The 57,671-nt window shown below is 35.6% G+C and carries 39 protein-coding genes and 3 pseudogenes; 18 read left to right on the top strand and 24 right to left on the bottom strand.

What is annotated here, in order from left to right; genetic code table 11:
• Positions 1 to 171 precede the first annotated feature (171 nt).
• The 3 genes from ACFIK0_RS05825 to ACFIK0_RS05835 all read left to right on the top strand — a co-directional run bounded on the left by ACFIK0_RS05825 (position 172) and on the right by ACFIK0_RS05835 (position 4,884).
• Positions 172 to 1,209: a tyrosine-type recombinase/integrase gene (locus tag ACFIK0_RS05825; RefSeq protein WP_375663642.1), complete on the top strand. Its 1,038-nt coding sequence runs from the start codon at positions 172 to 174 to the stop codon at positions 1,207 to 1,209.
• Between the two features lie 917 nt (positions 1,210 to 2,126).
• Entirely contained in the window at positions 2,127 to 3,341 is a 1,215-nt protein-coding gene (locus tag ACFIK0_RS05830; protein ID WP_273791677.1) for an NADP-dependent isocitrate dehydrogenase, read from the top strand.
• A 118-nt stretch (positions 3,342 to 3,459) separates the two neighbouring features.
• Positions 3,460 to 4,884, top strand: a complete 1,425-nt coding sequence (locus ACFIK0_RS05835) for an MFS transporter (RefSeq protein ID WP_375631314.1) — start codon at positions 3,460 to 3,462, stop codon at positions 4,882 to 4,884.
• A 42-nt stretch (positions 4,885 to 4,926) separates the two neighbouring features.
• Here ACFIK0_RS05835 and ACFIK0_RS05840 read toward each other — a convergent pair whose 3' ends face one another.
• The 7 genes and pseudogenes from ACFIK0_RS05840 to ssb all read right to left on the bottom strand — a co-directional run bounded on the left by ACFIK0_RS05840 (position 4,927) and on the right by ssb (position 15,166).
• Positions 4,927 to 6,126 (bottom strand): MFS transporter, encoded by a 1,200-nt coding sequence (locus ACFIK0_RS05840; RefSeq protein WP_375663643.1) that lies wholly within the window; start codon positions 6,124 to 6,126, stop codon positions 4,927 to 4,929.
• 1,290 nt (positions 6,127 to 7,416) lie between these two features.
• Complete coding sequence (gene tgt, locus ACFIK0_RS05845) at positions 7,417 to 8,535, bottom strand: tRNA guanosine(34) transglycosylase Tgt (protein WP_375663644.1); 1,119 nt, start codon at positions 8,533 to 8,535, stop codon at positions 7,417 to 7,419.
• A 1,452-nt stretch (positions 8,536 to 9,987) separates the two neighbouring features.
• Positions 9,988 to 10,500, bottom strand: a complete 513-nt coding sequence (locus tag ACFIK0_RS05850) for a peptidylprolyl isomerase (RefSeq protein ID WP_273791487.1) — start codon at positions 10,498 to 10,500, stop codon at positions 9,988 to 9,990.
• Positions 10,501 to 10,518: 18 nt separating this feature from the next.
• Positions 10,519 to 11,112: a peptidylprolyl isomerase gene (locus tag ACFIK0_RS05855; RefSeq protein WP_375643202.1), complete on the bottom strand. Its 594-nt coding sequence runs from the start codon at positions 11,110 to 11,112 to the stop codon at positions 10,519 to 10,521.
• Positions 11,102 to 11,621 (bottom strand): annotated as a pseudogene (gene coaD, locus ACFIK0_RS05860) (pantetheine-phosphate adenylyltransferase). The gene ACFIK0_RS05855 and the pseudogene coaD overlap by 11 nt, the downstream one beginning before the upstream one ends.
• Before the next feature lie 24 nt (positions 11,622 to 11,645).
• Complete coding sequence (gyrA, locus tag ACFIK0_RS05865) at positions 11,646 to 14,429, bottom strand: DNA gyrase subunit A (protein ID WP_273791490.1); 2,784 nt, start codon at positions 14,427 to 14,429, stop codon at positions 11,646 to 11,648.
• Between the two features lie 230 nt (positions 14,430 to 14,659).
• Complete coding sequence (gene ssb, locus ACFIK0_RS05870) at positions 14,660 to 15,166, bottom strand: single-stranded DNA-binding protein (protein ID WP_273791491.1); 507 nt, start codon at positions 15,164 to 15,166, stop codon at positions 14,660 to 14,662.
• Positions 15,167 to 15,495: 329 nt separating this feature from the next.
• Between ssb and uvrA the strand changes: the two genes are divergently transcribed.
• The 4 genes from uvrA (at position 15,496) to ACFIK0_RS05890 (ending at position 21,991) form a co-directional block, all read left to right on the top strand.
• The gene (gene uvrA, locus ACFIK0_RS05875; protein WP_375663645.1) at positions 15,496 to 18,411 is read left to right on the top strand and encodes an excinuclease ABC subunit UvrA; all 2,916 of its coding nucleotides are present in this window, start codon (positions 15,496 to 15,498) and stop codon (positions 18,409 to 18,411) included.
• Between the two features lie 1,070 nt (positions 18,412 to 19,481).
• Positions 19,482 to 19,820, top strand: coding sequence for a P-II family nitrogen regulator (locus tag ACFIK0_RS05880; protein ID WP_015856528.1), 339 nt, complete (start codon positions 19,482 to 19,484; stop codon positions 19,818 to 19,820).
• A gap of 59 nt (positions 19,821 to 19,879) precedes the next feature.
• On the top strand, positions 19,880 to 21,289 hold the full coding sequence (gene glnA, locus ACFIK0_RS05885) for a type I glutamate--ammonia ligase (protein WP_273791493.1): 1,410 nt from the start codon (positions 19,880 to 19,882) through the stop codon (positions 21,287 to 21,289).
• Between the two features lie 156 nt (positions 21,290 to 21,445).
• Complete coding sequence (locus tag ACFIK0_RS05890; RefSeq protein ID WP_375621407.1) at positions 21,446 to 21,991, top strand: hypothetical protein; 546 nt, start codon at positions 21,446 to 21,448, stop codon at positions 21,989 to 21,991.
• A gap of 34 nt (positions 21,992 to 22,025) precedes the next feature.
• Here ACFIK0_RS05890 and ACFIK0_RS05895 read toward each other — a convergent pair whose 3' ends face one another.
• Complete coding sequence (locus ACFIK0_RS05895; protein WP_375663646.1) at positions 22,026 to 22,814, bottom strand: ATP12 family chaperone protein; 789 nt, start codon at positions 22,812 to 22,814, stop codon at positions 22,026 to 22,028.
• 744 nt (positions 22,815 to 23,558) lie between these two features.
• Between ACFIK0_RS05895 and ACFIK0_RS05900 the strand changes: the two genes are divergently transcribed.
• The 5 genes from ACFIK0_RS05900 to ACFIK0_RS05920 all read left to right on the top strand — a co-directional run bounded on the left by ACFIK0_RS05900 (position 23,559) and on the right by ACFIK0_RS05920 (position 27,415).
• A complete protein-coding gene (locus ACFIK0_RS05900; protein ID WP_273791496.1) occupies positions 23,559 to 23,933 on the top strand; it encodes a hypothetical protein in 375 nt (124 codons plus the stop codon).
• Between the two features lie 71 nt (positions 23,934 to 24,004).
• On the top strand, positions 24,005 to 24,760 hold the full coding sequence (locus ACFIK0_RS05905) for a DUF6421 family protein (protein WP_375663647.1): 756 nt from the start codon (positions 24,005 to 24,007) through the stop codon (positions 24,758 to 24,760).
• Positions 24,739 to 25,209: a hypothetical protein gene (locus tag ACFIK0_RS05910; protein WP_375663648.1), complete on the top strand. Its 471-nt coding sequence runs from the start codon at positions 24,739 to 24,741 to the stop codon at positions 25,207 to 25,209. Before ACFIK0_RS05905 ends, ACFIK0_RS05910 begins: the two co-directional genes overlap by 22 nt.
• Positions 25,206 to 26,153, top strand: coding sequence for a DMT family transporter (locus ACFIK0_RS05915; RefSeq protein ID WP_375663649.1), 948 nt, complete (start codon positions 25,206 to 25,208; stop codon positions 26,151 to 26,153). The genes ACFIK0_RS05910 and ACFIK0_RS05915 overlap by 4 nt, the downstream gene beginning before the upstream one ends.
• The gene (locus ACFIK0_RS05920) at positions 26,150 to 27,415 is read left to right on the top strand and encodes an acetyl-CoA carboxylase biotin carboxylase subunit family protein (RefSeq protein ID WP_375663650.1); all 1,266 of its coding nucleotides are present in this window, start codon (positions 26,150 to 26,152) and stop codon (positions 27,413 to 27,415) included. Before ACFIK0_RS05915 ends, ACFIK0_RS05920 begins: the two co-directional genes overlap by 4 nt.
• Before the next feature lie 971 nt (positions 27,416 to 28,386).
• Here the strand turns inward: ACFIK0_RS05920 and ACFIK0_RS05925 are convergent.
• From ACFIK0_RS05925 to ACFIK0_RS05965, 9 genes and pseudogenes are all read right to left on the bottom strand, one after another.
• Positions 28,387 to 31,140 carry an autotransporter outer membrane beta-barrel domain-containing protein gene (locus tag ACFIK0_RS05925; RefSeq protein WP_375663651.1) on the bottom strand — a complete coding sequence of 918 codons (2,754 nt, stop codon included), beginning with the start codon at positions 31,138 to 31,140 and terminating at the stop codon, positions 28,387 to 28,389.
• Positions 31,141 to 32,041: 901 nt separating this feature from the next.
• Entirely contained in the window at positions 32,042 to 32,491 is a 450-nt protein-coding gene (locus ACFIK0_RS05930; protein WP_273791501.1) for a hypothetical protein, read from the bottom strand.
• Between the two features lie 162 nt (positions 32,492 to 32,653).
• The gene (locus ACFIK0_RS05935; RefSeq protein WP_375631301.1) at positions 32,654 to 33,055 is read right to left on the bottom strand and encodes a hypothetical protein; all 402 of its coding nucleotides are present in this window, start codon (positions 33,053 to 33,055) and stop codon (positions 32,654 to 32,656) included.
• Positions 33,056 to 33,427: 372 nt separating this feature from the next.
• Positions 33,428 to 33,832, bottom strand: a complete 405-nt coding sequence (locus tag ACFIK0_RS05940) for a hypothetical protein (protein WP_375663652.1) — start codon at positions 33,830 to 33,832, stop codon at positions 33,428 to 33,430.
• Between the two features lie 215 nt (positions 33,833 to 34,047).
• A pseudogene (locus ACFIK0_RS05945) lies at positions 34,048 to 34,338 on the bottom strand (hypothetical protein); the annotation flags it as partial.
• 740 nt (positions 34,339 to 35,078) lie between these two features.
• Entirely contained in the window at positions 35,079 to 36,455 is a 1,377-nt protein-coding gene (locus tag ACFIK0_RS05950; protein ID WP_273791505.1) for an amino acid permease, read from the bottom strand.
• Positions 36,456 to 36,903: 448 nt separating this feature from the next.
• On the bottom strand, positions 36,904 to 37,263 hold the full coding sequence (locus tag ACFIK0_RS05955) for a hypothetical protein (protein ID WP_375631298.1): 360 nt from the start codon (positions 37,261 to 37,263) through the stop codon (positions 36,904 to 36,906).
• Positions 37,264 to 37,678: 415 nt separating this feature from the next.
• Positions 37,679 to 39,217: a histidine ammonia-lyase gene (gene hutH, locus ACFIK0_RS05960; protein WP_375663653.1), complete on the bottom strand. Its 1,539-nt coding sequence runs from the start codon at positions 39,215 to 39,217 to the stop codon at positions 37,679 to 37,681.
• A gap of 1,311 nt (positions 39,218 to 40,528) precedes the next feature.
• A pseudogene (locus ACFIK0_RS05965) lies at positions 40,529 to 41,337 on the bottom strand (class I SAM-dependent methyltransferase).
• 390 nt (positions 41,338 to 41,727) lie between these two features.
• Here ACFIK0_RS05965 and ACFIK0_RS05970 point away from each other — a divergent pair.
• The 4 genes from ACFIK0_RS05970 (at position 41,728) to parE (ending at position 46,243) form a co-directional block, all read left to right on the top strand.
• Positions 41,728 to 42,360: a LemA family protein gene (locus ACFIK0_RS05970; RefSeq protein ID WP_273724085.1), complete on the top strand. Its 633-nt coding sequence runs from the start codon at positions 41,728 to 41,730 to the stop codon at positions 42,358 to 42,360.
• The gene (locus ACFIK0_RS05975; protein WP_375643214.1) at positions 42,360 to 43,211 is read left to right on the top strand and encodes a TPM domain-containing protein; all 852 of its coding nucleotides are present in this window, start codon (positions 42,360 to 42,362) and stop codon (positions 43,209 to 43,211) included. The genes ACFIK0_RS05970 and ACFIK0_RS05975 overlap by 1 nt, the downstream gene beginning before the upstream one ends.
• Before the next feature lie 146 nt (positions 43,212 to 43,357).
• A complete protein-coding gene (lipB, locus tag ACFIK0_RS05980) occupies positions 43,358 to 44,095 on the top strand; it encodes a lipoyl(octanoyl) transferase LipB (RefSeq protein ID WP_375631295.1) in 738 nt (245 codons plus the stop codon).
• Between the two features lie 81 nt (positions 44,096 to 44,176).
• Positions 44,177 to 46,243, top strand: coding sequence for a DNA topoisomerase IV subunit B (gene parE / locus ACFIK0_RS05985; protein WP_375660572.1), 2,067 nt, complete (start codon positions 44,177 to 44,179; stop codon positions 46,241 to 46,243).
• A gap of 17 nt (positions 46,244 to 46,260) precedes the next feature.
• On the opposite strand, the gene recJ is transcribed toward parE, so the two are convergent.
• Positions 46,261 to 48,045: a single-stranded-DNA-specific exonuclease RecJ gene (gene recJ, locus ACFIK0_RS05990; RefSeq protein ID WP_375631293.1), complete on the bottom strand. Its 1,785-nt coding sequence runs from the start codon at positions 48,043 to 48,045 to the stop codon at positions 46,261 to 46,263.
• Between the two features lie 296 nt (positions 48,046 to 48,341).
• On the opposite strand from recJ, the gene rplM reads away from it, so the two are divergent.
• Together rplM and rpsI are read left to right on the top strand one after the other, a co-directional pair.
• Positions 48,342 to 48,806: a 50S ribosomal protein L13 gene (rplM, locus tag ACFIK0_RS05995; protein ID WP_015856544.1), complete on the top strand. Its 465-nt coding sequence runs from the start codon at positions 48,342 to 48,344 to the stop codon at positions 48,804 to 48,806.
• Positions 48,807 to 48,808: 2 nt separating this feature from the next.
• The gene (gene rpsI, locus ACFIK0_RS06000; protein ID WP_015856545.1) at positions 48,809 to 49,294 is read left to right on the top strand and encodes a 30S ribosomal protein S9; all 486 of its coding nucleotides are present in this window, start codon (positions 48,809 to 48,811) and stop codon (positions 49,292 to 49,294) included.
• 311 nt (positions 49,295 to 49,605) lie between these two features.
• Here the strand turns inward: rpsI and ACFIK0_RS06005 are convergent, their stop codons facing one another.
• The 6 genes from ACFIK0_RS06005 to ACFIK0_RS06030 all read right to left on the bottom strand — a co-directional run bounded on the left by ACFIK0_RS06005 (position 49,606) and on the right by ACFIK0_RS06030 (position 57,524).
• Positions 49,606 to 49,971, bottom strand: coding sequence for a response regulator (locus ACFIK0_RS06005; protein ID WP_005773308.1), 366 nt, complete (start codon positions 49,969 to 49,971; stop codon positions 49,606 to 49,608).
• Positions 49,972 to 50,510: 539 nt separating this feature from the next.
• Positions 50,511 to 50,870: a hypothetical protein gene (locus ACFIK0_RS06010; protein WP_375663661.1), complete on the bottom strand. Its 360-nt coding sequence runs from the start codon at positions 50,868 to 50,870 to the stop codon at positions 50,511 to 50,513.
• Between the two features lie 984 nt (positions 50,871 to 51,854).
• Positions 51,855 to 52,214: a hypothetical protein gene (locus tag ACFIK0_RS06015; RefSeq protein ID WP_375663654.1), complete on the bottom strand. Its 360-nt coding sequence runs from the start codon at positions 52,212 to 52,214 to the stop codon at positions 51,855 to 51,857.
• Between the two features lie 2,719 nt (positions 52,215 to 54,933).
• Positions 54,934 to 55,722 carry an ABC-2 family transporter protein gene (locus ACFIK0_RS06020; RefSeq protein WP_273791430.1) on the bottom strand — a complete coding sequence of 263 codons (789 nt, stop codon included), beginning with the start codon at positions 55,720 to 55,722 and terminating at the stop codon, positions 54,934 to 54,936.
• Positions 55,706 to 56,530 (bottom strand): ABC-2 family transporter protein, encoded by an 825-nt coding sequence (locus tag ACFIK0_RS06025; RefSeq protein ID WP_375631291.1) that lies wholly within the window; start codon positions 56,528 to 56,530, stop codon positions 55,706 to 55,708. Before ACFIK0_RS06025 ends, ACFIK0_RS06020 begins: the two co-directional genes overlap by 17 nt.
• Entirely contained in the window at positions 56,505 to 57,524 is a 1,020-nt protein-coding gene (locus ACFIK0_RS06030) for an ATP-binding cassette domain-containing protein (RefSeq protein ID WP_375663655.1), read from the bottom strand. The genes ACFIK0_RS06025 and ACFIK0_RS06030 overlap by 26 nt, the downstream gene beginning before the upstream one ends.
• Positions 57,525 to 57,671: the final 147 nt, after the last annotated feature.

The following is a 57,671-nucleotide window of genomic DNA, read 5'->3' on the forward strand; positions in this document are numbered from 1 at the left end:
GAAGCTAAAAAACAAGGTTGTGAACTCGTAGAAATCAAACCTACAGGGGAACTGCTTATCTATCTTAAATCCGATATCCCAATACCAAATTCAGTTAACCACCCAGACAAACTTTTAGACTTGTCAAAGAATGAATATTACGAAACCGCACTCTCTAAGATGTAAAATACCATGCCAAAACCACGTCCTCCTCATCTTGTCAAAGAAGTCACACGTCATGGTAAAATTATATGGTATGCACGTATTGGTCATGGACCACGTATTAGAATACGCGGCACCTATGGAACGCAAGAGTTTGTTGATAACTACAAAAGCGCACTTGCCGAGTTACAAGGGCTTATACTTCCTAAATCAAAAACTGGTAAGCTAGTCGAAGGTTCATTCGCATGGCTCCTTAAACAGTATTTTAACAGCTCCAATTGGCATAGCCTTTCTAAAGTCACCCAAAAACAAAAAGAACTCATTCTTATGACGGTATGTGATACCATAGGAAACATTCCATACCAAGCAATTGAAAAGAAACATATCATAGCCGGTGTTGAACGGCGTAAAGAAACACCAGCAATGGCTAGAAATTTTCTGAAAGCCCTTAATGGACTTTTTAATTGGGCGATTGATCAAGGTCTTTTGGAAAATAATCCAGCTTTAGGAATAAAAAGACCCCCCCTCAAAAACAAAGAGGGATTTCCTGTTTGGACAGAAGAAGATGTCGAAAAATATTATCAAAGATGGCATCATGGTACCCATGAACGTGTCTGGATTGATGTTCTTTTATATACGGGCTTGCGTCGTGGTGATGCGGTACGAATTGGCTGGAAAGATGTCAAAGACAATATTATTCATCTCAAGACAGAGAAAAGTAAATTCCAAACAGATGTCTTTCTACCTATTTTACCGGAATTAGCTAAAACGCTTGAAACTGGTCCTATTGGAGAAGAAACATTTATCTGTAGTAAAGTGAATCAAAAATTCACCAAAGAAAGCTTTGGGAATGGATTTAGAGACGCTTGTAATGCGGCTGGAATTAAAAAATCGGCGCATGGATTAAGAAAATTAGCCGCAACACGTGCAGCTAATTCTGGAGCAACAGTATCACAATTGAAAGCAATTTTTGGCTGGACAGAAGATCAGATGGCATCCCTTTATACAAAGAGTGCAGATCGTAAAAGACTAGCTCTTGAAGCTATAAAAAAGCTCCAAAAAAGTTAGGGGCAGAGACAAAAAAACGTAATAGAATCAAAATTCATTAATTCCCTTATATTCTATATAATTCTTTGATTTTATTTACTCTATACCCGCCCCTTGGGCGTACCATCCTCCTTTTTTCTATGTGTAATATATTCATTTTATTTGTGTTTTTAAAAATGAGGGATGCATAAATAAAAACGAGAGAACAAGATTTTAAAAGGAATTTCTTCGTAAATTAAAAGGAATCTCTTTGTAAAAAGGATACAAGAATCATTAGGTGATTAATTTCTTTGTTGCATTTCGAGGATAGTGCTTTACTGCGCACAGTTATAACAATAAGAATCTATAAAATATAAGAATTATAGTATTCTAGCTCGCGATACGGTAATTTTATAAGTCATATTCTTGCGTATGCTGTTAATTTTTAAATTAAACCAGCCACATCATTTATACGTTTTTTCCAACCTTCAAAACTGAAGTTTATCCCAAACGCATTTTATATGAAGCATTTCTAATTACAGTGCCTTTGTTATCACATTAAACTTTTTATAAATAAACAAACCGTAATCTTAGAGTTGAAATAGCAATATAAAAAATAGATGCTTATTCACCTCACACAACAAATCAAGAAACTATAATTCAGAATACGATCAATTTATTAAATGGAATCTCTGATAATAAAAACGCATAATCCCCGTCCCTCGGTGATCTAACTACCTTATCTATTAAACAGATTCTTCATCAATCATAGAATACTTATAGATTTATAAACACATCACTTCTTTTCAAGGATTAAACCCTCCAACAAAATTTTACACTCTATTGATAATATATTCTAAAAGCTCATATTTGAATGCTTTTTTCCCTTGTTTTTACTTTTCATTATAAAGTTGAAAGTGTTATATAAGTAGTATCGCTTAAAAGAAAAAGGATTTCTAATGGTAAAGATCAAAGTAGAAAACCCCGTTGTTGAACTTGATGGGGATGAGATGACCCGCATCATCTGGAAATATATCAAAGATAAATTAATCCATCCCTACCTCGACATTGATCTAAAGTATTATGATCTTTCCGTCGAAAATCGTGATGCAACCAATGATCAAGTAACAATCGATTCTGCCAATGCTATAAAAGAATATGGGGTTGGTATAAAATGCGCAACCATCACACCTGATGAGGCACGCGTTAAAGAATTTAAACTAAAAAAAATGTGGAAATCACCTAATGGTACAATCCGCAATATTTTAGGAGGAGTCATTTTTCGCGAACCCATTATCTGTAAAAATGTCCCTCGCCTTATTCCTAACTGGACAAAGCCAATTATTATAGGACGTCACGCTTTTGGCGATCAATACAAGGCAACAGATTTTAAATTTCCAGGAAAAGGGAAATTAAGTATTAAATTTGTAGGTGATGACAATCAAGTTATTGAACATGATGTTTTTGATGCTCCAAGCGCAGGGGTTGCCATGGCTATGTATAACCTTGATGAGTCAATTCGTGATTTTGCCCGCGCATCCTTTAATTATGGACTACAACGGAATGTTCCAGTTTATCTTTCAACAAAAAATACCATTCTAAAAGCTTACGATGGTCGTTTTAAAGATATCTTTCAAGAAATATTCGATATGGAATTTAAAACTGAATTTGAAAACCGTAAATTATATTACGAACACCGTCTTATTGATGATATGGTTGCTTCTGCATTAAAGTGGTCAGGTGGATACGTATGGGCATGTAAAAACTATGATGGTGATGTCCAATCTGATATTGTTGCCCAAGGCTTTGGTTCTCTTGGTCTCATGACTTCTGTTCTCATGACACCTGATGGTAAAATTGTTGAAGCAGAGGCTGCACACGGCACCGTAACACGCCATTACCGTCAGCATCAAAGAGGCGAAGAAACATCAACAAATTCTATTGCATCTATTTTCGCATGGACACGTGGACTGGCGCACCGTGCTAAACTAGATAACAATGAGAAATTAAAAAACTTTTCCACGACATTGGAAGAAGTTTGTATTAAAACCGTCGAAGAAGGTTTTATGACTAAAGATCTCGCACTTTTGATTGGGCCTAAACAAAAATGGCTTTCTACAACAGGTTTCCTCGATAAAATTGATGAGAATCTCAAAAAAGCAATGGGCAATTAAGTTATTAATTAAATTAAAATTCAAAGCTCTAAACAGAGCTTTGAATTTCTCTTGGCAAATTCAAAGAAGTACCTTATAAGTAAAAAGAGGATAAATTTTTATTAAATAGCAAAAAACAGTGAAACAACAGAGCTGGTCTGAGCTTTTATTGGGTAAAAATGGTCTTTGCTTTTTAACGTTTACAGGTGGTGTTATATTACACGCTACCAATGTTTATATTGTTATTACTATTTTACCTTCCCTTATAAATCATATTGGCAATGAATATTATTCTTGGGTGGCGACTGTCTTTATTACAGCTTCACTCCTTGGTACTTCACTTGCAACAAAAATATTAGGGAAATTAGGTCCTCGCAACGCTTATGTTATCTCTGGTCTTATCTTTACCCTAGGCACTTTCCTGTGCAGCATTTCTTCATCTATGCCATTATTTTTAATAGGACGCTTTATTCAAGGATTGGGAAGTGGTTCTTTGTTATCTCTATCCTATTCCATGGTACGTATTGTTTTCAGCCCATCTTTATGGTCACACGCATTAAGTGTTATCTCTGGAATGTGGGGAATATCAACCTTGTTAGGACCAGCAATCGGAGGAATTTCTGTATATTATGGCCTATGGAGAGCATCCTTTTGGATCATTGGCGCATTAGCTATATTCTTCTCACTCATAGCCTTTAAAATTTTACCCAAAAAGAATGAAAACTATGTTCCAACATCCCCCCTCCCTCTTCTCCAGCTTCTCACACTCACCTTATTGATTTTTATCATCTCTGTTGGAGGAGCTATGGACACAACAATGGCAAAAATTTGCGGATTAGTTATCGGACTTAGTCTTCTCTTTGTTTTAGCAAAAATCGAATCATATAGCTTTCATCCTATGTTGCCGCGCAAATCCTTTTCTTTCTCTTCTGAAATTTTTCCTGTTTACGCATTAATACTCGTTATGACAACAGTCGTGTACAGTATAGAACTTTATTTACCACTTTTTCTTCAAGAACTTCATGGACAAGCTCCACTTATAGCCGGTTATATAGCAACACTTATGAGCCTAGGGTGGACGTGTGGAGCCCTCTCAAGTGCTGCTGTCTCCACAAAAAAAATTCGCAACATCATTATATACTCGCCCCTATTAAAACTGTTAGGCATAGCGATTCTTTTATGGCTCATACCAACAGAAGTTTCCACGCTTGAATATATTTTTATTATTTGCTTAGCACTATTTTCTATTGGAATCAGTGCAGGCATAGCATGGCCACATTTGCTCACACGAATTTTACAATGTACAAATGATGAAGATGCTCTCCGTGCCAGTGAATCCCTTACCTCCGTACAACTATTTTCAGCTGCATTGAGTGCAACTCTAGCCGGAGTTATCACCAATCTTGCCGGACTCTTTAATCCTGGAGGAACAATAGGAATGATCTTAGCAGCAAAAACTCTTCTTGTAGTGCTCATTGGTTTTTTATTTTGTTTTGCTATTCCATTAGCGCTGCGCATTTCTTACTGCATGTTAAAAAATCCAACAGGACATTCCAATAATTAAATAAATATAAAAATACCTTCTTCATTTTAAAAATGAAAAACATTAAGCATGCTTCTCCATATACCATGAGACGCAAAAAACCATTAATCCACACAAAGTTAGAACACTTCCTAAAACAGCTGTATATTCATAACTATAACCCAATTTTAAAACTAATGCTCCAGATTCTGCACCAAGAGCGTTGGCAATATTAAAAGCAGACTGCATTAATGCTCCTGCCAAAATCTGTCCCTGTAGTGCAACATCCATAATTTTTGTTTGTATAGAAGGCATAGCAGCAAAAGAAGTTCCAACAAAAAAGCATCCTATTGCCGCTGTTAACGGAGCATAGGATAAAAAGAAAAAAAGAAAAAAAACAAATACGCTCCAAAGCATAGAAAAAAATATCATCGGCGAAATACCAATTTTAACGGCTAATTTAGGCCCCAAGAGATTTCCTACCACCATTCCCAATCCAACTAACGGCATAATAAATGGTACCAACTCAAGTGAAACACCAGAAATATGCATTAATGTTGGCTTGATATAAGTGAAAACAGAAAATAATCCTGACGCTCCCACCGACACCATCAACAAAAGAAGCCACACCTGCTTTTGCTTTAATGCACCCATTTCTTGCAAAGGATTCGTTTTTGGAAAACTTGAATCACAAGGAAAAAAATTCCAAATAAGCAAACAACATAATAAAGCGATCATCCCCACAAGGACAAAAGCAATCTGCCAACCAATAAGTTGACCAATCCAAGTAGCACTGGGTGCTCCCAAAACGGTTGCAATTGTTAAGCCAAGCATAACATATCCAACAGCTTTAGAACGTTCTTTCATTTCTACCATTGAAGAGGCAACCATAGCCGCAAGTCCAAAATAGATTCCATGGGGAAGTCCACTGAGAAAGCGTAATACTACTAATATGCTAAAATCAGAAACAAAGGCACTAGCAATATTTGCTAAGGCATAAAAAAGCATCAAGCCTATCAAAACAGTTTTGCGTGATACCTGAGCTGTTGCCACAGCTAAAAGAGGTGCTCCAATCACAACTCCTAATGCATAAGCAGAAATATATTGACCAGCGGTAGGAATATCAACATAGGAACTTCGTGCCATCTCTGGCAGTAGCCCCATTGCAACAAACTCTGCAGTACCAATAGCAAAACTGCCCACGGCAAGAGCTAAAATTATTAAACGTCGTATCCTCGAATCAATTCCCAATGCAAGAACCTTTTGTTGATAAGAATCCCTCATATCATCACTTCTGGATAGGAGTTTTAACTGTAAATATCTGTAATACACACAAACAAAAATTCAAAACATTGTTATACGCATGCCCAATAGTCCCCAATAAAGTTTTAGAAATATTTTTATATATAAAGCATTTTATGGAGTTTTAAGTAAGATTCTTTAATGGAAAATCTTTGAAAACCTCAAGATCATAGACGTATTCACCTATTTCTATCAGATCTACCAGATAATAAACTTTGTCTCCTCTTTTCAGCCGTTGAAATTTTACAGTGAAAACTTTAACAACGATATACTATACCCTATAAATAATTCTAAAATTTGCTGAATAATGCATTTCAAACAAGTGAACAATATCTCATCATTATCTTGATACAAAGATAAAACTTCTCCCCCAATTATTGTTGCTTTATTTTTGCTACCTAAATGCAGATCCCCCAAATCGATAAGCTATAATTTTAACTTTAGGCCATTCTTATAAATTATTATAGAGTCTTTTAAAAATTCTCATGATAATAGTGCTTGGTTTCTAGATTTATTAAATATCCTCTTTTAGGCATCTTTCCCCCTCCCTCACAGAGGAATCGCATCAGATATCTAACTCACTATCTGTAAATTAAAATATTCACGTAAATATATTATGATTATTTTCAGATAAATTCTATAAACAAAGCAGAAAACAAATATAATAAGTTTTGTTTCAATATATATATTGATATTTTATAATATATGATAATTATTGTGATTAATATTTAATTTTTATTACATTAAAACTATAGATTTTTAGTTTTACAATATTAATAATATTATATAAATCTCTGTAAATAATATTTATATTAATATATAAAAATAACAACAATATAAAATTATAACATTTTAAATATGTAATATTATTTTAGTTTTATTTTAATTTTCTAAAAATTTATCTGTTCGATTGTATATAATCCATTCTTTACCTTTAATAATAAAAAACACAAAATATCTCATAAAAATACAATTTTCATACTTCTTTAAGAGTTCGCTAACGCCTCATTAACATTGTTGCTGTAAACAGTCATCATAAACAGAAAAACTGTTTTTCTCCGGATCAGGTAGCGCGTACCGGAGTAACAGTTTCTGTTTTTATATAGTAATTAGAAACAGAATATGTGCCCTTATAAAACCGCACTGTTATATTTTAAGATAGTGAAATTTTATAATTTTGGAAGATGTTTCTGATTTCATATTTTTAACTAAATTTGTAAGTGCGAGAATAAATTCAATAAAAAAATGAGGCGCTATATTACGATTAATATTTTAGCGTCCTTGTGCCCATAGAGCACGCGTTTCAGCGCAAAAATCAGCATAACAGCCTTCCTCAATGGCATCACGAATTCCCTGCATAAGTTGTTGATAATAAAAAAGATTATTCCAAGTCAACAACATCCCCGCAAGAGATTCACCAGATTTGATCAAATGATGCAAATAAGCACAACTATAATCATGTGCTGCTGGACAAAGTGACTGTGGATCAAGAGGATGTGGATCTTCTGCATAACGCGCATTACGCAAATTAATTCTACCAAAGCGGGTAAAAGCTAAACCATGACGTCCTGCACGCGTTGGCATAACACAATCAAACATATCAACACCACGTGCAACACTTTGTAAAATATCATCAGGTGTCCCTACTCCCATAAGATAGCGTGGTTTATCCTCTGGTAAAATCGGACAAGTAGTATCCAATACTGCTGTCATAACACTCTGCGGCTCACCAACAGCAAGCCCTCCAATAGCGTAACCTTTTAAATCCATTTCTTTTAATGCTTGAGCAGAACGTTCACGCAGTTTCATATTATCACCACCTTGAACAATCCCAAACAATGCTTTATCTGGCTGATCTCCAAAAGCTGTTTTACAACGCAGCGCCCACCGCAATGAAAGTTCCATAGCTTCTTCCATTTCTTTTTCAGTTGCTGGTAATGCAATACATTGATCCAACTGCATCTGGATATCCGCACCAAGAAGTCCTTGAATTTCGATAGAACGCTCTGGACTCATTTCATAGTAAGCTCCATTAATGTAAGAGCGAAAAATCACACCTTGTTCAGTAATTTTACGGATTCCCGCCAATGACATAACCTGAAAGCCACCAGAATCGGTTAAAATAGGTCCGCTCCAGCGTGAAAATTCATGTAATCCTCCCAAACGCGCAACACGTTCAGCTCCTGGACGTAACATTAAATGATAAGTATTCCCCAAAATGATATCTGCACCAAGATCACGAATTTGATCCATATACATAGCCTTAACAGTTCCTGCCGTCCCAACAGGCATAAATGCGGGTGTACGAACACATCCTCGCCCCGTTATAATTTCTCCTCGACGTGCATACCCATCTTGAGCAATTTTTCTATAATGAAATGTCTTTATCATAACTCTCGTCTTTTTGATTCCATCAATGCATATCTCTATAGAAAGAAAAAAGATATCCCCTTACGCGCATTGTCATAAGCTTTATGAATTAATTTTTGATTCGCTCAATATTGTAACCAGCATCAAAAATTAAACGAGATAAAAGAACATTTCTTGTTAAGAAATCACCATAATAAAAGTGATAATCTAACTCTAGAAAAATAGTAAAATCCTTATAATATCATACCTCAAAATACCTACGCTTATCCTTAACAGAACTGCAAAATTATTATCACAATAATTTCATCTTCACATACTTCCATAAGCAGTAACTTTGTACCCATAAAAGAAAATTTTGAACGCATTGTACAGCTCACAATATTCTTTAACTTTTACAGATAAAAATTTTTCATCTACTGAGCACAGCGATCCTCACGCTTAATAAAAGTGCAAATGAACATAATCATTTATCCACTCACAATATTGAGATAGCTCTTGGCATTGGAGATAATTCACAAAAGAAATTAACGTGTAAATAAAAATACTTTAAAAAACTAAAAATGCTTTTTGTAAAGATTCTCAAATACCAAAAGCTCTATCGTAACATTAGAGGCTGAAAAAGCGTATGATGGTACCCGTTTGCTCCTTCACAAGCTTTAAAGATGGTGGTGCATAATATTTTATACTATTTATAGCTTTAAAACTATACATGCCATGAATGTCATCGTGGAAGTGAATGTTGATATGTACTGAGAAATGCTTCTTAAAAAAACACGTAAATATGCAACACAAGTGTATTCCGTTTGGAGCGTTCCTCTATAAAAAAACGAGAAAAATAAAAGCGTAAGTCCATACATAATCTTCATTATTTAAAAGATATTGCGTTAGATACTTAAAAAAGTAAAGTTGAATTAAAAAGGAGATGGCAAGACTAGCCATTTATTTCACTTCTGCGCCTTTATTATATTCTTCTAAGATTAAACTGTCTTCTTATTTTAAAGATTACGCCAATATATATATAAATGCTGGTTTTCCACCTTGCTAAGAAAACTGGATGAGCGAGTAAAGCTTTTATCCGTCTTAATATGTGTTTCAAACATGCTTCTGCATTAGGATTGGATGTTGATTTACAAGCAGAAACAAAAGCACACGCTCTCTCAGGAAAGTAACATCATAAAACTATTAAGACCGACAATGGATGGAAGAGAACTGCCAAATTTTTTATAAAACACTTTGCCAAACAACAACCATAATACAACAGACTTTGCGTTTTCTTATTCTGACAAGTGTTTGTACAAATCCTTTGCGTTATATTCTTAAGGAAGATCCGATTGAAGGAAATATATGGACAATGCTTAGCTCGAAATTATAAAAGGTAAGCGTGATACTACAAAAGAGTTTTGTGTGCCTTTATTGATCAGAAAAGAGTATTTTTTTCTTAGAAACTTACAATTAAAATCAGTATAGTTTATACTATTTTGCATCCGCAGCAATAATGGCTTTGGTAATTGAATCTGGATCTGAAACAGGTTCACCACGTTTAATTTTATCAACATTTTCCATACCTTCAACAACCTGCCCCCATATGGAATATTGACGATCAAGCCACGGAGCATCTGCAAAACAAATAAAAAACTGAGAGTTAGCAGAATTTGGATTCTGACTCCGTGCCATAGAAACTGTACCACGCTTATGAGAAAGATTTGAAAACTCTGCTGTTAAATTTGGTTTTTCTGCCCCCCCCATACCCGCACGTGATAAATTGAATTTTTCACTATCCTTCTTTCCAAATTGCACATCCCCTGTTTGCGCCATAAAACCATCAATAACGCGATGGAAAATAACATTATCATAAGCACCTTCACGTACCAATTCTTTAATACGTGCAACATGACAAGGTGCTAAATCAGCAAAAAGCTCAATAACAACTCTGCCCTTTGTTGTTTCAAGAATTAAAGTATTTTCTGGATTTTTATTCTCTGCCATATGGAAAGCTCCCTTGATTCATTTCTCAACTTGTAAAGTAGCAGCATTAATAACATCAGGATTTTTTACAGATCCATTATTACTTGTCGTACCTTTTTTTATTTTATCAACAACATCCATCCCCTTTATAACCTCTCCAACAACCGTATACTGACCGTTTAAAAAAGCAGCATCATCAAAACAAATGAAGAATTGAGAATTCGCGGAATCCGGATCTTGTGACCGTGCCATCCCAACTGTACCACGCTTAAACGGCTGCTTTGAAAACTCTGCCGGTATATTGGGATAATTTGAGCCACCCATACCAACGCGTTTCAAATCAAAATCTCTACTGCCTTTTTTTCCAAATTCTACATCACCAGTTTGTGCCATGAAATTAGGAATAACGCGATGAAACACAACATTATTATAGGCCCCCTCCTCTGTTAATCTTTTGATTTGCGCAACATGTTTTGGCGCCAAATCAGGACACAGACGAATAATGACATCACCATCTTTGAGAGATAAAACAAGAAGGCTTGCATCGCTTGCTGGTCTAGGATTACCAGCGACAGCGGACAATGAAAAAAAACAAAACACACATATCAAAACAGCAAAAATTCTACGAGACACAATTATTCTCCCCTAAAAGATTGGAATTTCGAGCTCAAAGCTTGTGCAACATTGGGCGGTACAAATGGTGTCACATCACCTCCCATAGAGGCAATTTGGCGTACCAATGTAGAAGTTATCGCACGCCCAGAAACACTTGCCGGCAAAAAAACAGTTTGCAATTCAGGAGCCATAACGCCATTCATCCCGGCCATTTGCATTTCATAATCAAGATCAGTACCATCACGCAATCCACGAATGAGAAATGAAGCACCAACTTCACGCGCCTTCTCAATGAGAAGGTTGCTAAATGAAAGAACCTGCAATCGATTAGAATCTGCACCAAACAAGTCTTTCCCGACCTGCGTAATGAAATCAACACGCTCTTCGAAGCTAAAAAGTGTTTTTTTGTCAGCCTGTATCCCTATAGCGACGACCACCTTATCAGCTAACACAAAACACCCTTTCAAAACATCAAGATGACCATTTGTAAGAGGATCAAAAGAACCCGCGTAAAGAGCAATTTTCATGACTTTACTCCTTCCTCTTAAAAATTATTTTTCTTCGCTCATATCAACTGTATCAGAATGCTTCTCACCTTCATCATCTAATGAACTCGTATCATCTTCAGGTTCAGAAATACGTTCAACCGATACGACTCTTTCACCTTTGGCTGTATTAAAAATTGTGACTCCCTTAGTTGAGCGCCCAGCAGTACGAATTCCCTCAACAGGGACACGAATAAGCTGCCCCCCATCTGATACCAACATAATTTGATCTTGCGCCTTCACCGGAAAAGCCGCTACTAATTTACCAATTTCAGCTGTTTTAGATGGATCTGTTGCGCGAATCCCCTTTCCGCCACGTCCCGAAATCCGGAACTCATAGGAAGAAGAACGTTTACCATAACCAAACTCACTCACTGTCAAAAGCATTTGTTCACGTGCATGAAGTTCTGCATAACGTTCATCTGTTAACTCTGTTTCAGCACCCCCATCTTCTTCATCAAGAGTTATAACATCTTCAACATCAGCATCTGCACCAGAAGCACGCCGTTCATTCATTACACGTTTAATATAAGCAGAACGCTCAATGGACGTCGCCTCGACATGCTCTAAAATTGTCATCGAAATGACTTTATCGCCTTTAGCTAAATTGATACCACGAACTCCCACAGAATTACGCCCAGCAAAGACCCGAACATCAACAACTGGAAAACGGATACATTGTCCATTGGCTGTTGTTAGAACAACATCATCATGTTCTGTACAGGTTTCAACAGAAAGAATTTCATCTTCTTCATCAAGTTTCATCGCAATTTTACCATTACGATTAACCTGAACGAAATCTGATAATTTATTACGACGCACAGTTCCACGTGTTGTCGCAAACATAATATCTAATGCACTCCAGCTCGCTTCATCTTCAGGCAAAGGCATAATCGTTGTAATACGCTCACCTTGTTGTAAGGGAAGCATATTGATCAAAGCCCGCCCACGCGATTGGGGTGTCCCCAGCGGCAGTCGCCAAACTTTTTCCTTATAAACAATCCCACGTGATGAAAAGAAAAGAACCGGAGTATGCGTATTGGCAACAAACAACCGCGTTACAAAATCCTCATCCTTCGTGGACATACCAGAACGCCCCTTACCACCACGTCGCTGTGCACGATAGGTATTAAGAGGCACACGCTTAATATAACCACTATGGCTTACCGTTACCACCATATCCTCTGGCGCGATCAGATCTTCACTCTCCATCTCAGCGCTACCAAAGCCAAATACGGTACGTCGCGGCGTTGCAAACTCCTCACGAAGAGCACTCAACTCATCCTTAACAATACACATAATCCGCACGCGTGATGCCAAGATCTCAAGATAGTCAGCGATATCCACGCCAATTTTATTCAATTCATCAGCAATTTCATCACGCCCAAGGGCTGTCAATCGTTGCAAACGCAATTCTAAAATAGCACGCGCCTGTTCTTCAGAGAGATTATAAGTACCATCCTCATGAATAATATGACGAGGATCATCAATAAGTTTAATCAAAGGCGCAACATCCATCGCTGGCCAGCGTCGCTCCATTAACTGTGCACGTGCTGTCTGCGGATCAGGAGCTTTGCGAATAAGCGCTATAATTTCATCAATATTGGCAACAGCAAGGGCAAGACCAACCAAAACATGTGCTCGCTCACGCGCTTTACGCAAAAGATATTTTGTTCGCCGACTGACAACTTCTTCCCGAAAAGAAACAAATGCACGAAGCATATCAAGCAACGTCATCTGTTCGGGTTTTCCCCCATTCAAAGCAACCATATTACAACCAAAGGAAGTTTGCAGCGGCGTATACCGATATAATTGGTTTAAAACAACTTCCGCAACAACATCTTTCTTCAGCTCAATAACGACCCGATATCCATCACGATCAGATTCGTCACGCAAATCAGAGATTCCTTCAATGCGTTTATCGCGCACCAATTCGGCCATTTTCTCAATCATCGTTGCCTTATTAACTTGATAAGGGATCTCACTCACAATAATTGCTTGTCGACCACTGCGAATCTCTTCGATCTCAACTTTAGCACGCATAATGATTGAGCCACGCCCTGTTTCATAAGCTGCACGAACACCAGAATGTCCGAGGATAATGCCCCCTGTAGGAAAATCCGGACCAGGAATAATTTCAATTATTTTATCGAGTGTGATATCGGGATTATCAATCAAAGCGATACAACCATCAACGACTTCACCAAGATTATGGGGAGGAATATTGGTTGCCATTCCCACAGCAATCCCCCCTGACCCATTAACCAAAAGATTGGGAAAACGCGCTGGCAAGACAACCGGTTCACGCTCACGCCCATCATAATTATCCTGAAAATCAACAGTATCTTTATCAATATCAGCTAAAAGTTCTTCTGAAACTTTTTCTAAACGACACTCAGTATAGCGCATGGCCGCAGGTGGATCACCATCAACGGAACCAAAATTTCCCTGACCATCAATTAATGGATTTCTTAAAGAAAAGTCCTGCGCCATACGCACTAATGCATCGTAAATTGAAGCATCACCATGGGGATGAAATTTCCCCATAACCTCACCAACAACACCAGCAGATTTACGATACGACTTATTAAAAGAAAGCCCCATCTCATTCATAGCATGAAGGATACGTCGATGAACAGGCTTAAGACCATCACGGACATCAGGGAGTGCACGTGAAACAATCACGCTCATCGCATAATCGAGATAGGAGCGTTGCATTTCATCAATAATACTGATTGGTTCAATACCGGTTAGCACATCACGTTCTGGGTGTGGAGTAAGATCGGTCACAATTTCAAAACTTTCAAAAAAGAATCATTTCACTTTATTTATAGCGAAAAATACACCAAAATGCTAATTTCTCTCCCATGACAAAAAAGAAATTTAACAATATTTTTCAAGATGTTATTAATTTATATTTTAAATTACCAATAATAATTAACAATTTTCACTTCGCTAAACTTCAAAAATCTGAAACAAGCAAACCATAAAATGATCATAATACTGCAATTTAAAGACTCTTAAAAAGGGACATCATCATCTAATTTGTGTGAAAAACTTTCTCCCAATTGATTATTATTTTGACCAAAAGTATTTCTCTGATTTGAGTGACTATCGGCAAAGCCACCACTATAACTCCCTCCTTGACTTGCTCCTTGCTCCCCGCTCGCAGCTCCCCGCCCATCAAGCATTTGTAATTCGCCACGGTACTTTTGCAAAACAATCTCTGTTGTATAACGGTCATTTCCATTTTGATCTTGCCATTTTCGTGTCTGTAACTGCCCCTCAATATAAATTTTGCTGCCTTTTTTTAAATATTGCTCTGCAACTTTGACAAGGTTTTCATTAAAAATAACAATACTATGCCACTCAGTGCGTTCTTTTCGCTCATTTGTATTCCGATCGCGCCAACTTTCTGAAGTAGCAATACGCAGATTTGCCACTTGATCACCAGAATTCAAACGGCGGATTTCAGGATCGGCACCAAGATTACCAATCAAAATAACTTTATTAAGGCTACCAGCCATCGTATAAACTCCAAAATTTTAATTCGTAAAGTACTCTGTTCTATAACAGTTATAACCATCTTGACCTTCAATTTACATGTCGCAATTGACCATCAATATGGGTATGCTATCCTTTCTCAATACTGTATTGAGTGTAATTATACCAAAAGATGATAAAAACACATAGTTTATTCCACCACGAGAGAATAAAAAGCTGCTCATTTGTATTTTTTTCACAAAACTTATACCTTCCTTTTGCATTAAAGCAGTTAAACACATTGTAATTCTAAAAAAACAGTTTTATTCCATTTTAGGTGCTCAATTTTTGCCACATATGCCAAGGATAAAGTATGAATCATCAAAAATATATCTCCATTCGCGGTGCACGTGAGCATAACCTTAAAAATATTGATCTTGATCTGCCTCGTGACAAACTCATTGTTATAACAGGACTTTCTGGATCAGGGAAATCATCTTTAGCGTTTGATACAATTTACGCTGAAGGACAACGTCGCTATGTCGAAAGCCTTTCAGCCTATGCACGCCAATTTTTGGAAGTCATGCAAAAACCCGATGTCGACCGCATAGACGGTCTTTCTCCAGCTATCTCCATTGAACAAAAAACAACCAGTCGCAACCCTCGTTCAACGGTAGGTACCGTTACTGAAATCCACGATTACATGCGTCTTCTCTTTGCACGTATTGGTATTCCTCATTCTCCTGCAACAGGACTTCCTATTGAAAGCCAGACAGTAAGTCAAATGGTGGATCAAATTATGTCCTTACCAGAAGGAACACGAATTTTTATTATGGCACCCTTAGTGCGAGGACGAAAGGGAGAATATAAAAAAGAGCTAACAGAACTTTTAAAAAGAGGATTTCAACGCGCTAAAGTTGATGGAAAATTCTATGAAATCGCTGATATTCCACCTCTTGATAAAAAATATAAACACGACATCGATGTCGTGGTAGACCGCATTGTTGTACAGAAGGATATCACCTCTCGCTTGGCTGATAGTATAGAAACCTGTTTACAGCTAGCAAATGGGCTTGCCATAGCTGAAATGGCAGACCAACCCTTAGCACAAAAAGAAACAACAAAGGAATCTGCTCATAAATCAAAAAATGATACACACAAACGGCTCATTTTTTCAGAAAAGTTTTCCTGCCCAGTATCGGGTTTCTCTATTCCTGAAATTGAACCACGCCTTTTTTCGTTCAATAATCCTTTTGGGGCCTGTCCTCTCTGCGATGGATTGGGTATCAAAAAGGCAATGGATCCACTAAAAATTGTGCCAAATAAAAACCTTACCCTAAAGAATGGAGCCATTGCTCCTTGGGCTAAATCAGATTCACTTTATTATAGTCAAACCTTAGAAGCATTAGGAAAAGCTTACGGTTTCAAACTCACAGATCAATGGTGTGAACTCTCTAGTGAAGCACAACAGGCTATTCTCTACGGTACAAAAAGAGATGAAATTTCTTTTATCTATAAAAATAATTCTGGTTCGCATAAAATGACCCAACCCTTTGAAGGAATCATCCCTAATATGGAGAGACGCTGGAAAGAAACCGATTCTGCTTGGTCTCGAGAAGAAATCGAACGTTATATGTCTTCTTCGCCCTGCCCAGCTTGTCACGGTTATCGTTTAAAACCAGAGGCACTTGCTGTAAAAATAAACGGAATGCATATTGGGCAAATATCAGATCTTTCTATTCTAAAGGCAGATGATTGGTTTGCCAATGTTCATCAATATCTCACAGAAAAACAACGTAATATCGCCGTACGTATTTTAAAAGAAATTCGTGAACGCTTGGCTTTTTTAAATCATGTAGGATTGGAATATCTTACCTTGTCTCGAAATTCAGGAACGCTTTCAGGGGGAGAAAGCCAACGCATTCGGTTGGCATCCCAAATTGGTTCTGGTCTTACAGGCGTTCTTTATATTTTAGATGAACCATCTATCGGTTTACACCAACGCGATAATGAACGCCTTTTGGAAATGCTGCGTCATTTGCGCAATCTTGGCAATACAGTTATTGTTGTTGAACATGATGAAGATGCTATTCTCACAGCAGACTATGTTGTCGATATGGGGCCTGCCGCGGGCGTTCATGGTGGAGAAATCATAGCGCAAGGGACACCGCAGGAAATTATAGAAAATTCAGCCTCTCTCACAGGCCAATACCTTTCAGGAAAAATGGCTGTTAAAATGCCGACAAAGCGACGCAAAATATCAAAAACGAAAACACTTAAAGTCATTGGCGCCAAAGGCAATAACCTCAAAAATATCAATGCGAATATTCCTCTTGGAACCTTCACATGCATAACTGGTGTTTCTGGAGGAGGAAAATCAACATTTCTTATTGAAACGCTTTTCAAAGCAGCATCACATCATATCATGGGCTCTCATCACAGCCCTGCCAGCTATGACAAAATTGAAGGATTAGAATTTCTTGATAAAGTCATTGATATCAACCAGTCCCCTATTGGACGCACCCCACGCTCTAATCCCGCAACCTATACAGGTGCTTTTACACCGATTCGTGAGTGGTTTGCTGATCTTCCAGAATCAAAAGCCCGCGGTTACAAAGCTGGGCGTTTTTCATTTAATGTTAAAGGAGGACGGTGCGAAGCATGCCAAGGCGACGGAGTCATCAAAATTGAAATGCACTTTTTACCTGATGTCTATGTTACTTGCGATGTCTGTAAAGGAAAACGCTATAACCGAGAAACACTAGAAATAAAATTCAAAGGACAGTCTATAGCCGATATTTTGGATATGACAATTGAAAAGGCAGAAGAATTTTTCCAAGCTATTCCCGCTATTCATAATAAAATGGAAACTCTCATTAAAGTAGGATTGGGTTACATAAAAGTAGGACAGCAAGCAACCACACTTTCTGGTGGGGAAGCACAACGTGTAAAACTTGCGAAAGAACTTTCTCGTAAAACAACGGGACGTACACTCTATATTTTGGATGAACCGACAACAGGTTTACATTTTCATGATATTTCCAAACTTCTTGAAGTGCTTCACGAACTAGTCGAGCAAGGCAACACAGTTATAGTCATTGAACATAACCTTGATGTTATAAAGACAGCCGACTGGATTATTGATTTAGGACCAGAAGGTGGAGATCGCGGTGGTGAAATTGTTGCAATTGGACGCCCTGAAGACATCATTAAGGTTCCCGCTTCCTATACGGGAAAATTTCTAAAAGATGTTTTACTACGCCCATCTCTCTATAATTCCAATTCTTAGAAACGCTTTTTATTGTAAAATACAGCATACTAACAAAGCCTGTACTTTTATTATTACCTGTAAACCAACACCTAATTCCAGTAGTGCAACACGTTTGAAGCAAAGACTAAAAACAATTTAGCGCTTTATAAGCTGTTTCAGTTGTAGTATTGCCAAATAAGAATGCGCGCATAATTGCATATTTATTCTCTGTTTTGTTTATACCTGAAACGACCAGACAGCCTAAACTGGGAAAAATACGAAGTTTTAAGGGTATAAATAAGTTCCTATCTTTACATTACTTCTTAATTTATCTTTATGATTTCAAAGGAATCCGCGGCAATATCTTATAATGAAGATTGCCATTGCTTCACGCTTTTATTCATCGCGTTCCTTAATGGGATCATATTCCTCACGAAGGGACAAAACGCCCCAAACGGAATATATTTGCATTGCCAATTCACACATCTGTTTTAAAGAAACATTTCTCAATGCTCCCAAGCCCATTTCACAACAGCAGCTATGAATGCTATAATGATAAACTCATTTATTGTACACCACCATTTTTACGTTTATGAAGAAGCATAATCAGCAACATCACACTCTTTTCCAATATTTATCTCCCCTACTCCCTAATATTGTAAAGCCTTTAGTTATCGAAAGCTTTCATAAAAAACATTTTATTTCTTTTTTCAAATGTTGTTACCCACACACTCGTACTATTTATGATATATAAAGGTATTGTTTTGATTGATTGACGACAAAAAGATCTAAAATGAGAAAATCCTACGCTATTAGAGTTTCTCATTTAATGTGGAAAATGTCTAATTATCCTTATAAGTAAATGTGTTATCTAAAAAAAAGAAACAAAACTCTTTTATTGTATAATTTGAATTCTTGTAAAAGAATTGTAAGTTTTTTTCCCAAAAACAGTATTTGGCTGTATTCTACAAAAGAAACTCTCCTAAAAGAGCTTAGAGTGTCATTATTTGCGACTTTTTGTGCACAAAGTATCTGTTGGACATCTTACAGTTGTCAATATAATGTGATGCAGTCTAAAAAGACAAAATAACGTTGGAGATAATTTCAGCATGAAAAAAATTGAAGCCATTATAAAACCTTTCAAACTTGATGAAGTGAAAGAAGCGCTTCAAAAAATTGGGTTACATGGTATTACAGTAACAGAAGCGAAAGGTTTTGGTCGTCAAAGGGAACATACAGAACTTTATCGTGGTACGAAATATGTTGTTGACTTTCTACCTAAAGTAAAGATTGAAATTGTTGTGTCCGATGAAAAACTGGAACAAACTGTTGATGCAATACGTAAAGCAGCTCAAACCAAACATATAGGAGATGGAAAAATATTTGTCTTTTCCATTGATGATGCAATTCGTATAGGCACGGACGAAACCGGTATCGATGCCCTTTAATAAATAACGAGCAAATTCACTTTTTTATCCACCTCAACGCCACATTAAGGAAATTGAATATGACAACCGCATCAGATATTATCAAACAGATTACAGACAACGAAATCCGTTTTGTTGATTTACGTTTTACTGATCCACGAGGAAAATTGCATCACATTACAATGGATATCGCAGAGATTAGCGAAGATACTTTTAGTGATGGTGTCATGTTTGATGGTTCTTCAATTGCTGGTTGGAAAACAATTAATGAATCTGACATGGTTTTAATGCCAGATCCAGAAACAGCACACATTGATCCTTTTTTTGCTCAATCTACTTTGGTCATATTTTGTGATGTACTTGATCCTGTCTCTGGTGAATTTTATCGTAGAGATCCTCGTTCTATCGCCAAAAGGGCTGAAGTTTATATGAAATCTTTAGGCATTGGAGATACAATCAATGTAGGTCCAGAAGCAGAGTTTTTTATCTTTGATGATGTGCGCTATAAAACGGACCCTTACAACACAGGGTTTAAACTCGATTCAAGTGAACTTCCCTCCAATGATGATACGGAATATGAAACAGGAAATCTAGGGCATCGCCCACGAATAAAGGGAGGCTACCTTCCTGTTCCGCCGATTGATTCCTGCCAAGATATGCGTTCTGAAATGCTCACAGCACTCAAGGATATGGGCGTACAGGTCGAAAAACACCATCACGAAGTAGCAGCAGGCCAACATGAATTGGGTATTCGTTTTGATACACTCGTTCGCGAAGCTGACAAGATGCAAATTTTTAAATATGTTGTACATCAAATAGCAAACAGTTATGGGAAAACAGCAACCTTCATGCCAAAACCAGTTTTTGGTGATAACGGCTCTGGAATGCATGTCCACATCTCCATTTGGAAAGATGGCAAACCCATTTTTGCAGGAAATGAATATGCCGGACTATCAGAAACCTGTCTGTTTTTTATCGGTGGTGTTATTAAGCACGCAAAAGCAATCAATGCTTTTACAAACCCATCCACAAACTCCTATAAACGTTTGGTTCCTGGTTATGAAGCTCCTGTTCTTCTTGCCTATTCAGCACGTAATCGTTCTGCATCTTGCCGTATTCCAATGAGCTCCTCACCAAATTCAAAACGCGTAGAAGTTCGTTTTCCAGACCCAACAGCAAATCCCTATTTGGCATTTGCAGCCCTTTTAATGGCTGGTCTTGATGGCATCAAAAACAAAATTCATCCCGGACATGCTATGGATAAAGATCTTTATGATCTTCCCTTAAAAGAACTCAAAGAAATCCCTACCGTTTCAGGAAGCCTGCGTGAAGCGCTTGAAGCACTTGACAAAGATCGTGGCTTTCTTAAAGCTGGCGACGTTTTTGATGATGATCAGATTAATTCCTTCATTCAAGTAAAAATGCAAGAAGTCTTGCGCTACGAAACAACACCTCATCCTGTTGAATTTGATATGTACTATTCTGTTTAAACAATCAATACGCATTCTTTTGATTTTGAAAATGGAGGCAAAAGCCTCCATTTTTGTGGATATTCTTCTCATGCAAAAGCGCAAGAGGCTTTTTGCTCATCCGCTTTTCCTTTATAATGTGTTGAATCTCTTCAAATGAATTAACAAAGGTTTCTAATGCCGCGAATTTGTTTTCTCGTTCCCGTTCTTTTATGCATTGTCTTTATCACATCAACAACTAAAGCACATACAATAACCAACCAAAAACTTACAACTCTTGAGAAAGCAACATCTGCTTATAGTAAAGCACTTAAAAATGCCGATGCAAATGCCATCTTAAATGCTATTCCTCCCCAAGTCATCAACCGCTTAACCGCCAAAAAAAATCTTAATCAATCACAATTTCTACAAATCATGAAAAGCCAAATAGAACGGTTGGCAGAAAGTTACAAGATTGAAACGATCAACATTGATCAAAAACAAAAACGTGAAGGTACCCTTGATAATGGTACCCCTTATTTTGTTATACCCGTGGAGCTTGTAACCACAACAAATGCTGGAAAAAAATGCTCTATTCAAACTGAAATTATTGCCCTACTTCACGATAACCAATGGTATTTTATCCGTGGTAATGACGAAGCGCTCTTAACCATAACCAATGAACTATTTCCTGGACTTGATAAAGTAAAAACCAATCCTCAAAAAGTCACAAAAATACTCTGAGCCAAAAGAGTGCACGTAAATAAAAGATTTTCCCCTATAAACAAGTTGTAACAATTGTAGCAGCAGCCTTAAATTCAACTTTTTTATGAGCACGACGTACCATTGTTTCTTTATCTATTCCCCATTGTTCCATCATCCAATCTTCATCTAAATGGGCAATAGACCAAGCATGATCAGCATCAATGTTTCCCGCAGCAACAGCAAGAGCAATGAGAGCAGATCCCGTTAAGGTTGTCATCATATGAAGTGCAGCAAGCATATAAGGAGACTCAACGCTACGTAAATAATGACTCACAGCTTGAAGTGCTTCTGGTGATTGTTCCACATGCATCAGCCCTTCTGTCAAATAAAACCTTGCACCCAGTTTTTTTTCTGCCCAATCTAATAAAGGATCCCATTGCTCAGATTGTTTTTGCACCAACTCTTTAGGTGTCTGTGCACGATAAAAGATCATATCACATGCAACGAAACGCAATAAATCTTCAAAAACCACCTGCATATCATCAGCGATACCATCAATAACAGTATTAACCAAACGCGTCATCGGCATTTTTGCAGGATCAACAACGTGCTTTTGGTTCTCAAATTCCTGAGCAACATATTCAGCAAACACTTCTGTAGGCACATGAAAATGACGCCTTGCGGGCGTTTTTACAGGACGTTCATCCAACAAAATCGTAAAGCCGACCTCCTCACAAACGATCTTCACTTGCTTATAAAACCGTTTTGGGTGTGATTGGCATGAAAGATTTTGAATCTTTTGAACAGAACTTTTTTTATTCTTATTCAATGGCATATCAAAATGATCCAAAATCCCACGCATATTTGTTTACCTCTGATCTTTTCACAAAAAAAACGACTGTTTTTTTAGGTTCTATAGCTTCAATAAGGTTTAATCTGACCTTCTTAACGATTCCAAAGAAGAAAAAATCTAGCCAATCCCACTCTAATTTAAGAGTTATATTTCATGTTTCTTTTTACAAACAAGACAATGATGATTGCCTTTTATATATTCAATACAATCATAATAGTAAAACAATTTTTAAAAGTATGATCTTAATTAAGAAATTAAATATATTGAGTTTTATGGCAAAGATGTTCACGCCTTACCAATTTGCTTATTATTCATCTACAATAGTATTATCAATATGAATAGATTCAAAAACGCTGCTCATCCAAAAAATGATAGAGCAGTACGGTTTACGTGTCATTCACCTTCGCTTAACCATTCCAATAATTCTCTAACATATCCAATAAATACCCTGCATAGAATTTTTCCTGCTCAATCACTCCCCTAAACGACGATGTTTTACGGCATGATAGAATAATGACAAGACAAAATTTATCGTAAATTTTCTTTCACATATACATGATTTTATAAAGCACTAAATTACTTAACGCATTGTTCTTTATATACTCTATCATATTACACTAATTTAAATTTAGTCGCATAATTAAAAGAATAGAGATCATGTAATCTGAAAATAATGCTTTTACACTTGGCCCTGCAGATACTAACTGTGCAACTGCAGAATAATGGTGGCTTAACAATCACAATAAAAATATTTTGTCCACTGACTCGAGATCCCGTATTATCTTATACGCAACTCTTGAAGAAGCATTTAATGAACTTGCTCAAAAAAAAGATAGGTATCTCCTAAGCCGTGCTACTTACCCTGATTTGCATACACTCATATTTACCCGTTTAGATGATATGCAATTATTTGACAGCTTTATCATGCCTACTCACTCTATGGTTTTAGCTAAACGCAATAACGCTGATGAAATTAAAACCGTAGCGACTCATCCTGCCCCACAATCTCTGGTAGCTCATCAATATGACAAAGTATTTGCCAACAGCAATGCTGATGCAGCCGTTCTTTGTAAGGCTGAAAAAGCAAGATTCTTGTATCACAACATCGGTTGCGGCAAATCGCTATAGGCTGAATATTGTCGAAAATTTTGGACAAGTGCCAATGGCCTTTTTGCTCCACTCACTAAAGTCAACTAATCATGAAAAAATCTGAAGCGCTTCTTTCCATTGTTAACTTGGTTGACAAATTCCGTATGCGCCAAGAACGAGATGGGAGCATTAAAGAACCAACTTCAGCAGATAATAATATGATCAATGAATTGATCACTCTGCTGAACCACCATGCCAATATTCTTGACGGATTATCTCCAAAACTTTTAGCGACCATTTCTGATGATCTTCATCAGTGGATAATCAGCGGTTTAACGACCCCTCCTAAATTTGATAACACTTTGGCTGCTTTCAAAGCCCCATTACCAGATGCTCCCTTGTTTTTCTTGGCTCCAATGCGTGCAACAAATGGACCTGATCCAGAAGGATTCCGGCTGGAATTAGTTACAGGATATCGTCATGAAACGGCCTATCTTGCTGACGCCTCAAAATATACAAATAATTATGTATCACCTTTTCAATGTATAAAAATGGGAATAGCATCAAGAGGTTTTTTAGAAGGCAATTGCATTGTTCTATTCCCAGAATCTGTAGCGGCTGCTCAAAAAAAAACAAAGCAAGCATTTGCTTTGTTTTTTTCAGTAAATTCTTTGATATTTACAACAAGCAAACAATTGTGGAAGCTGAACGTTTACTCGGTCGAGATAGTAAATTCCTGTTCGGTCAATTGCATAGTCGTAACTTATCTAAAGAAGACATTTACGATGCTCGCTGTTTGTGGGGCTATTATCATGACTATGCACATCATACCGGACCGCGGCCATTGGATAAAAATCTGTATATAAAATTAAATTGGTTTACAGGTCTTCTAGAAGAAACTAAAGTTGATTTAATTACAGTGCGTATTATGCTACAAAATCATCCAAAATTTTGGAAAGAAATAACTGAATTTATCCTATTAGAACGCATATTTCGTTATCCAAAAGATTCTGATCAGCATATGACATTCGATGCTGGTACAGGGATCTTGCTTTTTGAAATATTGATGCGGAACAAAGCATTGATTGAAACAAATCAAGGTTATCTTCAATTTGATTTGGAGCGTCTTGAAAAAGTAATAATATTGATGATAGCAGATATAGAAGCACTTGAAGCATTAGATGATGACGCTTATTTGGCAGGAGCTAAAGATTATATCCAAAATAATCTTGGAAAACCACAGACCTCAAAGTCACGATTTAATTTTTCAACATCATCTTATGCACAGCGAGTGATTAGAGGATTAAATCATTGAGTTTTATAAAAGGACGATTATTATTATTTACTTTTGCCATTCTAGCATTGTTTTCCATAAGTTGGTTATTATCTAAGAATTTGGTTAGCAATATACCCGTCATGCATGCGGTTGGACTTAGGTTGTTTGCCACCGCTGCCACCTTATGGCTGATTGCAATATTTCGTGAGAAAGCTGTTTTCAGATCCCTACCATTGCTTTCCATGATACCTTCTTTTTTAATTCTCTCAGTGTTAGGATTTTCGCTGTATTTTGTATGCAGTTTTGGTGCATTAAAATCACTCAAAGCCAGTGATTTAACCATGGTGCTCGCTACTATTCCAGGAATTACTTATATATTAGGTGCATTGACAAATGTCCTTAAATTCTCATGGCTGAAGCTTAGTGGAGTGATAATTGTCAGTGTAGCAGCTGTAGTATTCAATATAAATAGTGGAGAAGGTGGATATTATAACCTGATAGGAGTAGTGCTTGCCTTAACAGCAGCACTTTCTTATTCTGCTTATGGCTTATTGTCTAAACGTTATCTTAAAAATCTACCTTTGCTCACCTCACTGGCTTGGATCACGACAATTTCTGCAGCATCATTTATGCCATTATTTATTTTTGATCCTGCCCCACTCTTCTATCTTAAGTTAGAAGATATATTTAAAATATTGATTTTAGGAACTGTTTGCTCGGCACCAGTTTACGTATTATATCAAAAAGTTTTAGCCGAAGGAGGCGTATTATACGCCAACACTATCGGCGTATTATCCCCTTTTGCAGTGGTTGCATGTGAATGGATAATCGGCTCGAGCCCTTCTCTCAATATGATCAAAATAATTGCTATGATTGTAGTTGTTATAGGGATGACACTCTTATTTATAGATGCATCAAAGGTATCTACATGGCAACATAAACGCCATTCTCAAAACTCCCAATTTAATGAGGAAACAAAATGAAAAAACTCGCGTTAATTTGCCAGCGCAATGCAAAATTACCATTTATATTTGAAGCAGCACAAGCAGCTAATATCGAATTAATAATGATCTATGATACCGCTGAAAGCGCTCCCTCTCAACACCCCGCAGCAGTAACTTCAACTTGGCAACTTCCTGTTTTTGATAACCCAGAGGCAGCTTTAGACACTTTTGCAACAGGAGCAAAAGAACGCAATATTTCTGGGGTTATAACCCTTCGCGAAGAAGCCATTCTATGGACAGCTTTGGCTGCAAAAAAAATCAACACTCCAAGTATTGAACCAGAAATAGCAGCATTAACCAGAAATAAATATCTCATGCGTCAAGCTTTCGCTAAAGCAGGCTTAAGAACACCAGGATTCTTTTATATAGATCATCCAGAAGACCTATCAAAAACACAAGCCTTGGATTATCCACTCGTTATTAAACCCGTCTCTGGATGGGCAAGTACAGGCGTAATGTTAGCTAAAAATTCCGCCGAACTTCCTGATCTCATTAAAGCCGTATGGAATGTTCAGCATAAAGACATGGCACGTTTTAATGATAAAAGTAAACCTGTAGGTTTAGTCGTAGAACAGTATTTGCCAGGAAAAGAGTTTGTCGTAGAATGCTTTGTTGATACAGCAGGTGTACACGTTCTGGCCGTTGGAGACAAGGGACAGCCTGAGGGACCATGGTTTGAAGAAACAATTTATCGTCAACGCTGTGATATAGATGATCCTTTAATTATTGCTTTATGTGAGGCTGCATGCTCTGGAGTTAAAGCTCTTGGTATAAATATAGGTGCTGCCCATGTAGAGCTACGCCTAGATGCTCATAATTTACCTTATATCATTGAGATTGGCGCTCGTATAGGTGGATCGGGTGTCTCCCATTTTATTGTTGAGCAAGGTACAGGGATTTCATTTGCAAAACTATGTATGAATGCCGCTTTAGCTGAACAAACCCCAGACCTTCCCGATATACTCCCAGCTGAAAAAGTGGCGGCAAATTATATTATTCCTCTTCGTGGTCATGGACGGTTTTCTGGATTTTTAGGTCTAGATAAGGTTGCACAGCATCCTCAAACCGCCAGAACTATCATTTTCTTTGAAACCAATCATCTTTCACCACCTCCACCAGCATTTGGTGGATATCCTGGTTTTATTTTCTCTGTTCATAACTCAAACGAAGAAGCACGCAATTACCACAAATGGCTCGATGACACCTTAAGCATCATATGGAAACACCATGTTTATCAATAGTCCGATAAAGATATTTTTACTGCCCCTGAACTTTAATATAAATCTTATCGATACAAACGAACTCACAATGCGAATGCGATTGCCTAAAACTTTGCAAACATCTTCCATTAAAGGTACATATTTCAAAAAACAGGAATTGAGGAAGATATAATCTACTTTTACACCCCATTTTAATAAAAGCTCTTCAATGTTTCTATATTTGAAACAATAATAAAAACTTCTAAACGACTTTTTTGATACGATCAACCTCTTCTCCCCACGTCTTAAAAGAAGAAAAAAAGATCTTACCTCCCCCACTTTGATTTAAAACTTATATTTCATATCTATTTAACAAAGAAGACATGATCTTGTTCATATATTCAATACAGCCATTAGAACAATTTTTTTAAAGGATTTATCTTTATTAAGAACTGAAAATATTGAATTTGATGTTAAAAGTGTTCAAGCTTTACCACTTTTCTCATTATCCACCTACAATAATGCGATCGATACGAACAGCTTCAAAAACGCTTTTTGCAAAATTTTAAAGCATAAAAATACGCATCATCCACGAAACGATCGAGCTGTATATTGTACATATCTCCTCCTTTGCTTAACAGCAAAAGCTTTTAATCAACAGTCAATATCTCCCTGCCTTTCATGATTGATATCAGCGACCTCAAACGCCAGTCTTTACAGCATAACAGGATAATAAGGCTACTATTTTAAAAAGCTGATGACAAACACATCCCCAATATTTATAGCCAAAATAACACAAATAGATTCACAGTCCCATTATCAATTTTTTTGAAGCATTTAAGCTCCCCTATCAACCAGATAAAAAAATAAATCAACGTGATCCTTCCATACTTATTAAAACACATGATATCATTATTAAAAGAAGCAATTAAAATTCTGCACCATCAATGGTTTAAATCCCGACAATAAAACAAAACTTTAAAAATTACATTTATTATTTTTAAAAAGATTTATTAAAAATGATAGCGCAAACCACCAGAAAAATGAACTCCAGAAAAACCAGCCTTGGTTAACCTATGCTGATAGCTAAGATCACTGTGAAGTGTAACTTTAGAAGAGAACTGCGCATTGATACCCAAACCTGTTTCTAAGGAAGACCCGAAAGAACCCAACTGGAAAACATCTTTAAAATGAACAAATTGTTCTTTATCAAAACAATGAGCAAGATGAATAGTGCCATAAAAAGAAATGATACGATCCTTTTCAGAGGCTGTAAATGTTTTACTTAAACGCCCACCAACACGCATAAACCATTGATCTATTTTTTTCATCTCAACATCAAATCCGTCAATATCACGAAACTTATCAAATTGAAGATGTTGATAAATAAGCTGAAATTGCGGATCAAAAACAAGACCTTCACGTCCTATCATAGACACTTTACCAGCAGAAAAAGAAACGTTGAGAGGTTTTGCTTTTAATGTCGCCGTCTTACCCCAAACACGGCTATGCACATCCCCTTTAAACAAGCCATAAGATAAAAGACCGTCTACGTAAAAATCAGTGTAATGTTTCACACTAGCATATGCCGTAAATGACCATTTATTAAATGTACTCTTTTGACTTTGTTCCACATTATGAGGTTGTAAGGAAAGTTTTCCATAGGTTCCCATAATCCCAAAAGATGTCGTATTATGTGCACTCTCTACCGTTTTAAGCAAAAGATCTGTTTCTATAGCGTTATAATCAACATGACCATCGTACCCATATTTAAGTGTAGAAAGATCTGAGACATAACGATAACGTCCACCATAACCGTGAACAGATAAAGCAAAATTCCCTTCAACTTTTAATAATTTACGAGGAATAGACCGCCTAACTTGCAACTGCTTTTGTTGATGACTAATATCCATGAGCCCAACATGAAACAAAGCATTTGGTACCAGAAGGTAAGTGGGAACCTGTGGAACAACCTCCCTGATCTTTAACTCAGAAGGGGGAATAGCAGACACCTCTAAAGCAGGCTGAATATATTTACTTTCAAGGCGGAAATCCCAAAAATCTCCATCTCCTTCAACCAATCTTTGAGAAGTTTGTGCATTTCCAAGAGCAGAAGCTGGACCATAAGCATGAAGATAATATTGGTAAGGCAAACCCTCTAATGCGATATAAGCACGATTTAACTGAAAAGAATCCTCTGCCGCTTTTCCAGAAACCTGAATAAGTGAAATACTATGAGCATTTTCACCGGTTGCTATCTCACCCTGATTTCCTGAAACAAATTGCACATAAACTGTCGTTTTTCCAGAAACATCACCATGTATCAAAAGCCGATCAGTTTTTTTATTATCGAGCAAACCATCACTACTGAGATGTGTATTGAGATAAATATCTGCCCTATCTTGCGCACTATAAACTTCTTTTTCTCCCTTCCCAATATAAAGTGTCTGATACTCCTGAAACATTGGAATCTCAAAAGCAATAAAACTATCAGAAACTTTCACAAATGAAATAGACGAACTTGTACGGTTTGCAACTTGCAAATCTATCCCTTTTCTTTTTGTCAAAAACCATTTTGATCCCCCTGTTAAATAAAGTTCAGCAATAGAATCATCGGCAACACGAGTCCCTCCTATCAATGAAGAGGAATCAGCCAAAATCGCTACAGTCCCCCCCTTTTCAGCTGTTAATAATAAATCACCAAAAATTTTTGTACCTTCTGTTACTCCAATATAACTACGACTTTTATTACTATGAATAGCTGTTCCGTCTGGAACCTCAAAAATTGTCCTTTTCAAAAAGACAAGTCCCTGTTCATACGCATCATTTTCCCCATCCCTCTCAAAATACATACCATGTTTGTTACCGATTGCTTTAATTGTTGAATCTTCAATATTAACCCGTGAAATTAAAATATTTCCTTCCCTGCCATTATTGGATGGTGTGTTAGAATCTTGTCCAACTGTTAAAACATGAACATCCGTAGAAATAATATTCGTATTTTTTACATAAACAGAACCATGATGTTTTACATTGAAAACTGTATGTGTAATTTTTTCATTTGTATTTTCTTTGTCTTCTGTTTTTTGATATTTTGAAGCAATGGTAACACCATCTAAAGTCGCACTACCCCCTCTCCCCACATAAAGCGCAGCAGCATCATTCACATCAATAAATCCACTTTTCATCTGAATACTCGCATCAGCCCTAACGAAAAGAGCACTCTCTTGACCGATACCCAAACCTTCCACTTTAATTTCTGTATCCGTTAACGTAACAGATGCTCCTAGATTCTCTGCATAAGCAGCAATCTGAGAAGCCTCAATTGTTCCACGATTAACCTCAATCATTCCACTATCAGCTTTAAGACCTATTGATACATTTTTAAAAGCTGAATCGCTCAAAACAATTTTGCCCCCTTGTGATACAAAAACACCATAAATATCTTCTATACCTGCAGTAGCTTCAACCTCTACACGCATTGCCTCAATAACTGTATTTGGCTCCTGCACTACTATAGCAGCAGGTAACATGAGAGACCGCCCCTCCCCATTCTTTTCTTTAACAGGTGCCGTGAATTTATATACTTTATCACTAATTGTATGCTTTGAACCATCACTGCATTCATAAGGTAATTTGTTTTTGTCACATGACAGTGATGTATATGAATGAGAATGTGCCTCAATATTTATATTTAACAAAAAAGAAAAAATAGCTGCTGTAAAAACGCACGAATACAAGTGATTGTTAGATACCTTGACTATCATTGTTTTTCAAAACTTTCTTTTTTCAACAAAAAAAAATGCTGGCAAAAAAATAAACCACAAATTAAACACAACAAGAATGAAACAAACAAAATTATTTTATTTTTTATGATAAATTACAGCATTAAATAATATGTTTTGTGTCTTATGTAAAGAAAGAACAAAAAGTTTAAAAATACCATTTAAGATGACAATCCCTTTAAAGAAGGCATCTCAAAAACCGCTGAAAACTGCAATTACAAAGTGCCGAAACACCAATCTTTAAAAAAACGTGAAAAAATGCGAACTTTGAAGAGATACAATATTCAATTTATCTCACCACCGAAAAATTAAAATACAACAAAATGAGAATAACTTTTAAGATTAAACGATTAAAACGTTTTAATAAAACACAGCACAAATAAGATACAGTATACGCAATCTATAACCGCATTATTCCTTCAACCACAACAAAAAAACAAGAAATTGCACACTAATGTATAAGCTAATCTACATAATTTCTATATTAGAAATGCTAGACATCTAACAAAAAAATTTGAATTAATAAATGTAATATTTTAGATCTTTTGATAAAATCTAAATACAGTAAAACACTCACCATTCTGAAATTAAAAAACACCAAAATAAAATTTCATCAAAATCAGCTCTATGAAAGCTATCTGTTTATTATCGTTAAAGCAAATATTTTAGCAAAGCTATTATTTTTCATTCTTTATATTGAATAAATTTCTCTAAACAACAACTCACTATCCCCCGCTAGCATCATCTGACAACAATACTATTGCCAATCTCGTAGCTGATGAATATAACTACATTGGAGACAAAAGACCGATATTTCTCTCTTCTCCCGTTTAATATTTTTATTCAATTATTGCTTTAAAAATCAACGTTCTACTGTTGGCGATCACTTGTGCAAAGCTTTTTTTATTTTCTGGCGCTTTTTATCATTTTCAAAACGTAACATCAAATCTCGCTCTTGTTTTGTCGAATTGGTTACACCAAAAGTATCATTGTCCATAACCTGCTGATACCCTGCTACCATTAAATTGACTAAAAATGAATCACTTCGCGGCGCTGATGAAAAATAGATTCCCTTTGAATCTTGTAATTTGTACCGATAACCTGCTTTAGTCATGCACTCATAAACTGCTGCAAAATCACTTGCACGCGAATCCATATTTTCAGAAGAAGCGTAGATTGGTTTCCAACCACATTTTGACAGTGCTTGTTGGACCATAGACTTATTGACACCGGGCTTTTCCCATAATTCTAATGTCGATGGGGGAGGTTTGCTAATACACCCAGCAGTGCTTAATAAAATTATAGCACTCAATAATTTCAATGTTTTTTTCATTCCCCCTCCTTCAATATTTACGATAGAAAGACTGATAAGTCTTCTAATATTTGCTCACACGCAAGATGACTCTTGTTAGCATATAGATATTGAAGAAACAATCCCACCCACCCCATGCAAAAACAAGAATGTAAGGATTTTTGATTACAGCAGCCTCAATACTTAAGGTTGACATTCAGGTTGTTCTTTATGCTCTTTACAATGAGGACTATTCAAACGCCTCTCTACACTTCGCTGAGGAATAACTGCATCAGGCTGACAAATTGGAAGATTTTCATATTTCTCACACCACTTCATTCTTCCCAATTTATCTTGAAAACCTGCTTGGATCATACATGCATTCACAGACTCCTCTGCATTGAATTTTTCATCCATACTTATTTCTGTATCAAGACGACCATCAAGATGCTGTATTCCACATTCTAACAGGGCTTTTTTTATCTCAAGCTGATCTGCACCGGATTTTTCCCATGCATCTACAGCTGTTCGAGAAGGCTGCTCTGGATAACATCCTGCCATAACAAATAAGGTTATCCCGCTTAATAATTTTAAAATCTGCTTCATTTTCCTATCCTTGAGTAATTTTGATATTACGAAACAATCTATAAATTATTATACATGCTGTTTTTTATTTCCAAAACAATGATGAACATTATCAGCCTATATTATTTTTATCTTTCCGAAGATTATGCCATAATTATTATAGCAAAAATACGGTAAAATTATTACTAAAACCATATTCTATCAACGATATGCTTATAATTATTATCAATATTTTGATTACAACCAAAATAGATATTTTATATCATTGCGCCAACAGTTGTTGTCCTCATAAATAATTAGCATTGACATGCTGAATTAAGCCATCCCCGTACGGGCATGAGAAGCATGAAGGTAGGGATTGTTGATCATCACAAACAGCAAAACTTAAGGTTTTCATTCAGGTGCATTTTTATACTGTTTACAATAAGGGCTGTTCAAGCGCTTCTTGACACTGGGCCTAGGGATCACAGCGCCTGGACGACAAATGGGAAGGTTTTCGGCTCTAAAAGTATAACATGGCCCACCCGCTCTTGCTACTTCTTCATCTTTATAGCGAAAACCTAATTGAAGCATGCAAGCATAAATTGTTGCTTTTGCATTGATGCTCTGCTTTCTATTTTCTGGATCGACATCATAAGGTGTTGGCATGCCACATTCTAACAGGGCTTTTCCTATCTCAGTAAAATCTGCTCTTGGCTTTTCCCACGCACTCAAATACCCTCCAGGAGTTTTATTAAACTGACATCCGGCTATACTCAATAGAGTTATCGCACTTAATAATTTTAGAGTTTGTTTCATTTTTTACTCCATGATTTAATTCAAGGCTTTTGTTCTAGATGAGATGTGCCATAAAAACTTTTGGCATTTATAACCCACATCTCCAAGACAGGTATGGGAGCTTATGGGATTCATGATCACTCTCCACCATTCTGTCCACCAGTTACTACCAGCAGGTATTGTCGCGTAGGTATAGCCATTACCGCCAATCCATCGGCTTACAAAGTCATATCTATGCCCATCAAAAAACCTGTTTCATGCGTCTGTGAATGGCTGCTATGATGGTCTGTCATGCCAACAATCGTCATACTTTCTCCCATTACATTGATATCTTGACCGGAAATCAGATGAGAAGCAGAAATCTTGGCTTCTCCTTGTGCGTCTAACACGATGTTGCCCGTCGCCCCAAGGATAGAGGAGACCGTTGTGGTATGCGATTAAGAACTATCGGACGATTTCTCATGCAAAAAGCCACTTGATGACGATTGTTTTTGCTGATCGTAGTGTTCTTGAGCACCTTTTATGGTAGTATTGAATAATTTTGCACCGCAATACAGTTGCGGAGTGCATTTTGTCCGCCTCCACTTGTGATAAAAATTACTCTCGTATCAATATTATAAAAAATAAGTTTGATCCTTGCTATTGTGAGCGCAATAACAATAAGAGTCGTAACACTGTCACACGTTCATTGTTCTCTTTAATTTACTCTTCTATGAGATTTTATTGTGATACCTTGCTGCTCTTTATTAAAGTTTTTGCAAATACAATCATACAATACCTCTAATGACTTTGTTATCCACTATTTTCTACCAACGCCAATCCTCTTTGAGAAAAAATACATAAAGAACTTTATCTTCGATTCTAAAAGCAATAGTAGTTTTCTAAACAATAAAATTTAAACAACCAATTTTTTAAAGAGCTTAAAGAACAATTCTTACAATAACTTCTCTTGTGGAACAGAACTTCATTAATACGTTTAGAAAAAGATATCTGCCTATAATCTTGTATCTGGTAAAATCTATTTGCACTATTAGGCATTTTTACCTGAAAGACTTATATTGATTGCAGGGCTCACCATCAAAAAATGCCTAATATTTATATGATTTGGTCGTTACCGTAAGCAATGGCTCACAAAACTTCCAAAGCAAAATAATAACGAGCAGATTTTTTCAATCTAGATTGTTCTAACCTTTAGAGAATAACAATCAAACACCTGTTTTCCTGATGACATCAGCTATTTGTTTTGAGCTTTATCTCTATTCACATTTTATTGCTGTTTCTTTTGCTTAAAATTATAAAGTTTAAGTGCATAGAAACAAATAATAAGCCAAGCAATCCAACTAAAACCTATAATTAAAACCGGTCGTGTCTCATCAAAATACCATAACAGAATAAAAATAAAAACCATAAATAAAATAGAAAAAATCGATCCTATTGGCCAAAATGGAATGGGAAATTTTAAACCATTCTGTGCTTCTTTAGGCATCTTAATTCGCATAAAAAATTGTGAAAGTAGAATCATCATCCAAACAAAAACTGTCGCAAATGTTGCCATTGCGGCAATAAGAAAAAAAAGCTTTTCATGGTAAAAATAATTAAGGACAGCACCAAGAAGAAAGATACCGAAGATCATCAAAATAACAAAAACTGGTATACCATTTTTTGATAAATATTGAAACTTTTTTAAAGCATAACCTTCCTGCGATAAACCATGGATCATACGACAAGCACCATACATTCCACTATTCATTGCTGAAATAGCCGCTGTAACAACAACAATATTTAAAATATTTGCTGCATACGAAATCCCAAGATTTTCAAAAATAGATACAAAAGGGCTATCCATAAGACCAATCTCATTCCAAGGATAAAGAGACATTAAAATAGCTAACGTCATGACGTAAAAAAGCAAAATACGAACTGGAGTAGAATTAATTGCCTTTGAAATCGTTTGATGAGGGTTTTGAACTTCCATGACTGCCATGCCAATAATTTCTATGCCACCAAAAGCAAAAACAACAACACTAAAGCAAGCTAAAAAACCAAACCAACCATTGGGAAAAAGTCCACCATTTTTCCATAAATTATGAACAGTAACGGTAGAAAAATTTGCACCTTCACCCCACCCCCAAAAAATAATTGCTATTCCTAAAATAATCATCGCAATGATAGCGATAACTTTAATAGAAGATAGCCAAAACTCTAGTTCACCATAGACTTCTACAGCAGCTAAATTAATACCTGTGATGATTAATGTAATACTCAGTGCCCATACCCAAGGAGCAACATCAGGATACCAAAACCCCATATAAGTCGCAAAAGCTGTAATATCAGCCAAACCAACAAGAATCATCTCAAATACGTATGTCCATCCCGTTAAAAAACCTGCTAATGGTGATATGTAATTTGCCGCATAACGAGCAAAAGAACCAGGTAAGGGATTATGAAGTATCATCTCTCCTAGAGCCCGCATAACCATAAAAATAGCTAAACCAGCAATACAATAGGCAATCAAAACACTGGGACCGGCAAGCTTAATTGCCTGTGCAGACCCATAAAAAAGACCTGTTCCAATAGCAGAGCCAAGAGCTAAAAAAATAACTTGGCGCTTACTCATCCCTCTTTTCAGTTTATTTATTGCCATTTCTTTCCTTACTTTTTGAAATGCTGACAATCCACACAACGATAACAGCTTTATGATAAATAAAGCCTCATGTTTCTTTCACAAATATATTTCAAAAAACATCGAAGACCAGCCCGTCAAACACTTTGTTCTAAACAATAAAAAATACTTTTATTGCGAATTACTCAGCTTTTATAGCCTGCAATTTCGTATTATTTTATTCAAATAAAGTGATAATGAATTTTTTTATAATTGTCATTTAATTCATTTCGTATTCTCTAGTTTTTTACAGAGAAAATTAATCTTAATGTAATCTAAACTTTTAGGCTTCTATTTCCGTGCACGAAAATAGAAGCCTAAAACTTCATAACAAACGCATTAACTATGCGTACAATTAATTTTTTGTTACTTTAAGAAAACTCTCTTTGAGCCCACAAAGCAAACTTTTTACGCCAATTGAATAGCTCAATCAATGATAATACGAATCTCGCAAGCCTTCAAAAGTATGAGAAATTGTATTTACAACCCATCTTTTAAGGACTCCAACTGTCTTAAAGATAAACTTTCCAATGGAAAAAAAATATGCGCTAAAAATAGAATCTTTGACTGTTGGCCTAATGATAGCATTCTCCTTATCTTCGGGATTTTGCCCTGAGATAGCAATAAAATCTTTGTTTTTCGCTAAAATCAGAGGCTCCTTCTCTTGGTCCACTATTGTAATGAAAACTTCCTCTGGAAAGCCACCTCTCCTACAATTTGCATGAATCTCAAGAATTTGAGAGAAAAAAATAACTGTTATTGATACACATAATCTAGCACTTTTAAACATTTCTTTCTCCTTTTTTATTTAAAATATCAAAAATGAAATATAAAATTCATAAAGTATTAACAAATAAGAAGAATCTACAATAAATTTTTTATTTTTACTTAATATAATACATATATTATAATTTGTACTTATAAAAATATAATATTACAACATATAATTTGTGAATATTATTTAACTTAGATTAAAATTTCTGATAGAAATCAGAAAGTATAGGTACTTTAAATTTATAGTTTCTATAAAATTATGATGCTAAATCAGATCCATATAAAATAATAAAATATCTAGTTGACTATAAATAACATATATATACATAATTCATTAAATAATTCAAATATAGTATTGATCTTCTATATTTTCATATGAGGAAGTTTCAAAATTCAATATCCGCCCTTCATCATTGTCCTTAAAACAAATATTATTGAAAACTTAATGAAGGAAAAATTGTTTCTGGTAAAACAGATAATAAGTGCCCTTCACGCACAAGTATATGTGCTTGATGAAGATCTGGAGCCAGATAGCGATCTTCCTTAAGAGAAGCAACATTTTTGCGTAAACATTCCATAACAGATTGCAAAAAAGTACTTGTTTTTAAAGGTGCACGATATTCAATTCCTTGTGCTGCAACAAGCGTTTCAATGCCAATAAGTGTAAAAAGATTTTCGCTCATTACCAATAACCGACGAGCTCCATGACAAGCCATTGAAACATGATCTTCTTGATTGGCTGAAGTTGGGGTTGAATCAACGGAAGCAGGATGGGCCATTTGCTTATTTTCAGACATTAAAGCTGCCGCTGTTACTTCAGCAATCATAAAACCTGAATGAAGACCCGCATTATGCGCTAAAAAAGCTGGAAGTCCATAAGAAACTGCTGGATCAACCATAAGAGCAATACGCCGTTGAGAAATAGATCCTATTTCACATAAAGCAAGAGCAATCTGATCAGCAGCAAACGCTACAGGTTCAGCATGAAAATTCCCACCTGATACAACTTCACCATTCCTTAAAATCAATGGATTATCTGTAACAGCATTTGCTTCAATAATCAGTGTTTTTGCTGCTGCCAGCAAAATATCAAAACATGCCCCCATGACCTGTGGCTGGCAACGTATACAATAAGGATCTTGTACACGCTCATCACCCCGTAAATGTGCTGCACGAATTTCTGAATCCTCTACAAGCTTTTCTAATGTTTTCGATACGGCAATCTGCCCATAATGTCCTCGTAAAATATGAATATCAGGATGAAATGGCGCCGTTGATCCCATGATGGCATCTGTCGTCAAGGCCCCTGCCAACAATCCACCACACAATGCCCGATAACCTCGAAAAAGACCGGCAAGTGCAAGGGCTGTTGATGTTTGAGTCCCATTAATAAGAGCTAGACCTTCCTTTGCCTCTAAAATAATAGGGGACAATCCCGCTTTCTCTAATGCAACAGCTCCACTCATACGAATATTTTGAAAAAATGCTTCCCCTTCTCCCATCATAACAGCCGCCATGTGAGCAAGTGGAGCTAGATCACCTGAAGCACCAACAGACCCTTTTTCAGGGATGACAGGAATGACGCCCTTTGCAAGCATATTTTCCAGCAAATTTACCAATTCTAGACGAACTCCTGAAGCTCCTCTTCCTAAAGAGATAAGCTTTAAGCTCATTATCAAACGCACAATATTTTCAGCTAAAGGTTCTCCTACCCCACAACAATGGGACAAAATAAGATTTCTCTGTAAAACAGTAACATCGTCCGCATCAATTTTAATGGAAGCCAACTTCCCAAAACCAGTATTAATACCGTACACAGGCTCACTTCCAGCAGCAATTTCAGCAATGCGCAGTGCCCCTTTCTCGATAGCTAAATGCGTGTCATTATGAAGTTTACTCACTTCACCATTAAAATAAATAGCCGCAAGTTCACTAAGCGTCACCTCGCTCGGTTTCAGTATAATAGTCATAATTTACTTTCTTTTTTATCAAAGTATAATGTTTAGCATTATTGATGCTTCTATAAAACAAAAAAACTATAACGACTCTTTAAAGCGAGAATACTTTTTTAAAGGTATTCCTTATAATGGAGTTATTATTCAAAAGTAGAATAGTTGACGATAAATGAAAATGAAATATTGACAAACACAACTAAGGTCATGGATTTCAAAAATAGATAACGCATTAATTTATAATTATAATCTAGCATGATTCATATTAAATGAGAGAGCGGAGTATCTTAAGACTCTCTCATTCCAAATCTGTGTATGTTGAATCAATCAACACCATTCGCTTGCACGTCATAAGCGAAATTGGCGTATAGATAAAACTGTAAAAAAAAGGACTACTCCTCTTATGAGCCGTGTCAAGAGCTGTCGCAACATTGGGAGATGACAAAGTGTGTGATAGTGCAGGCTTATTTTTTTATGACGCGTAAAGATGAAGAACTCAATGGATTTATCATTAAGCTATTCCTACTAAACTTATAAAAATCTTAGACAGACAGCTGTCACAATCTATCATGATTGCAAAAATTAAACTCTATAGAAAATTAAAAAACTTATTCAACACATCACAACAGAGAAGAAATTGAGCTTTTTTGCTACTTCTAAAATTGTATTTAAAGCGCCAGATTGAAACCTAAAAAGCACATCTTCAATAAAACCACACAAGACTCGCCCTAACCCGTTATTTAAAATAAAAATAAAAGAAGTTTTCTTATATCAAAAAATTTAATTAACATATTGTTTTTATATTATATCTTTAAAAAAGAGAAATGCTCCATATAACATATTTATATTTTACTTTTTTGTTATATTGAATCTGAATTTAGAGATAATTTCAAAATGAGTTGTTTTTTAAAGGTGCTTCCAAGCCATTACCTTTTTTACTACAAATTTCTGATTATGATAATTTTTATACTTTGTCAGTTGTTTTTGTCAAAATTTATTAAAAACACTCTCATTTAATAATAAAAAACAATCATAAAAACAAAGAATTATCAAATATTTCTATTCAATCTACCTCTTCTTATTTTATAAAATAATCTGTTGTTAAACTGCAGTAAAGAAAGCGCTTCAATACTATAATGCAGTGCATAAATTTTCTATTTAAACTCTCTCATATCAAGTGAACAATGAAAATCAGACGTAATAAGATGTCAACGTGAATGCTGAAGAAAAAAACCGTCCCCCTCAAAATCTGCCTTAATAAGGCGTTAATTTCCTGAATACCGCCTACTCTGATGTGCTAAAAGAGCAAAAGTAATCATCGATATCAGATTATCCCGCATACATATAGAGCTCACTTCGATACAAAAGCTCCAAATTGCCTTGCACTTCATATTTCTTTATCAATGAGACCAATTGCCGCAAATATTCTTCCCCATAGCAAGCAATAGCGCGTTGCGCTTGCGTTGAAGAGCGGCTCATTCCAATAAAAGCTTCAGATGGGATCATCATCGTCCAATTATGCGTATGAAAAAAATCTTTTCTGGATCTACCCCAAAGCCATCACTCATTTCCTGTAAAAAATCAAAATTACGATAATAACGGGAATAGTTCGGACTCATTTTTTCTAACAATATCTCATAAGCCTCTAGAAATTCGCTATGCTTGAAATCGCGATTATTTTGAATAACCGCCATGACACCATTGACTCGAAGTTGATCTGAAACAGAACAAAGCAACTTGGGACGATCCATCCACTGAAACGCTTGCGCTGCAATGACAAGATCAACCTCGCCAATTTGAGGCAATAGGCCTTCGGCACAGCCCTGATACCACTGCACCGTAGGAAATTTTCTTCGCCCCTGCTTAATCATATCTGCCGATACATCGATAGCATGATATTGGTGCTCATTTCCTAAAAATTTAACAATTCCCTCTAATGCGATGCCTGTCCCAGCACCCACATCCACAATGGACAAATGCTTTTTGTTCTTAAAAGAATGGAGCATGGTTTTAAATAAAGTGAGGGGGTAGCGAGGACGATAACGATCATAATCATTAGCCAATCCATCAAACTTTTCACTTTGCCGTTGAACACTTTCTATCACAGGATTTTCCGCCTCCTTCACAATTACTACCATACATAGTTAAAAAGCCCTTTTTGTCCAATCTATTAAGCACACCTTCTAAAGGAGAGAAAATAAGAACTGCCCTTACCTTCTATCTTTCCATAAGATTGATACTTACATTTTTCCCTTTTCCAATTGTGATCTGCACGTTGTGAAACACAAAAATACTACGAAAATAATATAATTTTCTGTAATAATAATTGATATAAATATTATTGAACTTTTATAAGATGACATCTATATTACCCTTATTATTTTAATATCAACGAGTCACTTAAGCGTGCCTAAAACGCATAGAGATGTCGATTTATTGATAAATATGCCTGTTTATAAAATTCAAAATACTTTCCACCAAGAAGATAAACCCTATATAATACATAAAATATCTGTGGAGACATCTTTATGTTAAATGTACAAACTTCTTCAATTTCAATGTTTAAAATATTAAAACAATTTTCAATCGTGATTTTTTTGGCATGGTTAGTGCCATTTTTAAGTGGGTGCGGATTTAATACGATACCAACAAATGAAGAAAAAGCACATGCAGCATGGAGTGAAGTGCTCAATCAATATCAACGTCGTACAGATCTCATCCCCAATCTTGTAGAAACAGTTAAAGCTTACGCAGCTCATGAACAAAGCGTTTTCACAAATGTAATTGAAGCACGTGCTAAAGCAACGCAAGTCAACATTAATGCAGATATGTTGAATAATCCAGAAGTTATGCAGCAATATCTCAAAAATCAAGCAAATTTATCAAGTGCACTTTCGCGACTTATGGCTGTTGTTGAAAACTATCCGGATCTTAAAGCAAACCAGAACTTTCTTGCTCTTCAATCACAATTAGAAGGAACAGAAAACCGTATTTCCGTTGCGCGCCGCGATTATATTGAAACAGTACGTGCCTACAATACTGCACTCAAAACAATGCCGACGATGATTTGGGCAAAATTATGGTTTCGTGATGCTAAACCTATGCCAACTTTTACCATCGATACTGATAGCCAACAAACACCAAAGGTTAATTTTAATTAATGAAATCATTTCGATACTCTTTGCAACGTATTGTATTTCCACAATTATGGGCTTTTATCTGCTCTCTGTATTTAGTTGCTGCATTGGGAAGTATCGCTTGTTCGCAAATAAAATTTCCTCATTTAACAGGTTATGTTAATGATGTGGCTCATTTGCTCGATAATGCAACCAAGGAAAACTTGACAAAAAAACTGGCAGCACTCGAAGAGAAAACGGGAGATCAAATTGTTCTTGTGACACTCCCTACTCTTTCGGGCAATGATATAGAAACATACAGCAATTCTCTTTTTCGTACATGGGGATTAGGCCAAAAGAAGATCAATAATGGTGTATTACTGGTCATTGCACCGAATGAACGCACAGCACGTATCGAAGTAGGATATGGTTTGGAAGGAGAGCTAACAGACGCTCTTTCCTCTGTCATTATTAATAGCTTCATGATTCCTAATTTTCGCGAAGGAAATTATCAAAAAGGAATTGCTGAAGCAGTTGATGCAATTATCAAAGTTATTACAGAAAGTAATTCTGATTTTACTTTTCGTATCAAAGAAAAAGCTAAAATCGTTGAAGAACAACGTAAACAAGCTGAAAAAGAAGAAATGGTAATCAATGCAATTATGTTTTTAGCCTTTTTTATAATGTTTGGTCTTCCTATTCTTGCAATGATTTTTGGTAAAAAAGTGGGTCCACAAAAGTATCTCTGGCTGGGGGTCATCTTCACACCTTGGTTTCTTAACTTAAGTGCCGGTGGCAGATATCCTGGTGGAAGGTTCGGTGGTCCTCGAGGTGGAGGGGGATTTAGGGGTGGTGGTGGATCATCAGGTGGGGGCGGTGCAACAGGAAGATGGTAAAAGGAACGTGGATTTTTAAGCGTAGCAAATCTTCTTAAGATAAAATTTATGAACGTATTCTCTTTTATTCAACAATTCTATACCTTACTCTGTAATCACTTTTATTGATTACAATATAAACTCAAACATCAAGATAAATATTACCAATGACATTTGAATTGAAACATACGGATCGTAATCACTTATCACATCATTTTAATGCAATTCTAGGAAATCCACCCGTTGAATGGAAGATAAGTGATCATCTAGTTGAGTATCCTGAAGCTCTGCGTTATATGCAAGAACGTGTAGAAAAAATTCTTGCAAAAACCGCGCATGAACAAGTTTGGCTTCTTGAACACCCTTCCCTTTATACAGCGGGGACGAGTGCAAATAAAAAAGATCTTTTGGCGCCTAATTTATTCCCTGTTTATGAAGCAGGACGTGGAGGTGAATTTACATATCACGGTCCAGGACAGCGTATTGCTTATATCATGCTTGATCTTAAACGCCGAAAACAAGACATTCGTGCTTTCATTAGTGCATTAGAAGAATGGATCATACAGATGCTTGCAAACTTTAATATTAAAGGCGAACGCAGAGAAGATCGCGTTGGTGTCTGGGTTAAACAATCTCATTTCCCATCAAAACAAAATGATATTTATTCCGAAGATAAAATTGCAGCTATTGGCATTCGAGTGCGAAAATGGATAAGTTTTCATGGAGTTTCTATCAATGTTAATCCTAATTTAGCCCATTATTCAGGAATTGTTCCTTGTGGAATTACAAACCACGGTGTAACGAGCTTTCTTGATCTAGGTTGCCCTGTAGCAATGCATGATATTGATATTGCTCTCAAACACGCTTTTGAACAAATTTTTGGTCCAACAATTGATGTTTTCTAAGTGCATTGATTTTTAAATAAAAAACAGGCATAAAATTATTTTAATAAATATTTTATTTTATGAGGTAGATAGTTAAACGCTATGAGCGATAACAAAAAGGATCTTTTTAGTGTTTTAAATAAAGCCCAATCTCGGGTAAATACAAAAGAAAACACTCTGCAGCCTCCAATGAAATCAAAAGCGATGATTTCAAGAAAAAGTGCAAAAGATACGCAAGAAGATGACTATAATGCCCTCTCTATTCGAGTTCTTGAGGGTTTAGAGCCCGTGCGTTTACGCCCTGGAATGTATATTGGTGGAACAGACAGTAAAGCGCTTCATCATTTATTTGCCGAAATTATTGATAACGCGATGGATGAAGCTGTTGCGGGTTATGCAGATTCTATTGAGGTCTCATTAGATAGGAACGGTTATATAACCGTTACAGATAATGGACGCGGTATTCCTGTCGAAAATCATCCTCAAATGCCTGAGAAATCTACTCTTGAAGTTATTATGACACAACTCCACTCTGGGGGAAAATTTGATGGAAAGGCTTATCAAACTGCAGGTGGACTTCATGGAGTAGGAATTTCTGTCGTCAATGCTCTTTCTGATGATATGGAAGTTGAAGTTGCACGAGAACGAAAACTGTACCGCCAACGTTTCTCACGCGGTATTCCTCAATCTGGATTGGAAGATCTGGGAGATGTTTATAATCGTCGTGGTACGCGCGTTCGTTTTCATCCTGATCATGAAATTTTTGGTGAAAAAGCAGCTTTTGATCCAGAAAAAATCTATAAGATGACATGCTCCAAAGCCTATCTTTTTGGTGGCGTAAAAATTCGCTGGACTTGTGATCCCGTCATACTTGAAGGCGCAAAAAATATTCCTGAAAAAGCTGTTTTTCATTTTCCCAATGGACTTAAAGACTATTTACTTGCGTCACTAAAAGATGAATATCGAGTAACGTCAGAAATTTTTTCTGGCAAAACACAACACAATAATGGCCATGGCTCGGTTGAATGGGCTATCGCTTGGCATGGTGGTGATTCTTGTGTGCAATCTTACTGCAATACGATTCCTACAGGAGAAGGCGGAACGCACGAAATAGGATTACGTCAAGCTCTTTTGCGTGGATTGAAATCCTACGCTGAGTTAATAGGAAACAAGCGCGCAGCGATTATTACGTCTGACGATATTATGATTTCAACAGCCGCAATACTTTCAGTCTTTATCAGTAACCCTGAATTTGTTGGACAAACAAAAGATCGATTAGCAACCATTGAAGCACAGCGTATCGTTGAGAATGCAATCCGCGATCCTTTTGATCATTGGTTAGCAAATTCCCCGCAAGAAGCAACAAAACTTCTCGATTGGGTTATTGAACGTGCTGAAGAACGTGTTAGACGACGCCAAGATAGAGAAATAAGTCGAAAAACTGCTGTCCGCAAATTACGTCTGCCCGGTAAACTTGCAGATTGTAGCCAGAACCATGCTGTGGGTGCTGAACTATTCATTGTTGAAGGGGATTCTGCAGGAGGATCTGCTAAACAAGCAAGAAATAGAGCAAACCAAGCAATTTTACCTCTTCGTGGTAAAATCTTAAATGTCGCCAGTGCTGCACATGAAAAAATGAACTCAAGCCAAACAATTAGCGATCTTATCCTTGCTCTTGGATGTGGAACACGCTCCAAGTATCGTGAAAAAGATCTCAGATATGAACGTATTATCATCATGACAGATGCTGATGTTGATGGTGCTCATATTGCGTCACTGCTCATTACCTTCTTCTTTCAAGAAATGCCTGACCTTATTCATCAGGGACATTTATATCTCGCCGTCCCTCCCCTTTATAGAATATCGCAAGGAGGAAAAGTTGCTTATGCTCGTGACGACATTCATAAGGATGAATTGCTCAAAACTGAATTTACTGGAAAAGCTAAAATAGAAATCGGGCGTTTTAAAGGGCTGGGTGAAATGCGCGCAGAACAACTTAAAGAAACGACTATGCATCCTCAAAAACGTACATTGCTTCGTGTTTCTATTGATGCCGTGGAAATGCAAGAAACGAAAAAGACTGTAGAAAGTCTCATGGGAACAAAACCAGAAGCACGATTTCGTTTCATACAAGAAAATTCTACGTTTGCTTCTAATCTAGACATCTAATGTAAAAAATATCCCTTTCAAACCACTGCGGCTGCGTCAATCACGCGCAGCTGCGGATTGATCGTTCCATTCCAATAATTCAAACTAAGATGACCAGCTAAATGAATCATTTCACCAATATTTTCAAAAAGAAAATCACCAAGCGATGTCCCTACAGCACGAAAAGCAATTCCTTGCAGTTTTTTTCCTTCAACATTAGATACAATGAGGCGAAGATGTCCTTTACCAACTTCAGATAGATTCACCAGTCGATGAGAGGGAAGAACAAAAACAGGTGTTGCATTCCCTGCCCCAAATGGCCCTGCTTTTTCAAGCAATTCAAACAGCGCTTCATTAACACCAGAAGCAGAAAGAGAACCATCTATACTAAGAGATTTTTTTGCACGCAACTGTGAAACCATTAAAGAAACTTTTTCTTCTAGCCATTTTCGAAAAATTTCAATTTTTGTTGATTGAATTGTAATTCCTGCTGCCATACTATGTCCCCCTCCTTTTTCTAATAAATTTAATGTAACAGCTTCACGAACGAGTGCTCCTAAATCTATACCATTAATTGAGCGTCCCGACCCTACGCCATTTCCATCTTCTTTCAAAGCAATAGCAAAAACAGGACAAAAAAAACGCTCTTTGAGACGGGAAGCAAGAATACCAATAATTCCCGGATGCCATTCTTTATGTGAAATTACAAGCGATAATGGTATTTCTTGATCTTGATAAAGAGAAGTAATGTAAGATTCCGCTTGTGCTAATTGAATGTTCTCCATTTCTTGGCGTTCTTGATTAAGCCGATCTAATTGTTCTGCTATTCTGTCCGCTTCATCTTTATTCTCACAGCTAAGTAAACGTGCTCCCAAAGCTTGATCACCAATGCGCCCTCCTGCATTAATTCTAGGACCTAACAAAAAACCTAAGTGAAAACTATTAAGCGGCTCCCCTATTCGTGCAACCTTTGTTAAAGCTGTTATTCCTAGATTATGCATAGAACGAGCAACTTGAAGCCCTTTTATCACAAAAGCACGGTTAACCCCCTGTAATGGAACGACATCACATATGGTTGCCAATGCAACAAGATCAAGCATACTTAAAAGATCAGGCAGCTGCCCTTGGAATTGTTTTTTCCGCAGCAAATGATGAACCCAAGCTAACGTAACAAAAACAACGCCAGCTGCACATAAATGCCCCTGTTTAGAAAAATCATCAGGGCGATTAGGATTGACAAGAGCAACGGCTTCTTGATGAATCTCTGACATTTGATGATGATCTAAAATCACAACATCAGCACCAGCAAGCCTCGCTGCTTTTACGGCATCAGGACTGTTTGCGCCACAATCAACAGTGATAATTAACCGAGCGCCTTCTTGCACAAGCATCCTCATTGCTTGTTCATTAGGACCATAGCCTTCAACAATACGATCAGGAATATAAATTTTGACTTCAATACCAAAATAACGAAAAAAACGCGCTATGAGTGCCGATGAACAAGCACCATCAACATCATAATCACCAAAAACAGCAACCTGTTCTTGATTGAGAAGAGCCTTAACAATACGCTCTGCAGCGCATTGCATATCCCTAAAACTTTCTGGATCAGGCATAAGCGTACGTAATGTTGGATTAATAAAAGCAACAGCCTCAGCTTCATCCACATCTCTTGCTGAAAGTACTCGAGCTAACTGATCTGGAAAGCCAAATTTTTGAGAAATAGCGCGCGCATTATTTATCCCTTGAACATCAAGGGCATCTAACCAAGCTTGACCACAAGCAGAAGATTCAACATTGAGAAAATAACGAGACCACTGCATTATTTCTTATTTTATAATGAAGAACAATAAAATACAATCATGCGTTAAAGATAAAATAGTTTTTTGCAACATTCATTTTAAGTTTAAATGGTCTACAAACTTCTTTTAATGGGGTATTATAATACCTTTCTCGTAACATGTTGTTTTATAAAGTTTTTATTTTCTCTTGACGTCAATCAAAAGACATTATATCAGAGCAAGTAGTATGCGTTAAATATTTCGCTATGGTAACAATTTTCAACGCAAAACAGTAAAAATTCCCTTATATTAAAAGGGTTCTAATAAAGGATACTTCTATGGCAACTTTTTCACAAAAGCCAACTGAAGTGGTGAAAAAATGGGTTATTATTGACGCAGAAAACCTTGTTTTGGGTCGTCTTGCCACATTTGTTGCTAACCGCTTACGTGGCAAACATAAAGCTACATTTACTCCACATGTTGATGATGGTGACAACGTTATTGTCATTAATGCAGATAAAATAGCTCTCACTGGCAAAAAATATACGGATAAAAAATATTATTGGCATACCGGCTATATTGGTGGAATCAAACAACGTACAGCACGTCAACTTCTTGAGGGGCGTTTTCCTGAACGTGTTATTGAAAAAGCAGTAGAGCGCATGATTCCTCGAGGGCCTCTTGGTCGCCGTCAATTGAAGAATCTACGTGTTTACGCTGGAAGCCAACATCCACATGAAGCACAACAGCCTGAATCTCTTGACGTTGGTGCTTTAAACCGCAAAAACAAAAGGATTGCTTGATTATGGCTGAAATTAATTCTCTTTCTGAGCTTAGCATAGTAACAAGTATTACAGAAACACATGAAAATGTTGTTCCTGTCCACGTGCAAAAGCTTGATTCACAAGGACGTGCTTATGCAACAGGAAAGCGTAAAGACGCTGTTGCACGCGTATGGATTAAACCAGGTTCTGGAAAAATCACAATCAACAATAAGGAATTTGACAAATATTTCGCTCGTCCTGTTCTTAGAATGATTCTTCGTCAACCAATTGTTGCAACAAATAGGGATACCCAGTTTGATATTATTGCAACCGTTGCAGGCGGTGGTCTTTCCGGACAAGCCGGTGCAGTGCGCCATGGCATTTCCAAAGCTTTAACCTATTATGAACCAGAACTTCGCTCAATCTTGAAAAAAGGTGGTTTTCTTACCCGTGATAGCCGCGTTGTTGAACGTAAAAAATACGGTAAAGCAAAAGCACGTCGTTCTTTCCAATTCTCAAAGCGTTAATTTCAATTTTTGTACAATGCATAAAGCCTCGGACAAAACCGAGGCTTTTTCCCCTACTAAAACAGACTTTTAGATAAATGTAGGAACAAATCTATACCGATTAGAAAAAACAAAAATGCAAAACAACCTCCTCTCTTAAGATAAAAGGCAAGAAAATAAACCGAAAAATCTCGAAACTTCAGTTTCAATTTTTAAAATCTGTTTTACTAACTTGAATATATCCACGTGCTAAAGCAGAAAAATATTTGCACGAAAACTTTAGCAATTTTATAAGCTTTTCAATATTTTTTTCTATCATCACTTAACAAGCTTTAGTCCACAAAATGTTTTACCATTGTGATAAAATGAGGAACAGAAATAGGCTTTGACATATATTCTTCACATCCACTGGCACGAATTCGCTCCTCATCGCCTTTCATAGCAAAAGCTGTTACAGCAACAACAGGGATTGATCGAAGTTCTTCATCTTCTTTTAATTGTTTAATAACATCTATTCCAGAGACCTCTGGCAACTGGATATCCACAAGGATAAGAGATGGCATTGATGAACGCGCCAAATCTAATGCCATAAGACCATTACGCGTTTCAACAGTTTCATAACCACTCGCTTCTACAAGATCACGGAATAACTTCATATTAAGCTCATTATCTTCCACGATCATGACTTTTTTTGACATTCGTATAACTCCACCCTTCTCAAATAAAATAGAGAAATAGAAATGAATCCACATTCTCTTTGCTTAAGATAAAATGATAAAATGAATTGTAAACCACAAAGAGATTAAAAGATTCCAATAAAAGCATTTTTTACAAATATTTGTAAGACGCATCGCTATACTTATTCAGTTCATCAGTATAAAATCCACAATAACCATAAGTATTGTATTACCCTATATTTTTGAGTGAATACGCACCGTTTATGAATATCTCAATTCCAGCATATGCATTTTCATCATAGAAAAAATATCAAATACAAACTTAGCTCAAATGCGTATTTTGAAGAGAAAAAATTTAATTAACTTTAAAAAGCAGCTGATTATTTAAATTTAATGTCCCCTATACTGCCATCCCCCAACAATATCTTAATGATATTAAAGGATAAATTTACCATATTATTAAAAGTAAAAAATAAATAAACCGTGATTAAACATCACGGTTTATTTAATATAAAATATTCAACAACAGAATAATTCAAAGTTCATCAAGGAATTATCTTTTAATTCAAAGCCCATGCACTATAAGCAAAAGCATCGAATGCTCTTCCACCTGTCTCTCTGTTAGGACTCGGCGGTTTTCTAGTAAAGAAATATACAAGATATGCGACTAAACCAAAAATCGCTGCCTCCATCCCCATTAAACCCGCGACTTTTTGGACATCTTTCTCAGCCCCTTGTCCTCCAAACTGGCTAATAATCATATCAACAGCTTTAATAACTCTATTTTCCTGTGTCATTACAGAAATGAAACCAGCATTTTGAAATCTATCATTTAAAGAATCAGCATTGGCTCCTAAAACCTGTGAAAAGAAAATAGCTACTGCAACAAAACATACTATACAATGCTTGAATATTTTCATCATAAACACCTATTACAATATTTAATAAAATAAATTTTCTTTACCGCCCCCTCTAAATAGAAAACATTACATCATCTATCGATAAAGTATATTTATCTTCTAATAACAAAAAATATAATACAAAATTTAATTAACAGTTTTATTTTAATTGTTAATTTTATATTATATTACATTTACAATATATCCGTTACATGTTTATTTTAATATTGTCAATTATTTTATTCGTGTTTTAATAATGTATAATTTAATGGCAAAAATGTATTAAAATAAAATTGTTTTATTGTTTTTATTATAATTTTATCTCTATTATCATAAATATTATTAGATATTATAACATAAAAATATCAATATATTGTTTTTTAGTTACACGTAATGTTTTTTATTTTTTGTATAATATAGTAAGATAAATATTTTTAAAATTTACAAAAAACAAAAAAATATTTTATTGAAATATTCTGTTAAAATAATTTTTTCTTAGTATAGATTGAGAAGAAATAGTTTTCCCAGCAAAAATTAACGTAAGTATCAACTTAGCTCTTTGATTGAAAAAGCTAAATTAAGTAAGATAAGGGATAACTTTGGTGAACGCGCCAAATCTAATGCCATAAGGCCATTACACATTTCAAAGATTTCACAGCCATTCGTTTCTACAAGAACGTGGAATAATTTTAATAAAGTTCATTGTCTTTCAAGATTCTAACTTTCTAACATTAATATAATTCTACGACTTAGAGAAATAGAAATAAATACACATTCTTTCTAACCAAGATAAAATGATTAAAAATTTTAAACCTCAAAAAGACTATATTATGTACAATAAAGTATTTCTGTAATAATATTAAAAAAGAGTACAGCCTAAAAACTTAAAGCTTAATGGGCATATTAATAAATATAAAAATAGCTAAACCGTGATTAGAAATCACGGTTTATTAATTATAAAAGATTCAAAAACAGAATAATTTAAAATTCATCAAATCAACATTTTTAATTAAGAGCCCATGCACTTCGAGTAAAAACAGTGAATGCTTTTTCACCTGCGCTTTTTCTAGGATCCGGTGGCTTTCTAGTAAAGAAATATACAAGAAATGCGATTAAACCAAAAATCGCTGGCTCCATTCCTATCAAACCAGCCACCTTTTGGACATCTTTTTCTCTGCTTTGTTCCGAAAATTGACTAATAATCTCCTTAACAGATTTAATAACTCTATTCTCTTGTTTCATTACAGAAATAAAATCAGCGTTTTGATATCTACCATTTAAAGAATCGGCATTGGCTCCTAAAACTTGTGAAAAGAAAATAGCTACTGCAACAACACATGATATACAATGTTTAAATATTCTCATTATAATAACCTATTACAATATTTAATAAAACCTTACTCTCTAAACAGAAAACATCACATCATCTACCGATGATTCATATTTTCCTACTGAGAAGAGAATGATAATATAATACAAAAATAATTATCATTTTGTATTATATTTTTGTTTTAAGCTGACTGATTAGATGATAAAATTTTATTACAATAATATGATTATATTATTGTTTAAATTGTATTTTTTCTTCAAAACTATTGATTTTCTTAATCACAACATTTTTAAATCACAACATAAAAAATATTACTAAATTGTCTTTTTTTATTACACATAATGGATTTTTTATATTGCTAGCATACAGTAAGCTAATTTTTTTTCTTATTGTATGTTGAGAGGAAATAGCTAACCGAGTAAAAATTTAGCGTAAACAAAAATTTCGCTCTTTGATTAGAAAAGCTAAACGAGATAAGATAAGAGATAATATTGATGAAACCGCCAACTTTAATCCATAAAGCCATTAAACATTTCAACGATTTTACGACAATTCGTTTCTACAGAATCGCAGAATAACTTCAGTTTAAGCTCATTATCTTCCACGATCATTACTTTTTGATATTAATAGTGCTCCACCCATTCAAAATAAAATAGAGAAATAGATAATGAATACAAATTCTCTCTCTAACCAAGGTTAAAAAGATAAAAAATGTAAACTATAAAGAAACAAAACAACACCTAATAAAAGCATTTTTGCAAATATTTGTAATGCTCAGCATTATGTTTTTCAGTTTATCAAAATGAACTCCACATTAATCGTAAAATTATATTATTCTATATTTTTGAATCGATATGTAAAATTCATAGTTATCTAATGAATACCAATAAACTCACAAGTATTTTCATCGTAGCAAAGCTATCAATCACAAAAATTAACTCAAATACACATTTTGAAGAGAAAAAACTTACGTAACTTTGATATGCATAGATTTTTTTATCTGTAAGCAATCGGTAGTTTATATACCCAATTAAAAATTTATTCTTGTGATCTTATATTGTCTCAAACGCTTTTGTTATACATCAATACGAGCGATGCAATAACAAATCAAAATAGAACTTACTTATGTAATTTTAAACAAAACTTTAAAATGGACCACACATGTTGTTAATGCATTGTTAAATGCAAAAACAATCACAAAACTGTGAAAATAAAAAACTCATTATAAATGCTAATAACTTAACAGAATTTATTTTTTTGCTTTATATAATTTTTCAAAAAATTTGGTAAGAAAATATGAGTGATACGCGAAAAAGTTCTCAATCTTTTCAATCTCTATATCAAAAATCACATTATTTTCATCACTGATAATCAAAAACATATGATCGTTATCAGTTATTTTACAACATCAAATTAAAGCATTATTTTTGTTTATTGAAAAAGAAGCTGTCTGGATTTCTCTTTATTTTTTTGGACAAATTTAAAAACATAACTTTATTAATAACATATCTCATAATCTCTATAGAAAGATACTTAAATAAAGAATACTATAAAAAATAAAATGAATATTATTGATGATTTTTTATAATATCAGTTTTAAAGTGCTGCCTACTGCTTCTCTTAGTATAGCTCCCTCCGCAGCAGCAGCTACGATTAACAGGAACTATACCATCTATTTTCTATTGCAACTGCACCCACTATACTTACGATTCCTCCAAGCACAGCACCTCCAACTGTCCCAACAGGCGCCACTATCATTACTCCTGTTTGTCCTGTAGATTTTATTGTATCCCAATAATAACCCGAAGGACGGCATGAATTACCTGAAGCATTTGATGAGCTTGAACTCTCCTTTTTCTTTTATAGAAAAACGCATCATATCGATACAATTAGATTAGATTATTACGCATTTTAGACAATTGTCAAACCTAATTTTAAATTAAAATAAAATAAAAACATCGTACAAACAATAATAATATTTGCAAATACTATTAAAATATAACACATTATATTTTTCTTTCTCTTAACAAAATCATAAATTAAAATGAGTTTGCATAAGAAAAATTAAGAATCTTCTCTTGATTTACTCGCACAACAAAGAAATATATTTATTACGTTATTGAAATTAATCTTATTGCTATCGTTTTACATCTACTTTACTTGGTGAATACTTTTATTTCAAGCAATTATTGATGGAATTTTGCCTACTCAGCATGCTGAAAGTCTCTATGTGATTGTTGTCTTGATAATTGCTATCATGTTGTTTAGCACAACTCTTAGCTTTCTATCGGGCAACTTAAAAGCTTTATTCTATCAATTTTCTTATTGTTTAAGCAAAAAACTCATCCACGTAATAATATATTGAATGCACCAACAAAATCCGCACGAATAACCACATTCTACGCATATAAAAATTACCCACTTTGACAATTTTTTAGCACTATAATCGAAAAAGAACACATCTGGCTCGTATTATGAATGATACTAAATTGTATGCCATCTTACCATTGGCTTTTGTCATCAAGCTGCCATCTAAAATCGAACAGTTTAAACCTCTGATTTCTATTTCACGCTCCTTGCCAGTAACTGTGGGAATGCGGCCTATATTATTGTTCAATCTTATCTAACAATAAAAAAATCCTCATGTGAAAATTCTACATGCCTTATATCGCCAGAATAAATAACGATAATTTATGGTACAATAGAATTATTCACTCAATTTTTTTTATTTTTATAATCATGCTGACTTTCATTTCATCCCCCTAATCCATTAAATTTACGCATTGTTTTCTTATAACTTATGAAAGTCATGACCATGGAAAGAAAAGCGCTCAACAGAAGATATCCAATATTCCATTCGCCTTTACCAAGCAACAATGACACAGGCAAGGAAGCAGAAAAAGCCATGGGAAGCATAAACAAAAGCCATTTTACGATGCTTAAAGGATAAATTCCTATTGGCACAAATGAAAGCTCGTAAATCATTTCATGAAAATATTCGACAGGCATCTTACGGCTAATAATAAATGTTACAAAATTAAACATCATGAAAAAACAAATATTGACAATAAAAACACAAAATATTGCAACAATAAAAGAGATCCATCTTAGCTTAAGATCGGATATATTCGGTAATGATACAAATAAATAGGCACTAACATAAAGAACAAAGAGCTTGATCAGATTAAGAGGTTTACACCAACCAAACAACATCAACAACCAGATTGAAACGGGCTTTATCAAGTATGGTTCAATTTTACCATCCGCTACTTTTTCAAAAAACGTTTCAATAGAATTAGTAAAAATATTCAAAAATATTCCAAGTAAAACAAAGACAACAAAGATAAAATGGATTTCATCTCTGCTATAGTTACCGATCTTTCCTGAAAAAGAAGATATTCTATCAATAAATATGAATTGAATAAAATAATAGCATAGAGAAAGAATAAACTCCCCAGCCAAATTCTTACCATAAACAATCTGTCGGCGGATATTCAAACTGATAAAATGAAGGATTATTTTCATCTCAACCACCCGCTCCATTATATGCTTTCATCCCTTTATTCCAAGCAATATAAATTAAGAATAAAAAACACAAAATATAAGTAAAACTTCCGAAAATAAACTGCTGAAACAACGCTAAATTTTGCGTCGCGAAAAACTCGGCAGGAGCTGATATCATGAAACGATAAGGATTAAATTGCATAAGCGGAATAAGCCACACCGGCCAAAAAGATGGTGGTAAAAGAACACCACCAAGAAGCGTTGAACTGAGAATACTGAAAGAGAGTAATATATTGTACTCAATCACCCAAAAGCTTAATAGGGCAATTCCAAAAGAGAGTAAAAAACAAAGCAATTGTGATAGAATAACAACCAGAAAAAAGAACAGAAAAGCGATAACCAATCCCAGAATATTTTCATAGGATAAAACAAGCTTAACAACAAAAAGAGCCAATAACGGGATGCTATATAATACACTCTCCCCTAAAAAAGTAAAAAGCATTTGTGTCATATAACTAAAGGGCTTTGTAAGATATACTTCTAATTGACCTTCTTTAACATGATGAGAGAAAAACTTAATCACATTATAACCATTATTTAAGCGACCTAGGACTAAAGCAAAAGCATAATAATACATCATATCATAAAAGCTAAAGCCATTGATGGTGTTGCCCGTATCAGAGAAAAGTGCATTCCATAATAGAAGTTGAATAACAAATGGCGAAAGTGTCCCAATGATAATATCGGTAAAAAACATTGCTCTATCACTTAGAACAGTGAGTAATCCATTCTTGGCAAAAAGAAACATACCAAAGCAGTGGTTAGATAAATTCTTTAAATTTAACACGGAGCATCTCTTCAAGCGAGGGAGTGGATACAGAGAACGTACAGTTCAATTCGGTTGTAATTTCGCGTACAAAACGCGCAAAATCCTCACGGGACAGCGAAACCTCCAGCGAGCATTCTTCAGCGTTAAAGTGCTTATCTTTTAAAGGAGTAGATAATTTCAACGCAATCTCATCAATTTTTTCTACAACAGCTGAAGGTGCAGCCATGTGTTCACAAAAAAGTGTCATTCTCACCAAAGAAGGAATGACATTTTTAAGCGCATGAAGATTACCATGAAACTGTTTCTTTCCTTTATGCAAAAGAATAATATCATCGACGTATCCATCAATATCTCCCATATCATGACTTGTAATGATATACCCAGTGCCACACTCCTTTTTCAGTTTTTTAAGAAGCTCCCTGATTTCATGCTTAGATGTAATATCAAGACCAATACTTGGCTCATCGAGAAACAACAGTTTAGGTCTAAAGGAGAGATTAAATGCCAATTCACTTTTCACTCTCTCACCCAGACTAAGCATCCGCACTGGCTTATCCATAATATGCTCAAGACCCAGCAACTCAGCGATCTCTTTAAGATCACGGGTAAAAGAGGCGCATTCAAGACCATATAATGGTTGAACCATATCCAGACTGTAGCGTAAGGGCAAATCCCACCATAAACAATTCTTGTGACCAAAGACCACACCCAAAGACTTGAACAGATTTTTCTTCGCTTTATAAGGATCAACACCAAGGACTTTAACACATCCCTCATCAGCGTATTGTATACCAGAAAGTATTTTAATCAGTGTCGATTTACCCGCTCCGTTAGTGCCAAGAATTGCTAACGATTGCCCTGAAAAGAGGGTGAAACTCATATCTTTTAACACATGATGATTTGTATAAACCGGCTTGAAGAGAGAAAACACCTTGTTTTTAAAACCAATTCCTCTGTCAATGTTGCGATATATTTTTGAGACGTTATTAACGTCAATCAATAATGATCCCATCAGTCACTCCTAATTTCAATTTATCCCCCTTTTGAATGTTCCCATAATAAATATCTGTTTTGTTCACTAGAAAAAACAAAAGTGTTCAAGCCCTCCCTAGAGCAATAAAACGCGCCTGACGTTTTATCTCCAATTTTTTGTCTAGAT

It is taken from the genome of Bartonella sp. CL63NXGY, from assembly GCF_042194905.1.
Lineage (GTDB): Bacteria > Pseudomonadota > Alphaproteobacteria > Rhizobiales > Rhizobiaceae > Bartonella.

Excerpts from the sequence above, each read along its gene's own strand:
- ACFIK0_RS05950 (WP_273791505.1), bottom strand. The coding sequence starts at position 36,455 with ATGGCAATAAATAAACTGAAAAGAGGGATGAGTAAGCGCCAAGTTATT.
- ACFIK0_RS05905 (WP_375663647.1), top strand. The coding sequence starts at position 24,005 with ATGAAAAAATCTGAAGCGCTTCTTTCCATTGTTAACTTGGTTGACAAA.
- ACFIK0_RS06020 (WP_273791430.1), bottom strand. The coding sequence starts at position 55,722 with ATGGAGCGGGTGGTTGAGATGAAAATAATCCTTCATTTTATCAGTTTG.
- ACFIK0_RS05925 (WP_375663651.1), bottom strand. The coding sequence starts at position 31,140 with ATGATAGTCAAGGTATCTAACAATCACTTGTATTCGTGCGTTTTTACA.
- glnA (WP_273791493.1), top strand. The coding sequence starts at position 19,880 with ATGACAACCGCATCAGATATTATCAAACAGATTACAGACAACGAAATC.
- ACFIK0_RS05955 (WP_375631298.1), bottom strand. The coding sequence starts at position 37,263 with ATGTTTAAAAGTGCTAGATTATGTGTATCAATAACAGTTATTTTTTTC.
- ACFIK0_RS05940 (WP_375663652.1), bottom strand. The coding sequence starts at position 33,832 with ATGAAACAAACTCTAAAATTATTAAGTGCGATAACTCTATTGAGTATA.
- hutH (WP_375663653.1), bottom strand. The coding sequence starts at position 39,217 with ATGACTATTATACTGAAACCGAGCGAGGTGACGCTTAGTGAACTTGCG.
- lipB (WP_375631295.1), top strand. The coding sequence starts at position 43,358 with ATGACATTTGAATTGAAACATACGGATCGTAATCACTTATCACATCAT.
- ssb (WP_273791491.1), bottom strand. The coding sequence starts at position 15,166 with ATGGCTGGTAGCCTTAATAAAGTTATTTTGATTGGTAATCTTGGTGCC.
- recJ (WP_375631293.1), bottom strand. The coding sequence starts at position 48,045 with ATGCAGTGGTCTCGTTATTTTCTCAATGTTGAATCTTCTGCTTGTGGT.
- ACFIK0_RS05880 (WP_015856528.1), top strand. The coding sequence starts at position 19,482 with ATGAAAAAAATTGAAGCCATTATAAAACCTTTCAAACTTGATGAAGTG.
- ACFIK0_RS05850 (WP_273791487.1), bottom strand. The coding sequence starts at position 10,500 with ATGGCAGAGAATAAAAATCCAGAAAATACTTTAATTCTTGAAACAACA.
- ACFIK0_RS06005 (WP_005773308.1), bottom strand. The coding sequence starts at position 49,971 with ATGTCAAAAAAAGTCATGATCGTGGAAGATAATGAGCTTAATATGAAG.
- ACFIK0_RS05970 (WP_273724085.1), top strand. The coding sequence starts at position 41,728 with ATGTTAAATGTACAAACTTCTTCAATTTCAATGTTTAAAATATTAAAA.
- ACFIK0_RS05825 (WP_375663642.1), top strand. The coding sequence starts at position 172 with ATGCCAAAACCACGTCCTCCTCATCTTGTCAAAGAAGTCACACGTCAT.
- ACFIK0_RS05935 (WP_375631301.1), bottom strand. The coding sequence starts at position 33,055 with ATGAAGCAGATTTTAAAATTATTAAGCGGGATAACCTTATTTGTTATG.
- ACFIK0_RS05890 (WP_375621407.1), top strand. The coding sequence starts at position 21,446 with ATGCCGCGAATTTGTTTTCTCGTTCCCGTTCTTTTATGCATTGTCTTT.
- ACFIK0_RS05840 (WP_375663643.1), bottom strand. The coding sequence starts at position 6,126 with ATGAGGGATTCTTATCAACAAAAGGTTCTTGCATTGGGAATTGATTCG.
- ACFIK0_RS06015 (WP_375663654.1), bottom strand. The coding sequence starts at position 52,214 with ATGAGAATATTTAAACATTGTATATCATGTGTTGTTGCAGTAGCTATT.
- ACFIK0_RS05975 (WP_375643214.1), top strand. The coding sequence starts at position 42,360 with ATGAAATCATTTCGATACTCTTTGCAACGTATTGTATTTCCACAATTA.
- ACFIK0_RS05895 (WP_375663646.1), bottom strand. The coding sequence starts at position 22,814 with ATGCGTGGGATTTTGGATCATTTTGATATGCCATTGAATAAGAATAAA.
- parE (WP_375660572.1), top strand. The coding sequence starts at position 44,177 with ATGAGCGATAACAAAAAGGATCTTTTTAGTGTTTTAAATAAAGCCCAA.
- ACFIK0_RS06010 (WP_375663661.1), bottom strand. The coding sequence starts at position 50,870 with ATGAAAATATTCAAGCATTGTATAGTATGTTTTGTTGCAGTAGCTATT.
- ACFIK0_RS06030 (WP_375663655.1), bottom strand. The coding sequence starts at position 57,524 with ATGGGATCATTATTGATTGACGTTAATAACGTCTCAAAAATATATCGC.
- ACFIK0_RS05930 (WP_273791501.1), bottom strand. The coding sequence starts at position 32,491 with ATGAAAAAAACATTGAAATTATTGAGTGCTATAATTTTATTAAGCACT.
- rpsI (WP_015856545.1), top strand. The coding sequence starts at position 48,809 with ATGGCTGAAATTAATTCTCTTTCTGAGCTTAGCATAGTAACAAGTATT.
- ACFIK0_RS05830 (WP_273791677.1), top strand. The coding sequence starts at position 2,127 with ATGGTAAAGATCAAAGTAGAAAACCCCGTTGTTGAACTTGATGGGGAT.
- rplM (WP_015856544.1), top strand. The coding sequence starts at position 48,342 with ATGGCAACTTTTTCACAAAAGCCAACTGAAGTGGTGAAAAAATGGGTT.
- uvrA (WP_375663645.1), top strand. The coding sequence starts at position 15,496 with ATGAATCATCAAAAATATATCTCCATTCGCGGTGCACGTGAGCATAAC.
- ACFIK0_RS05920 (WP_375663650.1), top strand. The coding sequence starts at position 26,150 with ATGAAAAAACTCGCGTTAATTTGCCAGCGCAATGCAAAATTACCATTT.
- tgt (WP_375663644.1), bottom strand. The coding sequence starts at position 8,535 with ATGATAAAGACATTTCATTATAGAAAAATTGCTCAAGATGGGTATGCA.